Source organism: Vibrio sp. 10N.222.49.A3 (assembly GCF_041475145.1).
GTDB lineage: Bacteria > Pseudomonadota > Gammaproteobacteria > Enterobacterales > Vibrionaceae > Vibrio > Vibrio tasmaniensis_A.
This window is the reverse complement of the sequence record NZ_JBFRVM010000085.1, coordinates 1-57,671: the sequence shown is the minus strand read 5'-3', so window position 1 is coordinate 57,671 and position 57,671 is coordinate 1. Positions and strand designations below refer to the sequence as shown.

At 43.4% G+C, this 57,671-nt stretch carries 43 protein-coding genes and 2 pseudogenes (1 of these 45 running past the window's edge); 26 read left to right on the top strand and 19 right to left on the bottom strand.

Annotation, left to right across the window (positions count from 1 at the left end; translation table 11 throughout):
* Window positions 1-1,250, bottom strand: the 5' portion of a protein-coding gene (gene aroA / locus AB4589_RS16005; protein ID WP_372101101.1) for a 3-phosphoshikimate 1-carboxyvinyltransferase. 31 nt of this gene lie to the left of the window's left edge; 1,250 of the gene's 1,281 nt are visible here — the first part of the coding sequence; the start codon lies at window positions 1,248-1,250; its stop codon lies beyond the left edge, outside the window.
* A gap of 162 nt (window positions 1,251-1,412) precedes the next feature.
* Complete coding sequence (locus AB4589_RS16000) at window positions 1,413-1,868, bottom strand: glycine zipper 2TM domain-containing protein (RefSeq protein ID WP_012603608.1); 456 nt, start codon at window positions 1,866-1,868, stop codon at window positions 1,413-1,415.
* Between the two features lie 53 nt (window positions 1,869-1,921).
* On the opposite strand from AB4589_RS16000, the gene aat reads away from it, so the two are divergent.
* The 3 genes from aat to infA all read left to right on the top strand — a co-directional run bounded on the left by aat (window position 1,922) and on the right by infA (window position 3,630).
* Window positions 1,922-2,632 (top strand): leucyl/phenylalanyl-tRNA--protein transferase, encoded by a 711-nt coding sequence (gene aat, locus AB4589_RS15995; protein ID WP_372101098.1) that lies wholly within the window; start codon window positions 1,922-1,924, stop codon window positions 2,630-2,632.
* Window positions 2,632-3,330 carry an arginyltransferase gene (locus tag AB4589_RS15990; protein ID WP_029223914.1) on the top strand — a complete coding sequence of 233 codons (699 nt, stop codon included), beginning with the start codon at window positions 2,632-2,634 and terminating at the stop codon, window positions 3,328-3,330. Before aat ends, AB4589_RS15990 begins: the two co-directional genes overlap by 1 nt.
* 81 nt (window positions 3,331-3,411) lie before the next feature.
* Window positions 3,412-3,630, top strand: a complete 219-nt coding sequence (infA, locus tag AB4589_RS15985; RefSeq protein WP_001040192.1) for a translation initiation factor IF-1 — start codon at window positions 3,412-3,414, stop codon at window positions 3,628-3,630.
* A gap of 259 nt (window positions 3,631-3,889) precedes the next feature.
* Here the strand turns inward: infA and clpA are convergent, their stop codons facing one another.
* The gene (gene clpA, locus AB4589_RS15980) at window positions 3,890-6,163 is read right to left on the bottom strand and encodes an ATP-dependent Clp protease ATP-binding subunit ClpA (protein WP_012603605.1); all 2,274 of its coding nucleotides are present in this window, start codon (window positions 6,161-6,163) and stop codon (window positions 3,890-3,892) included.
* A 39-nt stretch (window positions 6,164-6,202) separates the two neighbouring features.
* Window positions 6,203-6,523, bottom strand: a complete 321-nt coding sequence (clpS, locus tag AB4589_RS15975; RefSeq protein ID WP_009846337.1) for an ATP-dependent Clp protease adapter ClpS — start codon at window positions 6,521-6,523, stop codon at window positions 6,203-6,205.
* 589 nt (window positions 6,524-7,112) lie between these two features.
* On the opposite strand from clpS, the gene cspD reads away from it, so the two are divergent.
* Window positions 7,113-7,334, top strand: coding sequence for a cold shock domain-containing protein CspD (gene cspD, locus AB4589_RS15970; protein WP_009846336.1), 222 nt, complete (start codon window positions 7,113-7,115; stop codon window positions 7,332-7,334).
* Window positions 7,335-7,640: 306 nt separating this feature from the next.
* On the opposite strand, the gene AB4589_RS15965 is transcribed toward cspD, so the two are convergent.
* The gene (locus AB4589_RS15965) at window positions 7,641-9,866 is read right to left on the bottom strand and encodes an NADP-dependent isocitrate dehydrogenase (RefSeq protein WP_372101096.1); all 2,226 of its coding nucleotides are present in this window, start codon (window positions 9,864-9,866) and stop codon (window positions 7,641-7,643) included.
* 339 nt (window positions 9,867-10,205) lie between these two features.
* Here AB4589_RS15965 and AB4589_RS15960 point away from each other — a divergent pair, with 339 nt between their 5' ends.
* Window positions 10,206-10,934, top strand: coding sequence for a pseudouridine synthase (locus AB4589_RS15960; RefSeq protein ID WP_372031937.1), 729 nt, complete (start codon window positions 10,206-10,208; stop codon window positions 10,932-10,934).
* Window positions 10,935-11,031: 97 nt separating this feature from the next.
* Here AB4589_RS15960 and AB4589_RS15955 read toward each other — a convergent pair whose 3' ends face one another.
* Together AB4589_RS15955 and AB4589_RS15950 are read right to left on the bottom strand one after the other, a co-directional pair.
* Window positions 11,032-11,697 carry a DUF2057 family protein gene (locus tag AB4589_RS15955; RefSeq protein ID WP_372101094.1) on the bottom strand — a complete coding sequence of 222 codons (666 nt, stop codon included), beginning with the start codon at window positions 11,695-11,697 and terminating at the stop codon, window positions 11,032-11,034.
* A gap of 91 nt (window positions 11,698-11,788) precedes the next feature.
* A complete protein-coding gene (locus AB4589_RS15950) occupies window positions 11,789-12,781 on the bottom strand; it encodes a porin (RefSeq protein ID WP_372031943.1) in 993 nt (330 codons plus the stop codon).
* Between the two features lie 513 nt (window positions 12,782-13,294).
* On the opposite strand from AB4589_RS15950, the gene dinG reads away from it, so the two are divergent.
* The 5 genes from dinG to AB4589_RS15925 all read left to right on the top strand — a co-directional run bounded on the left by dinG (window position 13,295) and on the right by AB4589_RS15925 (window position 18,229).
* On the top strand, window positions 13,295-15,370 hold the full coding sequence (dinG, locus tag AB4589_RS15945) for an ATP-dependent DNA helicase DinG (RefSeq protein WP_102248924.1): 2,076 nt from the start codon (window positions 13,295-13,297) through the stop codon (window positions 15,368-15,370).
* Window positions 15,371-15,498: 128 nt separating this feature from the next.
* Complete coding sequence (locus AB4589_RS15940) at window positions 15,499-16,278, top strand: TSUP family transporter (RefSeq protein WP_009846330.1); 780 nt, start codon at window positions 15,499-15,501, stop codon at window positions 16,276-16,278.
* A gap of 23 nt (window positions 16,279-16,301) precedes the next feature.
* Window positions 16,302-16,850, top strand: coding sequence for a primosomal replication protein (locus tag AB4589_RS15935; RefSeq protein ID WP_009846329.1), 549 nt, complete (start codon window positions 16,302-16,304; stop codon window positions 16,848-16,850).
* A complete protein-coding gene (rsmS, locus tag AB4589_RS15930; protein ID WP_086049099.1) occupies window positions 16,840-17,010 on the top strand; it encodes a pleiotropic regulatory protein RsmS in 171 nt (56 codons plus the stop codon). Before AB4589_RS15935 ends, rsmS begins: the two co-directional genes overlap by 11 nt.
* An 85-nt stretch (window positions 17,011-17,095) precedes the next feature.
* The gene (locus AB4589_RS15925; RefSeq protein ID WP_372101092.1) at window positions 17,096-18,229 is read left to right on the top strand and encodes a JmjC domain-containing protein; all 1,134 of its coding nucleotides are present in this window, start codon (window positions 17,096-17,098) and stop codon (window positions 18,227-18,229) included.
* 152 nt (window positions 18,230-18,381) lie between these two features.
* Here the strand turns inward: AB4589_RS15925 and AB4589_RS15920 are convergent, their stop codons facing one another.
* Window positions 18,382-20,499 (bottom strand): methyl-accepting chemotaxis protein, encoded by a 2,118-nt coding sequence (locus tag AB4589_RS15920; protein ID WP_372101090.1) that lies wholly within the window; start codon window positions 20,497-20,499, stop codon window positions 18,382-18,384.
* A gap of 513 nt (window positions 20,500-21,012) precedes the next feature.
* Between AB4589_RS15920 and emrD the strand changes: the two genes are divergently transcribed.
* The 3 genes from emrD (at window position 21,013) to xthA (ending at window position 25,615) form a co-directional block, all read left to right on the top strand.
* A complete protein-coding gene (emrD, locus tag AB4589_RS15915; protein WP_371707376.1) occupies window positions 21,013-22,218 on the top strand; it encodes a multidrug efflux MFS transporter EmrD in 1,206 nt (401 codons plus the stop codon).
* A 330-nt stretch (window positions 22,219-22,548) separates the two neighbouring features.
* Window positions 22,549-24,639, top strand: a complete 2,091-nt coding sequence (locus tag AB4589_RS15910; protein WP_372101115.1) for a S9 family peptidase — start codon at window positions 22,549-22,551, stop codon at window positions 24,637-24,639.
* A gap of 169 nt (window positions 24,640-24,808) precedes the next feature.
* Window positions 24,809-25,615, top strand: coding sequence for an exodeoxyribonuclease III (gene xthA, locus AB4589_RS15905; protein ID WP_017102068.1), 807 nt, complete (start codon window positions 24,809-24,811; stop codon window positions 25,613-25,615).
* Window positions 25,616-25,751: 136 nt separating this feature from the next.
* On the opposite strand, the gene AB4589_RS15900 is transcribed toward xthA, so the two are convergent.
* From AB4589_RS15900 to AB4589_RS15880, 5 genes are all read right to left on the bottom strand, one after another.
* Window positions 25,752-28,487: an ImpA family metalloprotease gene (locus tag AB4589_RS15900; protein WP_372101087.1), complete on the bottom strand. Its 2,736-nt coding sequence runs from the start codon at window positions 28,485-28,487 to the stop codon at window positions 25,752-25,754.
* A 199-nt stretch (window positions 28,488-28,686) separates the two neighbouring features.
* Entirely contained in the window at window positions 28,687-29,364 is a 678-nt protein-coding gene (locus tag AB4589_RS15895; RefSeq protein WP_017097697.1) for an ABC transporter permease, read from the bottom strand.
* Between the two features lie 2 nt (window positions 29,365-29,366).
* Window positions 29,367-30,107 (bottom strand): ABC transporter permease, encoded by a 741-nt coding sequence (locus tag AB4589_RS15890; protein WP_012603591.1) that lies wholly within the window; start codon window positions 30,105-30,107, stop codon window positions 29,367-29,369.
* A gap of 79 nt (window positions 30,108-30,186) precedes the next feature.
* Window positions 30,187-30,957, bottom strand: coding sequence for an ABC transporter substrate-binding protein (locus AB4589_RS15885; RefSeq protein ID WP_009846319.1), 771 nt, complete (start codon window positions 30,955-30,957; stop codon window positions 30,187-30,189).
* 136 nt (window positions 30,958-31,093) lie between these two features.
* Window positions 31,094-31,864 (bottom strand): ABC transporter ATP-binding protein, encoded by a 771-nt coding sequence (locus AB4589_RS15880; RefSeq protein ID WP_372101085.1) that lies wholly within the window; start codon window positions 31,862-31,864, stop codon window positions 31,094-31,096.
* A 791-nt stretch (window positions 31,865-32,655) separates the two neighbouring features.
* On the opposite strand from AB4589_RS15880, the gene AB4589_RS15875 reads away from it, so the two are divergent.
* The 5 genes from AB4589_RS15875 (at window position 32,656) to AB4589_RS15855 (ending at window position 39,609) form a co-directional block, all read left to right on the top strand.
* Entirely contained in the window at window positions 32,656-34,197 is a 1,542-nt protein-coding gene (locus tag AB4589_RS15875; RefSeq protein WP_009846317.1) for a DUF3360 family protein, read from the top strand.
* Between the two features lie 307 nt (window positions 34,198-34,504).
* Window positions 34,505-36,781, top strand: a complete 2,277-nt coding sequence (pflB, locus tag AB4589_RS15870; RefSeq protein WP_372101083.1) for a formate C-acetyltransferase — start codon at window positions 34,505-34,507, stop codon at window positions 36,779-36,781.
* A 200-nt stretch (window positions 36,782-36,981) separates the two neighbouring features.
* Window positions 36,982-37,983, top strand: coding sequence for a lipid A deacylase LpxR family protein (locus AB4589_RS15865; RefSeq protein ID WP_372101081.1), 1,002 nt, complete (start codon window positions 36,982-36,984; stop codon window positions 37,981-37,983).
* Between the two features lie 163 nt (window positions 37,984-38,146).
* Window positions 38,147-38,887, top strand: coding sequence for a pyruvate formate lyase 1-activating protein (pflA, locus tag AB4589_RS15860; protein WP_009846312.1), 741 nt, complete (start codon window positions 38,147-38,149; stop codon window positions 38,885-38,887).
* 221 nt (window positions 38,888-39,108) lie between these two features.
* Window positions 39,109-39,609 carry a YfbU family protein gene (locus AB4589_RS15855; RefSeq protein WP_009846313.1) on the top strand — a complete coding sequence of 167 codons (501 nt, stop codon included), beginning with the start codon at window positions 39,109-39,111 and terminating at the stop codon, window positions 39,607-39,609.
* A gap of 109 nt (window positions 39,610-39,718) precedes the next feature.
* Here AB4589_RS15855 and AB4589_RS15850 read toward each other — a convergent pair.
* Window positions 39,719-39,829, bottom strand: a pseudogene (locus AB4589_RS15850) (MipA/OmpV family protein); the annotation flags it as partial.
* Between the two features lie 82 nt (window positions 39,830-39,911).
* Window positions 39,912-40,412 carry a CPBP family intramembrane glutamic endopeptidase gene (locus tag AB4589_RS15845; protein ID WP_017102807.1) on the bottom strand — a complete coding sequence of 167 codons (501 nt, stop codon included), beginning with the start codon at window positions 40,410-40,412 and terminating at the stop codon, window positions 39,912-39,914.
* 254 nt (window positions 40,413-40,666) lie between these two features.
* Between AB4589_RS15845 and AB4589_RS15840 the strand changes: the two are divergent.
* A pseudogene (locus AB4589_RS15840) lies at window positions 40,667-40,898 on the top strand (transposase); the annotation flags it as partial.
* A gap of 72 nt (window positions 40,899-40,970) precedes the next feature.
* Here AB4589_RS15840 and AB4589_RS15835 read toward each other — a convergent pair.
* The gene (locus tag AB4589_RS15835; RefSeq protein WP_372101078.1) at window positions 40,971-41,726 is read right to left on the bottom strand and encodes a MipA/OmpV family protein; all 756 of its coding nucleotides are present in this window, start codon (window positions 41,724-41,726) and stop codon (window positions 40,971-40,973) included.
* Between the two features lie 354 nt (window positions 41,727-42,080).
* On the opposite strand from AB4589_RS15835, the gene AB4589_RS15830 reads away from it, so the two are divergent.
* From AB4589_RS15830 to AB4589_RS15820, 3 genes are all read left to right on the top strand, one after another.
* Entirely contained in the window at window positions 42,081-44,015 is a 1,935-nt protein-coding gene (locus AB4589_RS15830; RefSeq protein WP_371710290.1) for a PrkA family serine protein kinase, read from the top strand.
* 143 nt (window positions 44,016-44,158) lie between these two features.
* Window positions 44,159-45,430: a YeaH/YhbH family protein gene (locus tag AB4589_RS15825; RefSeq protein ID WP_372101076.1), complete on the top strand. Its 1,272-nt coding sequence runs from the start codon at window positions 44,159-44,161 to the stop codon at window positions 45,428-45,430.
* Window positions 45,431-45,441: 11 nt separating this feature from the next.
* The gene (locus AB4589_RS15820; protein ID WP_372101074.1) at window positions 45,442-47,022 is read left to right on the top strand and encodes a SpoVR family protein; all 1,581 of its coding nucleotides are present in this window, start codon (window positions 45,442-45,444) and stop codon (window positions 47,020-47,022) included.
* Window positions 47,023-47,234: 212 nt separating this feature from the next.
* Here the strand turns inward: AB4589_RS15820 and sohB are convergent, their stop codons facing one another.
* Window positions 47,235-48,302 (bottom strand): protease SohB, encoded by a 1,068-nt coding sequence (gene sohB / locus AB4589_RS15815; RefSeq protein WP_372101072.1) that lies wholly within the window; start codon window positions 48,300-48,302, stop codon window positions 47,235-47,237.
* Window positions 48,303-48,439: 137 nt separating this feature from the next.
* Here sohB and AB4589_RS15810 point away from each other — a divergent pair, with 137 nt between their 5' ends.
* The 4 genes from AB4589_RS15810 to AB4589_RS15795 all read left to right on the top strand — a co-directional run bounded on the left by AB4589_RS15810 (window position 48,440) and on the right by AB4589_RS15795 (window position 54,869).
* On the top strand, window positions 48,440-49,180 hold the full coding sequence (locus AB4589_RS15810; RefSeq protein ID WP_050621848.1) for a YciK family oxidoreductase: 741 nt from the start codon (window positions 48,440-48,442) through the stop codon (window positions 49,178-49,180).
* Window positions 49,181-49,501: 321 nt separating this feature from the next.
* On the top strand, window positions 49,502-50,209 hold the full coding sequence (gene imuA, locus AB4589_RS15805; RefSeq protein ID WP_372101070.1) for a translesion DNA synthesis-associated protein ImuA: 708 nt from the start codon (window positions 49,502-49,504) through the stop codon (window positions 50,207-50,209).
* A gap of 3 nt (window positions 50,210-50,212) precedes the next feature.
* Window positions 50,213-51,682 (top strand): DNA polymerase Y family protein, encoded by a 1,470-nt coding sequence (locus tag AB4589_RS15800; protein ID WP_135443417.1) that lies wholly within the window; start codon window positions 50,213-50,215, stop codon window positions 51,680-51,682.
* Window positions 51,683-51,776: 94 nt separating this feature from the next.
* Window positions 51,777-54,869 (top strand): error-prone DNA polymerase, encoded by a 3,093-nt coding sequence (locus AB4589_RS15795; protein WP_372101068.1) that lies wholly within the window; start codon window positions 51,777-51,779, stop codon window positions 54,867-54,869.
* A 114-nt stretch (window positions 54,870-54,983) separates the two neighbouring features.
* On the opposite strand, the gene AB4589_RS15790 is transcribed toward AB4589_RS15795, so the two are convergent.
* Window positions 54,984-55,925 (bottom strand): chemotaxis protein CheV, encoded by a 942-nt coding sequence (locus AB4589_RS15790; RefSeq protein ID WP_009848992.1) that lies wholly within the window; start codon window positions 55,923-55,925, stop codon window positions 54,984-54,986.
* A gap of 167 nt (window positions 55,926-56,092) precedes the next feature.
* Window positions 56,093-57,310: an ROK family protein gene (locus AB4589_RS15785; RefSeq protein WP_017102815.1), complete on the bottom strand. Its 1,218-nt coding sequence runs from the start codon at window positions 57,308-57,310 to the stop codon at window positions 56,093-56,095.
* Window positions 57,311-57,671: the final 361 nt, after the last annotated feature.

The following is a 57,671-nucleotide window of genomic DNA, read 5'->3' as shown; positions in this document are numbered from 1 at the left end:
TAGTCAGGGAATGTCTTGGATGTACAACCTGGATCATTGATCGTCACCGGGGTGTCACTCAAAGCAACCAATGAGAAACACATCGCCATGCGGTGATCATCGTAAGTATCAATCGCCGCGTGCGTCAGTTCAGCCACAGGGTTAACAATGATGTAGTCTTCACCCTCTTCCACCTCAGCGCCTACTTTACGTAGTTCTGTTGCCATTGCCGCTAAGCGATCCGTCTCTTTCACACGCCAGTTGTAAACATTGCGGATTGCGGTTGTTCCCTTAGCAAACAAAGCCGTTGTCGCAATTGTCATCGCCGCATCTGGAATATGGTTGTAGTCCATATCAATGCCTTTTAGCTCACCACAACGAGAGATAACGTAGTCATCACCCCATTCAATTTCAGCACCCATTTTCTCAAGTGCATCAGCGAATTGGATATCACCTTGGATACTGTTTTTGCCAATACCTGTCACTTTAATCTCGCCACCTTTGATAGCAGCGGCTGCAAGGAAATATGACGCAGATGATGCATCACCTTCAACCAAGAAATCACCGGGTGCTGTGTAAGATTGCCCGGTTGGAATCACAAATTCTTGGTAGTCATTGTTGATAACATCCACACCAAATTGCTTCATAATATGCAGCGTAATATCGATGTAAGGCTTAGAAACCAATTCACCCTCGATTTTGATGGTCACTTCGCCTTCAGCTAAAGGTGCAGCCATCAAAAATGCCGTCAAGAATTGACTAGAGATAGAACCGTCGATAGAAACCGTACCACTCTTCAGACCGGTACCTGTGATCTTCAATGGTGGATAGTTTTCGTTTTCTAAGTATTCAACGTCGGCACCGGCTTCTCTCAGTGCAGTCACTAAGTGACCAATTGGACGCTCTTTCATACGTGGTTCACCAGTAAGAACGTATTCACCGCGACCTAAACAAAGTGCAGCAGCCAATGGACGCATTGCTGTACCCGCGTTACCTAAGAAAAGCTCTAGGGCTTTGTCACTTGAAAATGCACCACCAACACCTGTCACTTCACAAACTGTTTTGTCTGCAGACAACTGATAATCAACACCTAACTGTGTTAATGCATTCAACATATGACGAATGTCATCACTGTCTAGTAAGTTTGTTAGGCGAGTTGTTCCCGTTGAAAGTGCAGCCAAAAGAAGCGCACGATTAGAAACACTTTTTGAGCCAGGTAGGTTAACTTCCCCGCTCACTTTCTGAATTGGTTGTAACGTAAGGCTTTCCATTAGTTCTTATAGTCCTTGTACCACCCGAAGTCACTGGCGCGTATTTATTTTCGGGTGATGAATAATTCTTCGTACTTGCAGACTAACGAACTTTTCCAACGAACTCCAGAGCTAATCCCCTCGATAAAGGCGATTAATTAGCCAACCAAACACATTTGCATACTAGTACGCTAGATCAACTCGAACGCCATCCGAGAAATAGAGAATCCGCACATCATCACCTCTATTGAACAACATCGAATTGTCAACGTCTTGAATGATGTTAACCAGATTGTCATCCTTGGTTTTAACCAATAATTCAACGAGTTTATATTCCACCCGATATTGCGTATTGCCGCGATTACGAGCGATCCCCGCCCCCGCTACAGCACCAACCGCCGTTGCGACTTCTTTACCTGTGCCGCCACCAAACTGATTACCAACCAAACCACCAATTGCCGCACCCAACAAGGTTTCCCAACCATTCGCTTTCGACTCTACGATCTCCTGTTGGGTAATGTACCTGACCGTATCAACCTCACCGTAAACGACCTCATTCACTGGTCTGGCTTGGTTTCTGTTGTAAGCTGCATTTGCCAACATGGGCAAAACAAGTAAAATCCAAAGCAACTTCTTCATGGTAAAACTCCTAAAGACCTCTTGGTCAGTGATTAATCTGTAATGCGGTACTTATGACTATATACCTAACCGAACTTGATACTACTAGTATAGAGTTTCCTTCGCCCTTCGACGCGCTTGATGAACCCAACGGTCTACTCGCGTTCGGTGGTGATTTGTCACCCATACGAATTCTGAACGCTTATAGCCAAGGTATATTCCCATGGTATGGCCCAGGAGAGCCTATACTTTGGTGGAGCCCTGCACCGCGAGCGGTATTTAATCCTAAGACATTCGAACCATCAAAAAGTCTTAAAAAATTTCAAAGAAAGCATAATTACCGTGTCAGCATCAACCAAGCGACGGACAGAATAATTGGTTATTGCTCTTCACTGAGACCCAAAGAGGAAACGTGGTTAAACAATGACATGCAAGCAGCCTACCGTGAACTCGCTTCATTAGGGTTCTGCCACTCAGTTGAGGTTTGGCAAGATGACGAGCTGATTGGCGGGCTTTATGGGTTACAAAGAGGCCAAGTCTTTTGCGGTGAATCGATGTTCAGCCTGAAGACTAATGCCTCTAAAATTGCGCTATGGTACTTTTGTGAGCACTTTACACAATTCGGCGGACAACTCATTGATTGCCAAGTCATGAACCCACACTTGGAATCCTTGGGCGCTATCGAGGTTGATAGGGATGAATTCCTAAGTTCTCTTCGATTACTCAAAGAAACGTCCGTTAACGATGCATGTTTTAAAAAACAATGGCTAAAGGAAATGCCTTAATGAATCCAGATTTACAACAAATCAGAATTGGATTAACAGACAATCACGCTTGCAGTTACTTACCCCATCTCGAAGAAAGAGTGGCAGTCACGCTTGATGAACACATGCACACCGCAGATAACTATGAAGTTCTACTTGCGAATGGATTTCGCCGCAGTGGAACAACCATTTATAAACCACATTGCGATAATTGCTCATCGTGCCAAGCGATTCGACTGTCAATTCCCGAGGTCAAGTTTTCCAAGAGCCAACGACGAATACTCAACAAGGCCAAAGCGCTGCGTTGGGAGCTGAAAGATGAAATGGATGACAACTGGTTTGACTTGTATAGCCGCTATATAACCGCTCGCCACCGTTCAGGAACCATGTATCCACCGAAGAAAGAAGAGTTTCTGCATTTCTCTAAAAATGAATGGCTTGCTACAAAGTTCATGCACATCTATGATGAGGGGCAGTTAGTCGGCATTGCCGTTACAGACATCATGTCTCACTGTACGAGCGCGTTTTATACCTTCTTCGACCCTGATATCGACATTTCCATGGGAACTCTTGGCGTTCTATTCCAGATCCAACATGCCCAGAAAGAACAAAAACAATGGTTATATTTGGGTTATCAAATCGATGAATGCCCTGCGATGAACTATAAAGTACGATTTCAACGTCATCAAAGGCTAGTAAATCAGCGGTGGCGAGGGTAGAATACGCGACAACTTTACATATTTTGATTTTAACGGCACAATCAAGCCGTTGAAAACCGCCAAATTTCGAAAGAGGATTAGATGGCTAAAGAAGACGTAATCGAGATGCAAGGCACTGTCCTTGATACTCTACCAAACACAATGTTCCGTGTTGAGCTTGAAAACGGTCACGTAGTGACAGCACACATCTCTGGTAAAATGCGTAAGAACTACATCCGTATTCTTACTGGTGATAAAGTAACTGTTGAGATGACTCCATACGACCTTTCTAAAGGCCGCATCGTCTTCCGTGCTCGTTAATTTTTAATTACCGAATACGATAAGAAGCGGAGCCCTCAAGGCTCCGTTTTTTATCGCCTGAACTTTTTACCACTCCAACAACACCAACCTAGCATCTAGCATCTAGCATCTAGCATCTAGCATCTAGCATCTAGCATCTAGCATCTAGCATCTAGCATCTAGCAAGCATAAAAAAACGCACAACCGAAGTCATGCGTTTAATATCGTAATTAACTGTACCCAGTGCTCTTTATAAGCCGTTAGTGTTTAAGAAGTATGCCTAATGCATAACCTCTTCTTTCGCACCAACATAGATGAAATCCAGTTCGTCTTTTTTCAGAGATACTTTAACCGTACCGCCGTCAACCAAACTTCCGAACAGCAACTCATTAGCAAGAGGCTTTTTAAGCTTCTCTTGAATCACACGTCCCATCGGACGAGCGCCCATGGTCTTGTCATAGCCTCTTTCAGCTAACCAATGACGAGCATCCTCAGAAACCTCTAAAGATACACCACGAGCGTCCAGTTGGACCTGAAGCTCAACAATAAACTTATCAACAACTTGACTGATCACACTTGGATCAAGGCTGTTGAACCAGATGATATTATCAAGACGGTTACGGAACTCAGGAGTAAATACCTTCTTGATTTCACTCATTGCGTCTGGCGCATGATCTTGTTGGATCAAACCGATCGATTTCTTCTCGGTTTCTGCAACACCAGCGTTGGTCGTCATCACTAGGATCACATTGCGGAAATCTGCTTTGCGACCGTTGTTGTCGGTTAGCGTACCGTTGTCCATCACCTGTAATAACAAGTTAAAGATATCTGGGTGTGCCTTCTCGATCTCATCAAGTAGCACAACAGAGTGTGGGTTCTTGATAACAGCATCGGTTAGCAGACCACCTTGATCATAACCAACATAACCAGGAGGCGCACCGATCAAGCGGCTTACCGAGTGACGCTCACCGTACTCAGACATATCAAAGCGCAGAAGCTCAATACCCATCAATTTAGACAGTTGAACAGTCACCTCTGTTTTACCGACACCAGTAGGGCCAGCAAACAAGAATGAACCAACAGGTTTATTGTCTGCTCCCAACCCTGCACGAGTCAGCTTGATCGCTTCGCTCAATACATCGATCGCTGGGTCTTGTCCGAATACCAACATTTTCATGCGGTCATCCAGTTTCTGCAGCGTATCTTTGTCTGAAGACGATACTGACTTCTCAGGAATACGCGCCATTTTCGCAACCATTGACTCAATATCAGCCACGCTTACCGTTTTCTTACGACGACTTGCAGGCGCCAAACGACTACGAGCACCCGCTTCATCAATAACGTCAATCGCCTTATCTGGAAGGTGACGTTCATTAATATACTTAGCAGACAACTCCACAGCGGCACGTAACGCTTTGTTGGTGTAACGTACTTCGTGGTGAGCTTCGTATTTTGGCTTCAAGCCAATCAGAATTTTGGTTGTATCATCTAGCGATGGTTCAACAATATCGATTTTCTGGAAGCGACGAGATAAAGCACGCTCCTTCTCAAAAATACTGCTGTACTCTTGGTAAGTGGTTGAGCCAATACAACGTAATTTACCGCTGCTTAATAGCGGTTTAATTAGGTTTGCCGCATCCACCTGACCACCCGATGCTGCACCCGCACCAATAATGGTATGGATCTCATCGATGAACAGGATAGCGTCTTCTTCTTTCTCGAGTTGCTTCAGAATCGCTTTAAAGCGCTTCTCAAAGTCACCACGATATTTCGTTCCCGCAAGCAATGAACCAATATCCAAAGAGTAAATCACGCTGCTCTGAATAATTTCAGGGACTTGGCCTTCAACGATGCGCCATGCAAGACCTTCAGCGATAGCAGTTTTACCCACACCCGCCTCTCCCACTAATAGAGGGTTGTTCTTACGACGACGACACAGAACTTGAACGGTACGTTCTAGCTCTTTGTCACGACCGATGAGTGGGTCAATGTTACCTTGCTTCGCTACTTCGTTAAGGTTGGTCGCAAAATTTTCTAGACGATCTTCTGAGTTAGCTTCTTCGGCATTCTCTGCACCACCAAATGAATCAGGAGATGAACCGCTATCGCCTTCATTGCTGCCTTTGGTAATACCGTGTGAAATAAAATTCACTATGTCTAAGCGGCTGATGTCGTTTTTCTTAAGAAGATATGCCGCGTGAGATTCTTGCTCACTAAAAATAGCCACAAGTACATTTGCACCTGTTACTTCGCTGCGACCTGAAGATTGAACATGAAAAACAGCGCGCTGAAGTACTCGTTGAAAGCTCAGCGTGGGCTGGGTTTCACGAGTCTCGTCGCTTTCAGGGATGAGTGGGGTCGTTTGGTCGATAAAAATATCGAGCTCATTGCGAAGAGCATCGAGATCAGCCTGACAAGCTTGGAGCGCTTCCTTGGCCGCATCATTTTCTAATAATGCTAGTAGGAGGTGTTCGACAGTCATGAATTCATGTCGCTTGTCTCGCGCACGAGAAAATGCGCCATTTAAACTCGTCTCTAATTCTTTATTTAGCATAAGTACCTCCTAAGGGAACAACAGTGTTGTTCGAGCAATTTACACTTGCTCCATTGTACATAGTAGCGGGTGCTCATTTTCCTTTGAGTACATCGTTACCTGCGCTACCTTTGTTTCCGCTATTTCAGCACTGTATGTGCCACAAATAGCTTTACCTTCATAATGAACCTTGAGCATCACTTCCGTTGCTTTTTCGATATCTAGTGAGAAAAATCGCTCTAGGATCTCGATTACAAAGTCCATGGGCGTGTAGTCATCGTTATGTAATACAACGTTATACATTGCCGGTGGCTTTACTTTCGTTCTCTCTTTCTCCAGTAAATCTGAGCCTGGAGATGCCCATTCAAAGTTTCGGCTCATATTAGCTTTGCTAAGGGTTATTTTTCGGAAGTCGTGAATGTTTAGTTAACTCAAATTTACCACATTCACGCATTACGGTGTACTAAGAAACTGCACCAAGAAACAGTACCAAAAAATATTCCTCTATACTGAGCCTAATCCACCATTTCCATCGCTGCAAATAAAAGATCTCGATTAACAGGATTAACATATGTGATTGATTAAAAAGACACCACAACTATTGATGGTGACGATAAGATCGTCGTTAAGTTACTATTTAGTTAATAGTATGTCGTCAATCTCGAATGTGATTTGTTATTAAAATTGATCATTTTTATACCAATTTGCTATTGACTGTACTCAATCATTAGCTACATTGGAGCTAAAAGGTTTTTCTGATACAACTTCGTAACACGATTCTAAACCTAGTAATAAGCGTTAAAAATTTATAATAAGGAATAATTACGCAGGGTAGCGTTAATTTCCGTAAGCAATGTATGAGATTCAAGCTATCAGCTGAAATTGTTTAGTTGATAGGAATAATATCAATCGAACTTACATTGATTTGATATAACAACGTTAGTAACAAAATGCATGAGGGATGTATAGCATGGCTACAGGTACAGTAAAATGGTTTAACAATGCCAAAGGGTTTGGCTTTATTTGTCCAGAAGGTGAAGATGGCGATATTTTCGCGCACTACTCCACAATACAAATGGAAGGTTATCGAACCTTAAAGGCAGGTCAACAGGTCGATTATGAAGTAGAAAGTGGACCTAAAGGCTCCCATGCTAGCTCCGTTGTTCCTGTAGAAGGCAGCGCCGTAAAATAGGCGATTGCCAAACATGTAGACCTCTATCAGTCTTATTAAACGACTGTCAGGTAAGCAGAACATTGAAACCGCTCATTTGATACCTGTAATACAGGCTTAAATGGGCGGTTTTTCGATCTGAGAGCTAAAAGCTATTCACAGTACAATTTGTCCAAGAGTTCCCTTTAGCTAGGTCTAGGAAGCATTATGAATAAAAAAAGACGCTTTAACGTTATCGTTAAAGCGTCTTTCGTTTTGACTTAACTGCCAGACCAAGCAACTCGTTAGTAATTCATGTTCATGACTTACTAACGATGAGTCCAATCACTATGCGTCAATAAATGCGTTTAGCGTTGAGCTTGGGCGCATTAGTGATGAAACCAATGCATCATCAAGTAGGTAATAACCACCTAAGTCGCCAGCTGGACCTTGAGCGTTATTCAGCTCAGCAACAATAGCTTCTTCACTTTCAGCCAATTGAGTTGCAACACCTGCGAACTCAGCAGCAAGGTCAGCATCAACAGTTTGCTCAGCCAGCGCTTTCGCCCAGTATGCTGCAAGGTAGTAGTGGCTACCACGGTTATCAAGCTCACCCACTCGACGTGAAGGAGACTTGTTGTTATCTAGGAATTCACCCGTCGCTTTATCAAGCGCGTCAGCGAGAACTTGTGCCTTAGCATTCCCCGTTACTACGCTTAGGTGCTCTAGAGATGCCGCTAGTGCCAAGAACTCACCAAGAGAGTCCCAACGGAGGTGGTTTTCTTTCTCTACTTGTTGAACATGCTTAGGCGCAGAACCGCCAGCACCTGTTTCAAACAGGCCGCCACCGTTCATAAGTGGAACAATCGATAGCATTTTAGCTGACGTACCAAGCTCTAGAATCGGGAACAAATCCGTTAGGTAATCACGTAATACGTTACCTGTAACCGAAATAGTATCTAGGCCTTCTTTGATACGAACCAGTGAGTACTGAGTTGCTTCTAAAGGAGCAAGGATCTTAATTTCAAGACCATCGGTATCATATTCAGGAAGGTAAGCGTCAACTTTCTTAATAAGCTGAGCATCATGCGCACGAGACGCGTCTAGCCAGAATATTGCTGGAACACCCGAAGCACGAGCACGAGTTACCGCTAGCTTAACCCAGTCTTGAATTGGTGCATCTTTAACCTGACACATACGGAAGATATCGCCTTCCTCTACGTCTTGCTCTAGAAGCACAGCGCCTGAAGCGTCAACAACTTGAACCTGACCAGCAGCTTCAAGGATAAAAGTCTTATCGTGAGAACCGTACTCTTCCGCTTTTTGAGCCATCAAGCCAACGTTTGGTACACTACCCATTGTTGTTGGATCGAAAGCGCCGTTCTCTTTGCAGAAATCAATAACTGCTTGGTAGATGCTTGCGTAGCTGCGATCAGGGATCATAGCTTTCGTGTCTTTCTGCTTACCTTCTGGATCCCACATTTGACCTGAAGAACGCAGCATTGCAGGCATAGATGCATCAACAATGATGTCGCTTGGAACGTGTAGGTTAGTAATGCCGCGATCCGAATCAACCATAGCTAGTGGCGGTTGAGTCTCGTATACCGCTTGTAGGTCAGCTTCAATCGCTTCTTTCTGCTCTTGAGGAAGCGCAGCAATTTTTGCGTATACATCGCCGATGCCGTTGTTTACATCAACACCAAGCTCTTCGAATAGCTCACCGTGTTTAGCGAATACGTCTTTGTAGTAAACCTTAACCGCATGACCAAAGATCACTGGGTCAGATACTTTCATCATCGTCGCTTTCATGTGAAGAGAAAGCAGTACACCTTGCTCTTTAGCTGATGCAATCTCTTTCTCGAAGAACGCAACCAAAGCAGCTTTGTTCATCACTGACGCATCAATGATCTCTTTATCTTGCAATGCAAAAGCGGGCTTCAGAGTTTTCTTCGCACCATCTTTACCAACGAATTCAATGCTAACTTCTGTAGCACCTTCAATTGTTACTGACTTTTCGCTGCCGAAGAAGTCTTTGTCGTCCATACTTGAAACGTGCGACTTAGAATCCGCAGACCAAGCACCCATTGAGTGTGGGTTCTTCTTCGCGTAGTTTTTAACAGAAAGTGGAGCGCGGCGATCCGAGTTACCTTCACGTAACACAGGGTTTACAGCACTGCCTTTGATTTTATCGTAAGTCGCTTTAACGGCTTTCTCTTCGTCAGTGTTTGCTTCTTCTGGGTAATTAGGAAGTGCGTAACCTTTTGACTGAAGCTCTTTGATTGTTGCTTGAAGTTGAGGAACAGATGCAGAGATGTTTGGAAGCTTGATGATGTTCGCTTCTGGTGTCTTAGCCAATTCACCAAGTTCTGCTAATGCATCACCAATACGTTGCTCTTCGTTCAGGTAGTCAGGGAAGTTGGCAATAATGCGCCCTGCAAGTGAAATGTCGCGAGTATCAACGTTAATACCAGAAGAAGCCGTAAAAGATTGAATGATAGGCAGCAGAGAGTAAGTTGCTAGCGCCGGAGCTTCGTCAGTAATGGTATAGATGATCGTTGGTTTTTCAGTAGGCATGAAATTTCCCTATAGTTCTTACAAGCTCACTTAAAGCAGTGAGAGTGTTATAAATTGACCAGTAAGCCACTCTGAGAGTGAAAACTGCTTACTCGATAGTCGTACTCTATCTTATTTTTCATGCAATCTTGATGACAGCATGAGCCAAATCCGTGAGTGCATTGTTTTAATAAAAGAGCCAGTTATAATAAAACACGAAGGTATAATTAAACAAATCAGGCTTAAGAGTCCATCAACTTGTTCTATTTTGTGTCTTTTAGGCGCGCAAATGATAGCTCAATTCCGTTTCTATGAAAACTTTTCAGCACACTTCGTTTACATTTTTGCAAGGTAGTTAACATGTCTACTCGCTCACGCAGCGCATCTCGTTCAGACAAACCGGCTCGTTCTGGTACCACATTAAAACAAAGCGGTAATAGACAGAATCAACACAGTGGCAAAAATGACACTGGCAGTTCACACAAAAAACCGCACTCCAGCAAACACCGATATAAAGGCAAAACTACCAACGCAAAGCCTAAGGTAGCACCCGAAGATCGCAAAGTGATTCTATTCAACAAACCTTTTGATACTCTCAGCCAGTTCACTGATGGCGAAGGTAGAAAAACGCTAGCGGATTTTATTCCCGTAAAAGATGTTTATGCTGCAGGTCGACTTGATCGTGATAGCGAAGGGTTAATGGTCTTGACCAATGATGGCATCTTTCAAGCTAAGTTGACTCAGCCGAACTCAAAATCGACCAAGACTTACTGGGTACAGGTTGAAGGTGCGCCTTCTGAGAAAGATTTAGATAAATTGAGAAAAGGTGTTGAGCTAAAAGATGGTATGACATTACCTGCAGAAGTAGAAGTGATGCAAGAACCTCAGGTTTGGGAAAGAACTCCTCCTGTGCGCTTCAGAGCGGCGATACCAACAACATGGTTAGCGATTACCATCATCGAAGGACGTAACCGTCAGGTAAGACGAATGACGGCAAACATAGGCTTCCCTACCCTGCGTCTAATCCGCTACTCAATGGGCAATATGAACGTGGGTCAGCTTCAGCCAGGTGAATGGAAAGAGATTTAGCTCTTACTGATACAGAAAAAGTATCGATACAGAAAAAGTACCAATATAGCAAAAGCGAGACTCTTATTAGTCTCGCTTTTTTGTAGATGAAGATTGATTACTCTTGGTCAATCATCCATTTACGGAATTCTTTGCGTTCTTGCTTAGAAGCTTTGATATACCAAGCCTGCAATTGCTCAACATTCTGAGTCTCAGCCAGTTTCACTGGTTTCTGAGCTTTGCCGCTTGTCTGTGCTGTCGTATTGTCTACCACAGAAGCCAATACCACAGCTTCCGCTGGTTTATCAAGTAACACGCCATCTTTAAAATAGACTGCCTTACTTGCATTATGCTCAGCTAGTCGAGACTCTAGACCGCCAAACGGTGCAAAACCGGGCTTACGTTCAATGACATCCTGTTGATATTTAATGGCGACATCATCCTGCAAAACGACCCATGATGGATTCACAGCTTCAAAGATCTTCTCAGCTTCCATATAGCTACGTACTTTTGGAGACTTAATTTCAACCTCTTCACCAGTAACATCAAAATTCAATACATAAGGTGCCGAAGAATAAACACCGCTGTTACCAAACTTTTTATCAAAGCGAACTAAAACCTGGTTAAAACCCTCATTAATTTGGTTTTCACTGATTTTATTTTGAGCAGCTTGACCATTAATGTACAGAATTGATACGCCTTTCTGAGGCGTTAGGGTTGCCGCACTTACACTGCCAATAACGCTTGTAAGTAAGCCCAAAGCTAACAATACTTTCTTCATCATGTCTCTCTTTAAAATCTAATAAACTACTCTTTATCCTAACAAAAAAGCCACCCTAAGGTGGCTTTTTTTCTAAAACTCGATTACGAGGTCATTAGAATGATGCTTCAACACCAATTGCTAGACCAGTATCTGTTTTGTAGTACTTTTCACCTTTGTCATTAAGACGTTTTGAATCGTAATCGATACCACCAACTTCCGCGTACACTTTAGTGTTTGGTGCGATTGCGTAAGTAGAGTTTACGAACCAACGATCTTCTTCTTTAACTTTATCGTCGTGGTCACCGATTGAGTAACCAGTGTTGAAGCCCCAAAGGCCCATAGTGTAACCAGCAGCAAATGCGATTGTTGAGTTGTCGTCATTCGCTTTGTCAGAACTTACACCGTAGTATGCTGTAGATAGGTAAACGTTTTCGATACCAGAGAATACTAGCTCAGCACCGTAACCTTGGTGGTCATATTTTGTGCTGTCATCTTGCTTAAGGTTAGCAACGAAAGCAGAAACGTCGAAATCAGTAAAACGGTAACCCATACGCGCATCAAAGTACTCAACGTCTGAACCTTTAGTTTCAGCATTCTTTGAACCGTCAATTTTATCTTGAACAAAACCAAGTGTAGCGTATAGAGCGCCATTATCGAAGTCGTAACGAACAGCTTCGTCAGCACATTCTTTAGTTTCGTTGTCTAGAAGTTTAGAGATGCCGTAAGCTTCATCTTTACCGATACCTAGATCATCAACAGCAGTACATAGGCGACCAAACTTAATTGAACCTAGAGTGTTGTGGTAAGCTGCAACGTATGTATCACCGTTACGAGTTTTTTCAGCATTTGCGTTATCAGAACCGTTAAATTCCCAGTAAGCGCCAACTTTCCACTCGTCGTTTACCATGTACTTAATATCAAAACCGAAGTCAGCATCTTCGATTTTTTGTTCCATTGAAGAACCTTTTTTGTACTCGTTGCTGTATACAACTTCGATGTCACCTTTAAGGTTAACAGAAACGCCGTCTTGGTTGTAAATTTCGATTGCTGCGTTTGCAGAACCAGCTGCTGTCATAACTGCTAGAGCTAATAGAGTCTTTTTCATAATAAATCCACTGCCTTTTCTAAAAATGGGAGATCCTTGCCCGGTTCCCTTTTATTTTTTATGACTGGTCATTACTACTCTTTGGTAGTTAATCACCGCCACTAAATTTCGTGGTCTAGATTGCAAAAGATTATCCTGCGTGTCAAATAAACTAAAAACAAACCTAAAAAAAACAAAAATACATAAAAATCATAGGTTTACATTTTTTTTCATCATTTTACGAGCAACTTACCCTTAAATTTAAAGGGAAATATAATAGCCCAAATAAAGAACAACTCAGTATAATACTCCACCAATTTAGGTTTAAATCGTAATTAACAGAACTTAACGCCTGCATCGTGCGATTTTTTAATATATATATTTCGTAACATAAATAAAATCGTTAAGTTCCTGAAGGTTCAGTTTTTTTTTGTGAACGAGATCTACCTTTGATTCAAAAGCAAGCTATTTTGCGGTAAATGTACCGACTAGTGATATGTGCTACTATCCTCGCTCCGTTACGTAGGTCACAGTATGCTAACTACTAAAATTCAAAATTCTATACGCACCAGTTATCAAAACCTCCAAGATCAGTTGGATAACTTTGTACCTCGACGTGCTCAAAATTACCTTGTTGCAGAAATAGCGAAGACACTTTGTGGTCAATACCACAAAAGTAATCGCATGATTGTTGCTGAAGCAGGTACCGGGATCGGGAAGTCACTGGCTTATTTAATGGCAACAATTCCTGTCGCCGTGCTCAACAATCGTAAAATCGTCATTTCAACAGCGACCGTTGCGCTACAAGAACAACTCGTCAATAAAGATCTCCCTCTATATAGACGACTTACTGATAGAGAGTTTTCTTTCATCTTAGCGAAAGGAAGGCAGCGTTATTGTTGTACAGAGAAGTTGGCCGCTGCGTGTGGGGTTGATGGTGGTCAAATGGCGATGTTCGAGTCCAAACCAAAAAAGAAAGACATCGAGCAACTGCAAACCATGTACCGCAGCCTCACCCAAGGTAAATGGGATGGTGACCGTGATTCGTGGCCAAAACCTATCGACAACATGATTTGGCAGATGATTGTCAGTGATAAGCACAGCTGTAACAACAGTATGCCTACGCACAGAGACTGCCCTTTCCAAAAAGCGCGCTCAGAGCTAGATAAAGCCGACGTGATTATCGCCAACCACAGTTTAGTGATGGCTGATGCGGACCTAGGCGGCGGTGTGATACTGCCAGAACCAGAAAATAGCATCTATATATTTGATGAAGCTCACCACTTGCCACACGTAGCGAGAGATCACTCCTCTGCTGCCGCAAGCTTAAAAGGTGCTGCCTCTTGGTTAGAGCGTTTGAATCAATCGATCACTAAGCTTTCGGGGCTAGCAGACGAGAAACGTGTTCATCGATTTAGAAATGAGTTGCAAGACTCAGTACAACAACTGATCCCGACTCTGACTAAAATGAGCAAACAGTTTGACGCTAGCCACTTCGAAGATGGCTTGTATCGCTTCGAGCATGGTGACTTACCTGAATGGTTAGAAAGCGAATCGAAAGATCTCAAACAATTAACGCAAAAGGCGAGCCAAGCCGTAGCAAAAATTGCAGACTTGATTGCAGAACGAGTTAAAGACGGAGAGCTTTCAGCAAAGCTTGCAGAGCCTGCGCTTGCCGAAATTGGCTTTTATATACAAAGAACAGAAAACCTTGCTCAAGTTTGGCGATTAATGGCTGAACCTAAGAGAGAAAAAGGGGCGCCTTTGGCTCGTTGGCTTGAATTAAGCAAAGAAAGCGAGGGAGACTTTGTTGTTAATGTCTCACCATTAGAAGTCGGTTGGCAACTGGACCAACAGATTTGGAGTCGTTGTGTTGGTGCAGTGTTAGTATCTGCGACCATGAGAGCACTCAACTCTTTCAGCTTTTTTTGTCATCAATCAGGTATCAGTCAAAAAGCAGAAGATGGCGTACAATTTCTTGCTTTGGCATCGCCGTTTGATTATCAGAACCAAGCGGAGTTAATCGTGCCAGCAATGAAGTACGAGCCTCAAGCTCCTCAGTTTACCGAATATCTTATTGAAATTTTGCCTAAGGTAATAGAAGACAACAAAGCCAATCTCATTCTATTCTCTTCTTATTGGCAAATGAACCAAGTGGCCGAAGCTTTGGCAACAGATTTCGTTAAAAAGTCGTGGGCGTTACAGGTTCAGGGGGATACCTCACGAACTGAAATCCTAAAAAAACATAAAAAGCTCATAGACCAAGGTAAAACCAGCGTTCTTTTTGGAACGGGTAGCTTTTCTGAAGGTCTTGATCTGCCTGGCGAGCTGCTTGAAAACCTTGTTATTACCAAGATTCCTTTTGGTGTTCCTACCTCACCTGTAGAGCGGGCACATTCAGAATATATTGAATCTCGTGGCGGTAATCCTTTTATGCAGATTACTGTTCCAGAAGCGAGTAAAAAGCTTATTCAATCTGTGGGTAGATTGCTGCGTAAAGAACGAGATTCTGGTAAAGTCACGATCCTTGATAGACGCATAGTCACGAAGCGATACGGAAAGTCCCTACTCGATTCGCTACCGCCTTTTAAAAGAACAATAAAATACTAATTTTCCTACCCTCGTGGTAGTTATGGGCCTGCCATCGCTAGGCCCTTGCATTCACAACCCAGCATGACTAATCCCTCGATTCTTCATGTGGCTGCCCGAACAGCCGATAACGAGAACACTAGCTATTTATGGAAATGATTGAGCCAACCATGTTGGTCATACTTGCCTTGGTTGCATTTGCTGCAGGCTTTATTGATGCTGTCGCCGGTGGCGGAGGAATGTTAACTGTACCAGCTTTGCTATCGCTTGGTTTACCACCACACATTGCACTCGGTACTAATAAGCTGGCCGCAACATTCGCCTCATCAACAGCCGCTTTTACTTACTATCGCAAGAAGCTGTTCAAACCTGAATGTTGGGTCAATGCTTTCATATCTACTTTAATAGGTGCAACAATCGGCACCCTGACTGTTGATGCCATAAGCACAGAGTGGTTAGAGAAGGTATTACCGCTAGTCATTCTTGCAGCAGCGGTCTATACCATTTTTCATAAGACTCCAGATGTGAGCCATAATGTGTCTCCTAAACCGTGCCCGGTACTCAAGAGAAAGCAAAAGTACCAAGGATTCATTCTCGGCTTTTATGATGGTGTTGCAGGCCCAGGAACCGGCGCTTTTTGGACTGTGAGCTCGATGGCGCTTTATCGTCTTAATATCTTACTTGCTTCTGGTCTATCTAAAGCCATGAACTTTACCAGTAACTTTACGTCTTTGGTGACCTTCGCAATTCTTGGTCATATTGATTGGGTTCTTGGTTTAACTATGGGTCTTTGTTTGATGGCTGGAGCATTTGTTGGGGCACATTCTGCTATTCGTTTCGGTGCTACATTTATACGACCTGTTTTTGTTACTGTTGTAAGCGTACTTGCGATTAAGCTGGCTTACGAAGCTTGGTTTGTAACCTTATAGCCCAGTCGCCCAAGGTAAGTAAAATGAATCATTTCTCTAAATTAAAAAGCGTCATTGATACCTTAATTGGCCATTGCTCGCAGGTTGATAAATCTCGAGGGGCTTATCATCAAGCCTTGTTCGATAGAACCTTGTTTAAGTGCAGCTCTTCTATTTTACTGCCCTACGCACTCGAAACTCAGGCAACGTACAACACTATTGTTCGAGAACAAGCGACAAACCAACTTACGGCTTCTCGGGCCAACTACCTGACAGAAAAACTCACTAATCAGATAGCTGCAATCCAAAGAGAACTAGCCAACCATGATTTAAGGTTAGATCGAAAAAGTAAGTCAGGAAAAAACCTTAACGACCTATACAACGAACTCGCTCAGCATCAAGATTGGCAAAAGCGACTGGTCGATTTAGTACGAGTACGCAAGTTAGCGTTTGATTCTGCGCCTCGCCACAGTAAGAAAAAAGCGGACGAGGCTTGGCAATTAGCAAAAGAACGATTAGAACGCTGCGAAGACTCCATGAAAAATATTGAAAGACTGATCAACTTAGAGAACCCTAAGCGAAATGAGCACTGATAACCCATCATCACCACTGGATAACGCCCCAGAAGAAGTTAAGTTAGCTGTCGACCTTATCTATCTGCTCGAAAGCAACGAAATCGACCCAAAGGTTGCGTTAGAAGCAATTAAGATTGTCCAACAAGATTTACAAGCCAAACTAGCATCTAGCATCTAGCATCTAGCATCTAGCATCTAGCATCTAGCATCTAGCATCTAGCATCTAGCATCTAGCATCTAGCATAAAAACATACAGGATTCACATGTACCAACTTAGCTTTTCTATGCCCGAGTTTCTTGAAAACTACTGGCATAAAAAACCAACCATCTTGAAAGGTGGCTTCCAAAATTTCATCGACCCAATTTCGCCGGAAGAACTTGCTGGTTTATCGATGGAAGAAGAAGTGGATTCTCGCTTTGTCTCTAACCTCAATAACCAATGGACTGCAGAACATGGTCCATTCTCAGAAGAGAAATTTGGCGAACTCACTGAAACACATTGGCAATTGATCGTTCAAGCGGCTAACCACTGGCATCAGGGTGCCAATCAGCTGACTGAAGCGTTCCAAGCGTTACCAAACTGGTTATTCGACGATCTAATGATCTGCTATTCAGCACCAGAAGGTGGCGTAGGCCCCCATATTGATCAATATGACGTATTCATCATTCAAGGCCAAGGTAAACGTCAGTGGAAGGTTGGCGCGAAAGATGTTGGCCAATACAAAGAGACCGTTCAAGCTTCTGCACTTCGTCAAATCGAAGGTTTTGACCCGATCATTGATGAAACTTTAGAGCCGGGCGATATCCTTTATATCCCACCAGGTTTCCCGCATGAAGGGAACACTTTAGAGCCGTCAATGAGCTACTCTATTGGCTATCGCTCCCCTAAAGAACAAGAGCTAATCAGCAACTTCGCCGATTTTGTACTTGCTCATGATATGGGTGACGTTCATCTTCACGATCCAGAATTCAAAACGCAAGATGGTTACGGCAAGATTCGTTCATCGGATTTAAGCAATCTAACTGACATGTTGAAATCTGCACTAGAGCAACCTGAAACCATCAGCGAATTCATGGGATGTTTGCTAAGCCAATCACGCCACCAGCTAGATATCGTCGCTCCTGAGCCATTATGGACAGAAGAAGAAATCGCCCAACACTTAGAGTCAGAAGGCGAGATCTGTCGAGTATCGGGGTTAAAGGCGCTATACCATGAGAATGAAAGCAACACAGCTTACATCAATGGGGAAGTCGTTAAAGTTGAACAGGCTGATTCTTCGCTACTAAACGTACTGTGTGATGATTCGGTAATTAACTCAACAACTAATCTTTCTCCTTCAGGTGTAACCGTCGTGACGGAATTGGTGAATAAAGGTTACTGGTTTATCGAAGACTAACATCGTTAATCGGTTTCGCGGATATCGCCAAGCCCTAGAGCCTTAGAGCCTTAGAGCCCAAGAAAAATAAAAGGGACAAATGAAATCTTCATTTGTCCCTTTTTCTATTCAATTGTTAACTAAGCTTAAAAGCTATACAGTGAACAACTAGGCTAAACCTTGAACTGATTAACCAATTTCTGCTGCTGTTGGGACAGTTGATCAATTTCGCTACCCACTTGTTCAGAAGCTGCGGCTTGATCCAAGATCTTCGCACTCAAATCACGGATATTAACGACACTTTGGTTCACTTCACCGGAAACCGATTGTTGCTCTTCTGCCGCTCTCACGATCTGGTTGTTCATATCACTGATCGCTTCTATAGAAGTAAAGATCGAACCCAGATCTTCGACCGCTTTTTGAACATGTAATGCCGTGTCGTTAGCGAGAATATTACCTTCTTGTATCGCTTCAACGACATCTTGAGTGCCCGCGTGGACCTTGTCGATCACCGCTCTGATTTCACCAACCGATGACTGTGTGCGACTTGCGAGGTTTCTTACCTCATCAGCAACGACGGCAAAACCTCGACCTTGCTCACCTGCACGAGCCGCTTCAATCGCCGCATTCAATGCCAGTAAGTTGGTTTGCTCAGAGATCCCTTCAATCACACTTAAGATCTCAGTGATGTTACCGTTATTTTTAGCCAACTCTTCAACAATAGGCACGGCGCTCGACATACGATCCACCAGCTTTCTCATCTCACCGGCAGAAAGTTCGATAACCTGTTGGCCTTGCTGAGCAGAACGATTCGCTTCACAAGCGGCATCAACGGCTACTTCAGCATTTTGTACCACTAAGCCCGAAGTCTGAGTCATCTCTTCTGCCGCGGTCGCCACAAGATCCACTTCTTTAAACTGAGACTCACTACTTTCACGAGTGCTTGATGCAGAGGCCTTCGCTTGGCTTGTCGTGCTCGCCACTTGCTCAGTGGTCTGAATCACCTCTTTAATGGTGTGTTGAAGCTTGTCTAAGAACAGGTTAAACCCTTGTGACAACTGACCAATTTCGTCTTGAGATTTCACTTCCAAGCGTTGCGTTAAATCACCTTCACCAGAAGCAATATCGTTCAGTCTCTCAACCACCTGTCGAATAGGCTTAACAATGGACAGTGAAGCAAAAGCGATGATCGCTAGACCGAAAAGAATAAAGCTAATACCCGCAATCACTTCAGTCTTAATACCTTCACTTAGCTTAGTACTAATAATGGCATCCAATTGATTCGCGTCAGCAACCACACTCTCTCTTGGAATCTCAAACAGCACACCCCAAGTTTGGTTAGCAGCGATAACAGGTGCAAATGCGAGTAACCACTCACCATTCTCACTCCATTGAGTCGTGACTTCACCACCAAAGATAAAGTCCGTCATAAGATCGCTACTTGTATTGTTGCTTTGAAAATTCGAACCAACCGCAATACTTTGATCATCAGAAGCGATAACGGAACCGTCTAAGCTAACGACGTAAACCGCGCCTGCACCTTCAAACAAGCTTTGATCCGATTGAGTGACAACATTGGTTAAACCATCGAGCCTTAAGTCGATGCCCAAGAAACCAATCGCCACATCATCAACGATGATAGGCACCGAAATCGAAGACGTAAGCAGTTCTTGACCACCGCTACTCACAACTCTTGGCGTACTAATACACGTTTGTCCAGATGACAAAGGACAGAAAAAGCGTTCGCTATTGCTGTTATCACTCAATGTTGATTCTGATAACACGTTTGGAAGAACATTCTCACCATTATCTGCGACCTTCCAATAAGGAGCAAAACGCCCTCTTTCATTCGAGCCGACATAATCCGCATCGACATAATTCGCATCTTCAGCATCAAGTAAATCGGGCTTGAAGACTAGGTAAGCCCCTTGAATAGAATCAAAGTTCAAAACGGAACGACGAACCATTTCATCTAACGCAGTACGAAGCTCTTCACTTGGGGTAAAGTTTTCGTCTGCGTTGTTCTTTAGAAACTGAGCACTAGAAGCCAACATTTCTGCTCGATAAATAGCTTCATCGACATAACGTTGAGTTTCCTGAGCATTAAGCTGAGAAACGGATGCCAACAACTGTTGAGTTTTGTTAATCACTGATTCTGAGCTTTGAGATTTTATGACCTGTTGATTGCTCGTCGCGTTGTAGATCGAGAAACCAATGAGAGACAGTGACGTAATGATTAAACAACAACCTGCTAAGAGGGTTATTTTCCACTGTACTGATAGAGAGCGCATTTAATATCCTTATTTAAGCCAAAAGACTTCCATAACCGTAACCATCACATTAGTAACAAACTGCTATGCACAATGTGAATGAGTTAGACGAATAGCTTAGCGGATAATTACAGCACAAATTACGTGCATATAAAACGAAAGTTTATAGAAATGTTAATAAATCGTGTATTTTGTCTGTTATTGCTTTGATTTCAATAGCTTTCAGCTTGTCAGACTTAGGCTTCTTTGTGCCTAAGCTTCCGGTCATGAATAACGCAAATTGCTTCAGAGCAGTTGCAACATTTCAAGGAAGCCTATGACTCCTTTTTATTTTATAACCTCAATAAATTCGGATTAGTTTTTATAATCCAAGCTATAGAATTTTATCTTGATCAACTTCACACTTTTTGGTTGCTAAGTAGACGCTCAATCTCTAATATCTCGCGCCTAGATTCCCAGGTTACTTTACTTATTTGGCTCTCCTTAATGGAACGCCAAGGCTTTTTACGTCCTAATTTTTGGAGAGATACGCAAATGTCCGCCACGTTTCCATTAGCGAAACTTACCTTTTTAATCGCTATCCTGACTGCCGTGGGTCAAATGACTCAAACGATGTACGTGCCTTCTATCGGTCATATGGCGGGTGAGTTCTTGGTTTCAGCATCTTCGCTTCAAGCTGTGATGGCGTGCTACCTGATCCCTTATGGTCTGTCGCAATTTGCATACGGTCCACTTTCTGATCGCCTAGGTCGCAAACCAATCATCGTCGTCGGTTTGTTCATCTACATCATCGGTACTTTGGTGGCATTGTTTGCTCACGAATATGAATGGTTTTTAGCAGGTAGCTTTATACAAGGTTTGGGCATCGGTTGTGGTGGTGCGATGTCTCGTACATTGACTCGCGACTGTTTTGAAGGCGCAGAACTGCACCGCGCAAACAGCTTAATTAGCATGTGTGTGATTTTCTCACCATTGATGGCTCCTGTATTAGGTGGGTACTTAACAGAAGCTTTCGGTTGGCGTTCTAGCTACTTGTTCCTGGCGCTGTTTGGTATCGCAGTGGTGATCACCATGATGACGAGCATGATGGAAACTCTGCCAAAAGAACGACGCAAACATGAATCGGTTGCCAACAGCTACAAATTCGTTCTATCTGACAAACGTTTTCAAGGTTTCTTATTGGTATTGGTCGCAACATTTGCAGGTGTAGCGGTATTTGAAGCTGCGGCAGGTGTATTGCTTGGCGGTGTACTTGGCTTGCCTGCAACCACAGTAAGCTTGTTGTTTGTATTACCTATTCCAGGTTACTTAGTCGGTGCTGGCCTATCTAGTTACATCGCACAACGTCGCTCTGAGCGTCGCGCACTGAATGTTGGACTAGTTGCTATCTTGGTAGGGTCTACCGTGGTGTTGATACCAGGTCTATTTGGTCAAACAACAGCATTAACTTTGATTGGTGGTGCTACGATTTACTTTTTGGGCGCTGGTATCTTATTCCCGGCGGCAACAACAGGGGCGCTTTCGCCATTCCCGTACCACGCAGGTACTGGAGGTGCGATTTTGGGTGGTATGCAAAACCTAGGTGCTGGCATCGCAACACTACTGGCCTCGTTCTTCCCAGCTCAAGACCAACTTCCGCTCGGTTGCTTGATGATTGCAATGTCATTCATCGCCATGCTTGGTTTACGTTGGGTTAATCGTAAACCTGACCATTCAAACGAAATGCCATTGGCTATCTAAAGTAAACTCTACCTCAGCTCAAACAACGAAGAGGGACAGACTAAAAAGTGTGTCCCTTTTTCATTGCACGTTTCCCCCAGCTCACATCTACCATCGATTCCATTAAACATTACTTTGATTTATTGAAAACAATAACAGACACTTACGCTGAAAGTACCAATCCAGAATCCAATTATAAATAACATCACTGGAAGAAAACTAACCACTAAAGGATGCTGGCATTAAAACGAGTAAGGTACACAATAGGATATACAGATGCGTTTCGCTTTAACCACATTAGCCGTATCGGCCGCACTTGTCGCCGGATGCAGCAACCAAGGAATAACAACCATGGACCACAACTCTCCATCGCAACTCATCGCACATCAAACCCAAGCTCCCGTAGCTAAGAAAGTCCCTCATGCAATGACGATTCATGGTAATACCCGAATCGATGATTATTACTGGATGCGTGATGATGAGCGCCAAGACCCAGAGATCTTGCAGCATCTTGAGCAAGAAAACCAGTACGCAGAGGCCGTGCTGAAACACACTGAAGCATCACAAGAACAGTTATTTGAAGAGATCAAAGGCCGAATCGCAAAAGACGACCATTCGGTTCCAGTTCGCAAAGGCAGCTACTACTACTCGAATGAAGTCACAGGTGACAACGAATACCCAGTTCACTTGCGTGAAAATGACTTTTTAGGTACAGACAAGCAAGTCATCTTAGATGTTAACGAACTAGCAAAAAACCATGAATTTTTCAGCATAGGTGGCTTAACGATCAGCCCAAGCGAAAACTTGTTGGCCTATGGCGAAGACACGCTGAGCCGCCGTATTTACACCATCAAGATTAAAGACCTCACGACAGGTGAATACCTAAAAGATGAAATTGAAGGTGCTTCGAGCACTATTGCATGGCAAAACGACAACCAAGCCTTTTACTACATCAAAAAAGATCCACAAACATTACTTGGTTATCAAGTTTACCGCCATGTGTTAGGCACACCTCAAACAAGCGATGAGCTAATCTACGAAGAAGCCGATAGCGCTTATTACACCTCTTTAAGTAAAAGCAAAGATGGTGAACAGGTCTACATTTGGCACTCGAGTACAGAAACCAGCGGTGTTTCAGTCATAGATGCCAACAACCCAAACGCTAAAGCTGAAGCTTTCTACCCACGAGAAACGGGTATCGAGTACAGCATCGCTAAGCTAGGTGATTGGTACTACATCTACACCAACTACCAAGCGGTCAACTTCCGTTTAATGAAAGTCACTGCTAAAGAGATGCATGACCGCTCTAAATGGGTCGATGTCATTCCTGCTGACGAGAATACTCAGCTTGTTGACTTCGAGCTGTTTGATGACCATCTGGTTTACGAGCAACGTGCGAATGGCTTGTCTACAGTGAAAGTTCGTCAACTCTCAACAGGGAAAGAGTTCCCACTTGAATTTAACGACACTGCTTTTGCTGCTTACCTAACAAGTAACTATGAATTAGATAACTCAAAAGTTCGCGTCTATTACAGCAGCTTAACCACGCCAGGTACTTACTATGATTTCGACCTAAGTTCAGGAGAATCCGAAGTCATGAAACAAACACCTGTATTGGGTGATTTCGAAGCGGATAACTACCAATCAGAGCGAATTATGGTAACGGCTCGCGATGGTAAGCAAGTACCTGTGTCTTTGGTATATCGCAAAGACTTATTCAAGAGGGACGGCACTAACCCAATCTACCAATACGGCTATGGCTCTTACGGCCACACAATCGAACCAACCTTTGGATCGGCTCGCCTCAGCTTACTTGATCGCGGATTCGTTTATGCTATCGCACATATCCGTGGTTCAGAAATGCTTGGTCGCCCTTGGTATGAAGATGGCAAGAAACTGACCAAACAAAACACGTTCAACGACTTTATTGATGTCACTAAAGGGCTTGTTGAAGAAGGTTATGGTGCTAAAGATAAAGTATTTGCGGTAGGCGGGTCTGCTGGCGGCCTATTGATGGGCGCAATCATCAACCAAGCACCAGAACTTTATCGTGGTATTGGTGCACATGTTCCGTTTGTAGACGTGGTGACGACTATGCTTGATGAATCGATTCCTCTCACCACAAACGAGTATGACGAATGGGGCAACCCCAACGATAAAACCTACTACGATTACATGCTAGGTTACTCGCCATATGACAATGTGAAAGTTCAAAGCTACCCGAACATGTTGGTAACAACAGGCCTGCATGACTCACAAGTACAATACTTTGAACCCATGAAGTGGGTTGCGAAGCTGCGTGAGATGAAAACAGACAACAACGTGCTGCTGTTCAAAACCGATATGGAAGCCGGTCACGGTGGCGCTTCTGGTCGATTTAAGCGACTAAAAGAAGACGCACTTGAATACGCGTTCTTTTTAGACTTGCTAAAGACTCAGTAGATTCTGCGAAAAAGTGAGTATTCACACCATTTTGTCGCTATTAAGGGGCGACAAAATGGCGACAGAAATTATTAAGCATGGTTAAATACGATTAATCATGAAACCCGCCAAATCAGCAAGCCCTTGAAAAGCAAGCAATCACAAGGGTTTACGAGAGGTATAAAAACAAATGAAAGTAATCAGCTTCAACATCAATGGCCTTAGAGCCCGTCTTCATCAGCTTCAAGCTATTATCGATAAGCACCAACCTGATGTGATTGGTCTACAAGAGATCAAAGTGCACGATGAAGCCTTCCCACTAGCCGATGTTGAAGCTATGGGTTACAAGGTCTACTTCCACGGTCAAAAGGCTCACTACGGTGTGGCTATGCTTTGTAAGCAAGAGCCAATTTCGGTACAAAAAGGCTTTCCTACAGACAATGAAGACCATCAAAAGCGTATGATCATGGCGACGTTTGAAGATGAAAACGGTGAGAAGGTCACTGTACTAAATGGTTACTTCCCTCAAGGCGACAACATTAAGCATGAAACCAAATACCCGTACAAGCGCCAGTTCTACAAAGACTTAATGACGTACCTGAACGATTACCACAACAAAGATGAACAAGTGATCGTAATGGGCGACATTAATATCAGCCCTACCGATATTGATATCGGCATTGGTGAACCTAATGCGAAACGTTGGTTGAAAACCGGTAAATGTTCTTTCCAACCAGAAGAACGCGAATGGTTGAAAACATTGATGGATTGGGGCTTTGTGGACAGCTTCCGTTTACTACACCCTGAAGTGAACGATCAATACTCATGGTTTGATTACCGCTCAAAAGGCTTCGTGGACAACCGCGGCCTGCGCATTGATGTGGTACTTGCGACTCAGAAGCTTGCTGACAAGTGTACTGAAGCGGGCATCGACTACGAACTACGCGGCATCGAAAAACCGTCAGATCACGCGCCAATTTGGTCGACGTTTAAGTAGTTACTTTTAGGTAACAGAACTTAGCCATATCAAGTAGCTGGTAAATCGTGTTCACTAGGCTAACCAGAAGCGAATAACGAAAGAGAGGAGTTAATATCTCCTCTCTTTTTTCGTCGTGACTCTATCTGCCATATACCTAATTAAGCGGCCAAGCGGTCGTGCCGTCAACATCTAACGGCGTCTTAGCAAATTCATCTAAGCAATAGCCTTGATTAGACGATGCAAAATATGTCAAAGGCATGTTACTTAGACTAAGCGCTGTGACTTGTTGCTTCGCTTTATCACTGAAACTGAATCCCCACATATCTAAGTATTGCTTCATATCCCTTTCTGCTATGTAGCTTAATGCGATAAGCAACCAGTCATTGTTGGTGATGCCTTCGGCTTCCTGTTTGGTGTAATCTGAAAAGCCAATCGAGCCTTTACCGTTGTTCCAGAGAGTATCACTGGCTTTCAAGCGATTAAACTCGCGTTCAATCAAGTGTAAGCGCCCTAGTAAATGCCAACCTGAATTCAATACACCTTGCTGCTCAGTCAACATCATCATTTGAATGAACATACGAGCTCCCCAACTCCAACCCGTTTGATTTTGAGCCGCCATAAAAGCGTTTGGATCTGGTTGAGTTCGGCTCTGCTGTAACAATTGATACTGCCCTTTAAAGTCTAGGCTTTGGCAAGACGATACCTTTGCCGTGTCTTTGTAATACTTTGATTTACTGAAATACGAATAGTAGTTGGTTGTTGAGTGGCCTTCCCATCCAGAGAATCTAAAACGTCCTCTTTCCAGTCCATGACCAAGCTCGTGCAAATCACCATGCCCTAGAGGATGAAAAGACCAATAAGCATCGTAAGGGTTTCCTGAACAACCGTAACCACAAGTCGCTTGATCGGCATTCATGTGCTTTACAATATCAATGTTCGCAATTTCCCAGCCCTTTGCCTCTCCGTATTGGTGTATTTCAGCAATTTCATCAATTCCAGGCCCTTTGAAACCCGCAAGTGCATGAGGAAGGTTGTGTACGTAACGCTCTGTGGCGAGAGCCATATCATGCGGCTGTGCCCAATCAGAAGCTCCGATAGACTCTTTCATCTTGTCTAGTTTAGAGTGAACTTCAAATCCGGGAGTCACCAACTCAGCCCAGTCAAAGTTACCTTCTTCGAGCTGCGCGACAAAGCTATCGTTGTCCGCTTTACTTCGCCAAACAGGGTGTTGGGCAACATTTTCAAAACGCAGCTCTACATCGATATCGTTGGTATCAAAATGAACTTGTAATGTCCCGCCATAGGCAGAGGTCAGGTATATCGTTTCTCCATGTTTTACGGGGTAAGTTACCGAAGTCAAAAACTTCGGCCTTGCATAGCCGTCTTTACCCGAAAACTCATGAGTCGCACCGCTACGTAGTGTGTTAAGGGCAATCGACGTTGCCACTTTGTTATTATCTAATCGCGTCACTTTGATCGTCTTACCAGGTAAGGCATATACACCCGCCGCACGGAAGTTTTTCTTTGACTCTAAAGTAATAATCTTGGTGATGAGAGGGACATTCTTAAAGTTCTTGGTGCTGAAGTTCCCTAAACTCGGCTGTGCTGCGTTATGTTGTCGAGTGTTGTATGTCGCGTAATCACTGTAATACGACCGAAGAAAGTCGATTCTATCTGTTACGTCTTTACCCATTGGGTACTTAACGTCTTGTCGGTAGCGATCAGCAAGTAGCAGTAACAGCTTTTCATATTCGTAGTTCTTGGATGCAAAGAGATCAATTTTTTTGCTATCAAGCGTCGTTAGGTGTGAACGAATACTGTTCGCGGCCTTATAAAACTCTTCATCCATGTTGGACTCATCTGGGCAAGATTTGTCATCACATAAATTCAAGTCAACAGTGAAACTATCGAGTTTCAGGCGCTGTAAAAGTGCTTGTTGTTTGACGATATTATCTGGCATTCGATCAATCAGTTGCGTTGAATCCCAATTTGACAGCCCTAGCCTGCGCCAATAGTTATCACCAACATACGTCATATGCATTTCTGCAAATAGTGCGTTGCCTAAGTCCGTCATACCGCCATCAAGATGCAAGTACAGTACGGGAATCTTTTTGTTGAACGCCAAACGTAACCCCGTCATTACATCGTTAATTTCGTCACCATCATTTAACTTTTGAGACAAAATCAATAAATCAGGGTTGTTCGTTTCAATACATTGACTTAATTTGCTGCCGTCACAGGCGTTATCATCATTGATAACCATCGAAGGATTGATGTTGCTCGTTAGCCAGTTTCGCGTTGCTTTGTCATCAGGAAAATAATAAGACTGATCCATCTGAGCCAAGACAACATTCTTAGGTGAACTTGTGCCTGATGCCCAACCCACCAAGTTTTTCAACCACACTTCCATTTCTGCGTTGACTGAATCCGTTGAACGTTGCTTAGTTCGAAATGGGTTACTTGCTAACGCAGCGTAACGACTACCGCTCGATGTATAACCTGCAATACCAATCGCAAGCTCTTGGTCAGTATATCCACTCTGCATCGCTTTATTGGTTTGCAGGATGACATCGTTGAAGCCGTAAGTTGGTAAGATTATCGCGGCATCGTGTGTTGGATCCCAATGAAGATTGCGCAGCGGCGTGCCGTCTGAATTTTTAGACAGAGACTGTTTAATTTGACTGTAATCAGATTTGTATTGGGCAACGAGCGTTTGGCTGGCGTCAATAAACTCATTGGCATTAGATACAAGGGATGCATCTCCGGATTCAAGCGCTTTTTGTACCGCCGTTTTACTCGGAGGTTGAGCGGAATCACTAGAACCACCACATGCAGAAAGTAGTAGAGACGACGGCAAAATTAGACACAAAGATAAGATGTTTTTTTTCATTGTTATACGACACTCAAAAAAATTGGAGCAAGTGTATCTATGGGTTTAATGAAGTCAATTGATTCGACTAATGGGTTCGTAATTTATGGAGTGAATTTAACAAATACCACTTAAACTTATTAGAACCCGAACAATTGAATTGAAATTAAAAACGGCGCTACAAGAGCGCCGTTTATCTAAGAAAATCTGTATCGTAGAGTTAACTTAACGGTCTTAGGTAAGCAAGGAAACGCTTCTCTGCGAATTTGAAAATCGCAATGATGATAAACGTTAGCGCCATGTAGAATAGACCTGCAGTTAGGAAAGACTCGAATGGAGCGTAGTAACGAGAGTTGACCAAACGTGCAGCACCAGTTAGATCCATAATGGTTACGATACCTGCTACCGCTGAACCATGAAGCATAAAGATAACTTCGTTACTGTAAGCCGGTAATGCACGACGTAGAGCACTTGGCAAAATGATGCGGCGGTAAGTCTTTGGTGTGCTCATGCCGTACGCTTTCGCGGCTTCAACCTCACCTTTCGGTAAGCCATTAATAGCACCACGAATGATCTCTGCAGTATATGCTGATGTGTTCAGAATAAACGCAACTAAAGCACAGAACCACGCGTTTTCCCATAGTGTATCTTTTACTGGGAAGAATTGGTCCATACCGTAGTAAATCAGGTACAACTGCACCAATAACGGCGTACCACGGAAGAAATAAATGAACGACCAAGCCGGAGCGTTAATCAGCATATTTGGACTATTGCGAGCGATAGCTAATGGTATGGCTACGAATAAGCCAACAATCAAAGCGACACAAACCATCCAAGCCGTTGTCCACAAACCACCAAGGTAAATCGGCAGGCTTTCAATTATCAATGAAAAGTCCATAACTACCTCGCGTGGATACTGAATTTACGTTCAACCAACTTAAGTAAGCCCGTCGAAACACTGGTGAAGAATAAGAAGATGATTGCCACCGTCATATAGAAGGTAAATGGCATTTTGGTTGAACCCGCCGCCAGAGCGCTAACACGTACCATGTCTTCAAGGCCAATAATAGAAACCAGCGCGGTAGTTTTTAGTAAAACCAACCAGTTATTACCAAACCCCGGCAATGCGTGACGAATCATTTGCGGTAATAGAATACGACGGAATGCTAAGACAGGGCCCATGCCATAGGCCTTTGCCGCTTCCATCTCACCGCTGTCGACAGCCATTATCGCACCACGGAAGGTTTCTGCCATGTACGCGCCGAAGATGAATCCAATGGTTAAGACGCCAGCAATGAATGGGCTGACATCAATATAATCAGGTAGGTAAGCGGTCCATTCGTGGTTAGGGTCACTTGATGTGAACCACTCATTGAGCCACTCATTGATGGAATACAAACTGTTGTTTAAAAGGATTTGTCCACCAAAGAAAATTAGCATCATCAATACGAGATCGGGTATACCTCGAATAACGGTTGTGTAGAGGGTTGCAATTGCACGAGCCCAGCGATAAGGCGCGAGTTTAGCTAAGGCACCTAGCATACCAAGAACCATAGCTAAAATTAGCGACAGTAAGGCAACTTCGATTGTAAGCACCGCCCCTTTCAGGATCGACGCTTCATATCCTTGTAAATCAAACATAATGAATTCCAACAGAACTGCGAAAAAGTTGGTAAGACAGGGAGAGGTGAGCCTCTCCCTTAAGAAGTGACGCTAAAGATTACTTACCGTATACGTCGTAGTTGAAGTATTTAGCAGCGATATCTTGGTAGATGCCTTTTTCACGTAGTGAAAGGATTGCAGCATCTAATTGCTTAGTCAGATCTTTGTCTTGCTTACGTAGAGCAATACCAAAACCTTCACCGAACCACTTAGGATCAGTGAGTGATGGACCAACAAACTCGTAGTCTTCACCACCCGCTTTGTTTAGTACACCTTCTTCTAGAGCAGATGCATCACCCAGTACAGCAGCAACACGACCGTTAGCTAGATCAAGGTAAGCTTCGTCAAATGAACCGTAACGAACGATTTCTACTGTGTCGCCGTAGTTATCTGTTAGGTACTTGTCGTGAGTTGTTGCACGTTGAACGGCAATTTTTTGACCACTTAGATCATCAAAGTTAAGGCCTGCACCTTTTTTAGCGATGAACTTGTTCGGGATAAGTGCGTATTTACCTGTGAAATCGATCTTTTTCTTGCGTTCTTCCGTGATAGACATTGCCGCAATGATCGCATCATATTTACGAGCAAGCAGAGAAGGAATAATACCATCCCAATCTTGTGCAACGATCTTACACTTCACCTGCATTTCAGTACAAAGCGCGTTAGCCATATCGACATCGAAGCCTTTCAGCGAACCGTCAGCTTCTGTCCAGCTAAATGGAGGGTAAGCACCTTCAATACCGAAACGTACTGTTTTCCATTCTTTTGCTTGAGCTACGCCCGTTGCAGCAGTTGCAGCAAGTGCCGCGACTAATAACCACTTTTTCATATCCCTACTCCTGTGATTTAGGTTTTTATGTTTTGCTAATTTTAATATTGTGTTTGTTGTTACTTATTAACTTACTTGTTGTGTTTCATTGTTAACACTGTCGCCATTTACCTTAGCAACAGCATTTCAATTCTGATTAGTAAATCGATGAGATAAATTGTTGTAATCGCTCAGATTCAGGCTCAGTAAACAGTTTAGCTGGATCGCCCTGTTCTTCCACCAAGCCTTGATGTAAGAACATCACATGATTTGATACGTCACGAGCAAAAGCCATTTCATGTGTTACCACAAGCATGGTTCTTCCTTCTTCTGCTAGATCGCGCATTACACCAAGTACTTCCCCTACTAACTCAGGATCAAGTGCCGATGTTGGTTCATCAAATAGCATTACTTCAGGATCAACCGCTAACGCTCTTGCAATCGCCGCACGCTGTTGCTGTCCGCCAGATAAATGACCCGGGTAGTAATCTTTGCGTTCATATAGCCCTACTTTCTTCAGTAGCAGCTCAGCATTTTCAATCGCTTGTGCTTTAGGTACACCTAAGACGTGAACAGGCGCTTCGATAACATTTTCGAGAACGGTCAGATGAGACCACAGGTTGAAACCCTGAAAAACCATTGCTAAGCGAGAACGGATTCGCTGTACTTGTTTTTCATTGGCAGGAACAGAAACACCTTGGCGGTTGTTTTTCATTTGAATTAATTCACCATTAACCCAAATTTCGCCGGCGGCAGGTGTCTCTAAAAGGTTGATACATCTAAGGAAAGTACTTTTACCCGACCCTGAAGATCCGATAATCGATACTACATCGCCTTTATGCGCAGAAAGTGAAATTCCCTTTAAAACTTCATTTTGACCAAACGTTTTGTGTAAATCCTTTATGTCCAGCGCTGGTACATCTTTCATGCGCTTTCTCTCCCAAGTTTGTGAAAATGCAAGGTACTCCGACCTTTTCATGCGATACAAACTAGCACCACACGAAACAACATGCAACAAATTATTAACCTAATAACTGAGAATAAATAGCGATTAACTCTGACTTATTATGCAATGAACAGCGTTTTAGTCTCAATTTACTGAATGAAATGTATCAACAAGCTGTAATTACGACTCTGACATTGTTTAAATAAAGTTAATCAAAATGAGATTCTCGTAGCTTGATGCCTCACAAGAAAAACACGTTTTGTGAACTTAAAAACTGCGCTTCCGACAAAATCTAACACCCGCAGTAGTACACCAAACTCACTATACGAGAACGTCATTTAAAGGCCATTGAGTGGTTAAAACTTCATGGGCAACTAAGAGACCAGTTACTAATAGTGAAACCACTCAGTAAGTAAGAGGTATCCGGCTGATGCTTTGTAGAGCAAGGCATGAAGAAGATAGCTAACGTCAATTTGTGAAAACTAATTACACAATTCATCAACGGTACGTTAATGAATCGCTTCGTTTTGTAGCTTTCTTTCACATAAACTCATAAAGTGATCAAGATCAATCACCCAAAAGGGTAAGCTTGTTAGACTCAGCAGCAAAGAATAAGGCATTAAAAATGCCAAACATTTCTTTTAACTTAGCTGCATAAAGCACATCAAAACCGTGCAACATAATATTAATAAGTTATAACTAAGAAATAACGCAATTACGCGAAATTTTATAATTCAATTTTAGAATTACTAACATAAAAATATGAGGAATCTATGTCAGACGTTGTGAATAATGCGAACTCTGAAGTAGAAGAGAAAAGCTATAAAGAGCTACACCGCCCTGCTTCTGAATTTGAGAGCCGCTCAGATTACTTAGATCACGAACTTCAAATCATGAAGCCTCGTCGTTTTGGCCTAAACCTTCCAGGCCGTGATTTCCGTTTTGAACTTGAAGACCTTGTTCCTGCACTTGCTGGTACCATCGGTATCATCGCGATGTACTCTGCAGTAATGATGTCTTGGGCTGATGGCCTAACTCAAGCTTGGGATCACGTAAACCTAGGTAAAGACTTCGCGATTGAAGTTGCTCGTGTAGAAATGCTGATTCCTGCACTGCTGTTCTGTATCCTTGCTTCTGGTTTCTTCAACCCTAAAGCAAACCTTGCCGGTAACCACGGCCCAATGATTCCTCTTATTGGTACCATCGCTCTCGCTGGTGCTCACCCTCTTGCATTGGCTATCCTTATCGGTGTCTTCGGTCTAATCCTAAGTTTCCTAAAAGGCGGCTCCAAGCTGGTTAACCTGACTTCGGAAGGTACCGCTGGTGGCTTGCTCATTTTCTTAGGCCTAACGGGTACCATGAGCCAAATTAACTCGATTCAAGCATGGGCGGTTGGTCTTCAATCTTCTACTGTTGAAGCGGGCAGCATGGGTTACGTTGGTTTAATCGTTCTTGCTATTACTATTGCTATCTATGCTTTCTTAGCAAAAGTGAACAAGCGTTGGTTAGCTATCCCAGTTTGTGCATTCACAGGCCTTGCTATTGCATTAGCATTGGGCGCTGGTTTCGATATCGTATTCGAAACTGAAATGGGTATCCCAAACCTAAACCCAGTTTACTGGTGGGGTTCGACTTCTGAAGGTTGGATGCTTGGCTTGCCAAACGTTGAACACTTCATCGCTTCTCTACCATTTGCAATCCTAGCGGTAGCGATGTGGTCACCAGATTTCCTAGGTCACCGTATCTTCCAAGAACTAAACTACCCTAAAAAGTCTGAAAAAGTTCTGATGGACGTTGATGACACTATGACTATGTGTTCTGTGCGTCAAATGGTAGGTACAGCGGTTGGTGGTGGTAACATCACTTCTTCTTGGGGTACTTACATGATCCCAGCAGCAATCGCGAAACGTCCAATTCCTGGCGGCGCAATCTTGCTTGGTTCTCTATGTATTATTGTTGCGATTCTTGGTTTCCCAATGGACGTTGCAGTATGGCCACCAGTGATGCGTGTTGCGCTACTTGTAGGTGTATCTCTACCTCTACTTGAAGCGGGTATGCAAATGGTTAAGGATTCAAAGGATTCTCAAGCAGCTGGTATCTGTATCTTCGGTTCAGCGGTTGTTAACCCTGTATTAGCATGGGCTCTGACTATGCTTCTTGATAACAACGGTCTAATTGGTGATAAAGAGCGTGCGAAGCGTCTATCATTTGTAGACAAGATTGTAATCCCAGTTGGCGTTTTAGTTATCTGTTTAGTAGCAATGCTTGCAGTTGGTATGCTAGAAAGTCAGTATGGCCTAAAAGCTTGGCTATAATGCTCATTACTACACAAAAGTAGTATCGGGATTAAAAAAAAGTTTGGGTGGCAACCCCTGCCACTCAAATTTTTTCAACTTTTTTTGGCATTTATTGATTTAGTTTAAGGTTTACAGAAATTTTTTAGCGTAGTCTTGAATACATAGAGTAAAGACAACATATAAAAGGTAGTGACAATATATATAACCATATGACGCTCATATGCTCATATATATTGTTATTAATAAGAGTGTACTACCCTTACGAGGGGCGCTGGCTCAACAGTGTTAATGTACGTATTTTTTCTACTAAAAAGGTAGGTATGTCATGGCAGAGCAATTTGCTAAAGCTTGGGAAGATTTTGCTGCAGGTGAGTGGCAAAGCGAAGTAAACGTTCGTGATTTCATTCAAAAGAACTACACGCCATATGAAGGCGACGAGTCTTTCCTAGTTTCTGAGGGTACTGAAGCAACTAACAAGCTTTGGTCTTCGGTAATGGAAGGTATCAAACAGGAAAACGCAACTAAAGCACCTGTAGATTTCGATACTTCTGTTATCTCTACCATTACTGCTCACGATGCAGGTTACATTGAGAAAGATCTTGAGACTATCGTTGGTCTACAAACTGAGAAGCCACTAAAACGTGCAATCATCCCTAACGGTGGTGTACGTATGGTTGAAGGTTCTTGTAAAGCATACGGTGAAACTCTTGACCCAATGGTTTCAAAAATCTACTCAGAATACCGCAAAACACACAATGCTGGCGTTTTCGATATCTACACTCCTGATATCCTAAAATGTCGTAAGTCTGGTGTTCTGACTGGTCTTCCTGATGCTTACGGCCGTGGTCGTATCATTGGTGACTACCGTCGTGTTGCACTTTACGGTATCAACTTCCTAATGAAAGACAAAGCTGCTCAATTCGCTTCTCTACAAGAGCGTTTCGAGAACGGCGAAGATCTTGCTGCTACAATGCAATTGCGTGAAGAGATCTCTGAGCAACATCGTGCTCTAGGTCAAATCAAGCAAATGGCTGAGAAATACGGTTTCGATATCTCTGAGCCAGCTCAAACTGCTCAAGAAGCTATTCAGTGGACTTACTTCGGCTACCTAGCTGCGGTTAAATCTCAAAACGGTGCTGCAATGTCTCTAGGTCGTACTTCGACTTTCCTAGACATCTACATCGAGCGTGATATCGCTGCTGGCAAAATCACAGAAGACCAAGCACAAGAGATGATCGACCACTTCGTAATGAAGCTGCGTATGGTTCGTTTCCTACGTACTCCTGAGTACGATGAGCTATTCTCTGGCGACCCAATCTGGGCTACAGAGTCTATGGGTGGTATGGGTGTTGATGGTCGTACGCTAGTAACGCGTTCGAACTTCCGTTTCCTAAACTCTCTATACACTATGGGTCCTTCTCCAGAGCCAAACATCACTGTTCTTTGGTCTGAGCAACTACCTGACGGCTTCAAACGTTTCTGTGCGAAGGTATCTATCGATACTTCTTCTATCCAGTACGAAAATGATGACCTAATGCGTCCTGACCTTGAGTCTGATGATTACGCTATCGCTTGTTGTGTATCTCCAATGATCGTTGGTAAGCAAATGCAGTTCTTCGGTGCTCGTGCTAACCTTGCGAAAACAATGCTTTACGCAATCAACGGCGGTGTGGACGAAAAACTTAAGATGCAAGTTGGTCCTAAAGAAGCGCCAATGACTGACGCTGTTCTTGATTACGATAAAGTAATGGACCGTCTAGATCACTTCATGGACTGGTTAGCTAAGCAATACGTGACAGCTCTAAACAGCATTCACTTCATGCACGACAAGTACAGCTACGAAGCGTCTCTAATGGCTCTTCATGACCGCGACGTTCGTCGTACTATGGCTTGTGGTATCGCTGGTCTGTCTGTTGCTGCTGACTCACTGTCTGCAATCAAATTCGCGACTGTTAAACCAATCCGCGACGAAGATGGCATTGCAACTGACTTCGAAATCGAAGGCGATTACCCTAAATACGGTAACAACGACTCTCGTGTAGATGACATTGCTTGTGAACTAGTTTCTACGTTCATGAACAAGATCCGTAAGCTTAAGACTTACCGTGATTCAATCCCTACACAGTCAGTTCTTACTATCACGTCTAACGTGGTATACGGTAAGAAAACGGGTAACACTCCAGACGGTCGTCGTGCTGGCGCTCCTTTCGCTCCTGGTGCAAACCCAATGCACGGTCGTGATGAGAAAGGCGCTGTAGCTTCACTAACGTCTGTAGGTAAACTACCGTTTGCTGATGCTCAAGATGGTATCTCTTACACTTTCTCTATCGTGCCAAACGCACTAGGTAAAGAAGAAGATAGCCAACGTGCTAACCTTGCAGGCCTAATGGATGGTTACTTCCACCACGAAGCTGGCATTGAAGGTGGTCAACACCTTAACGTGAACGTTCTTAACCGTGAAACTCTAGAAGACGCAGTTAAGCACCCTGAGAAATACCCTCAGCTAACGATTCGTGTTTCTGGTTACGCTGTACGCTTTAACTCTCTGACTACAGAGCAGCAAGCTGACGTAATCGCACGTACATTTACTGAGTCTCTATAAGCTCACGCTCAATAGACAGTAAAAACTATTAGCCTCGCCAATGTGCGGGGCTTTTTTATATCTACTCTAAATCTCATCAATACCCCTCCCCCAAGAAAGATTAGATTGGCCACAAAAAGCACACTCGCATTCACTTTTTTTCTACAAACCGACTCAAACTACGGTACTATTTCTGTTCATCATTTTAGAGTAACCGCTACATGAAATTCCTTCGTTATTTACCACTGATTCTCCTCTCTTGTTCATCACTGGCATCTGAACGCTCTACGTTAACTTTTGCGTTAGACAACGATGGTATCTTTGGTGTCGATCAAGACTATACCAACGGTTTATTTCTGGGTTACACATCGTCAAGTATTACGCCATACGCTTGGGTAAAACCATTGAGCCTTTCCTATTGGGGCGCAAGCTCTTTAGATAAGTGGGAAATCACCATTGGTCACAAGATGTACACGCCTTCTGACATTGAATTAGAAAAACCATCAGCCAATGATCGTCCATACGCAGGTTACCTACATACAGAATTCAACTACATCAGCTTGAACCCACAACAAGCCCAGCGTTTTAACATCACGTTTGGTACTACAGGCGAGCGAGCACTTTCCGAAGACGCTCAAAAACTGGTTCACTCAATCACTAAATCAGACGAACCTATGGGTTGGAAGTATCAAGTTGATGATGAGTACGCAGGTAGCCTTGGTTACTTAAGTCATTTCAACCTAATGCGTAATCAAGCATTAGCGAATACTGACTTCGAGATATCTAACGTATCAGAGATCAACGTTGGTAATTTTAGAAGCGACATTTCTACTGGGTTTATGTTCCGTTGGGGTACTGACTTGGGCGGCAACTTTGGCGCAGCGAACATCAGCACAGAAAACCCATTCAAAGCAAGCATGATAGGTGCTTCAAATACAGGTTGGTTTACTTACGCAGGTCTTGAAGGGCGTTACCGATTTAATGACCTGACTGTCGAAGGGGATCGTTCCGGTGTTAATGATTATGCAAAGAAAAATGACAAAGATCCTGCGATCTACGATGTCACTTTAGAGAACATTCAAGCGACAGCGATACTTGGTGTTGCTTGGTATAACCAATACGTTGGTGCATCTTTCGCACTTACCGCAAAAACACCCGATTACCAAGAAGCAACAAAGTCAGTGTACGGTACTGGTGGCATCACTATGTTTGCTTTCTTCTAGCCATAGAAAAGGCTTTCACCGCCTGCTTTTCAAGTTAAATAAAGGCAATCATCTTCACAGGTGATTGCCTTTATTTTTAAAGACCTAGTTACCATTTGACCCTATTTTATGTACCGTTTTTGTAATAAAATAAACGGTATAAATTCCTATACGAGAATAGCTCATGTCTACAACTGGTCGCATTCACTCATTCGAATCTTGTGGTACTGTCGATGGCCCTGGTATCCGCTTTATTGTGTTTCTTCAAGGCTGCTTAATGCGTTGTATGTACTGCCATAATCGCGATACATGGGATCTTCATGACGGAAAGGAAGTAACGGTCGAAGAGATCATTAACGAAGCAAAATCATACCGTCATTTCATGAAAGCCTCTGGCGGTGGTATCACCTGTTCAGGTGGCGAAGCGATGCTACAACCTGAGTTTGTTCGTGATTTTTTCCGCGCGGCTCAAGCTGAAGGCATCCACACTTGTCTTGATACTAATGGCTATATTCGTAAACACACTGAAGTGGTCGATGAAGTACTAGAAGCCTCTGATCTGGTAATGCTGGATCTTAAACATATGCGAGATGAAATTCACCACGATTTCATTGGTGTATCAAACCGACGTACTCTGGATTTTGCACGCTACCTACACAAAATAGGTAAGAAGACGTGGATTCGTTATGTGATTGTTCCTGGCTACACAGATACGCCTGAAGATGCGCATCTTCTGGGTGAATTCATTAAGGACATGGATAACATCGAAAAAGTAGAACTGCTTCCATACCACAAGCTAGGTGCTCATAAGTGGGAAGCATTGGGTCACGACTACCCTCTTGAAGGTACAAATCCGCCAAGCAAAGAAAAAATGGACGAGATTGTTGCTATCCTCAGTCAATACCATTCAAACGTAAAATACTAACTTAGACTTACGTTAATAGTGATTTCAAACGCCTCAATTTCGATTGGGGCGTTTTCTTTTTTGGTTAAAACAATCCTTTCACTTTTCTTTACAACTTTTGTTTATCAATTCAAAAAATCATATTAAATCCGTGTTGAGATCATGTTTCCACTCTTAGGAATGCTGTTACTCTTACTGCAACAAAATAATATAACATTTAGTTTTTTAGTGAGGTTCCTCCCATGGAAATGACCAATGCTCAGCGTCTAATTCTATCAAATCAATACTACCTAATGTCTCAAATGGATCCTGAGAACTCAGCTAAATACCAGCGTCTACAAACGATTGTAGAACGTGGTTACGAACTCCAAATGCGTGAGCTTAACAAAGAATTTGGTTGTTTAACTGAAGCAGAATGTCGCGAAATTATCGACATTATGGAGATGTACCATGCGATGCAAGAGTCGAATAAAATGCTTGCAGATCAAGAGCGTGCGGAAGTCGACCAACGTCGTCTACAATTCCTAGGTTTCGATATCGCTTCTGAAGCACAAATCGTACATTACGTGCGTTTCCTTGTTGATTCTGAAGGACTTTACCCTCAATTTGACAAAGCAGATCACCACTTCAATAGTCAAATGCCAATGTTAGAAAAGTACCGTCGCATGCTAACAACGTGGCGTAACTGCCCTCGTCAGTACCACCTATGTGCGACAGAGCTATCTCAAATATTTAGTGCTTAGTGCATTAGAAGATTAGCTTTAACTAGGCTTATAAAATTTCAAAAAAAGGGTTACTCATCATGAGTAACCCTTTTTTAATATTCATATATAAAGCGATAAGCCAAAGCACCTAGAATACATAAGCGACACCGACGTTAGCGGCCATGTTAATGCCACTTTCAAGTATTGGGCTATTTTCAATATCACCTTCAAGGTTGGTATAACGAACACCACCAGCGATGGTCTTTAAAGAAATGGCATTGGCTGCTTGATATTGGAGAGTGTCGCACTTCGCAGTTGAATTCGGGCATGTAGAACTTGTTTTATTTTAAGTCAAAGATAATAAACAGTAATGGCATAACCACCGCTGAAATTACATTCCATAACATATGAGAAATAAAGACAGAAAGGCAAGCATAAATATTGCCATATCTCATCCGTACATATTCATATGTTAAAGCTAGAGCAAGTCCAGTTGCCAACACTATAATTGCGTTTATCGTAGAATTACCTAGGTGACACAAAGAAAATATAGTAGCTGAACCTAAAATTGAGAATGTTGGGCTTCCTTGTGCATGACGAAGAATCGTTTGTATAAAACATTGAAATATTAGAGTTTCAGTAAATGGTGCATCAATTAATATAAAAAACAATGCAGAAAAAATTTCATCATCACTCGTATCCAGAAGAATATTACCAAAGCCATTTAGAAGGAAATAATCTAAAAAAACAAAGATCAATGCCCATAACCATGCTAAACCGTAAACGCGAATAAAAAACTGTTTACTATTTAATTCTAACGCATCGTAAATTAAACAATTCATCCTGAAAACCAAGTTAAATCTCCATATTTAATACTCATTAAAGCTATTTAACCCATATCCCTCAGCATAAATAAAATAGCTATCAATTTTTATTGATAATAATTAATCATATTATTTCCGTACAAAACGTGACACGCAAGGCATATACACACGACTTATATGTAAAATAAGATTTCGAATGTTGTTGACATCTAGATCAAATAGGTTTCATCGAAAAGAAGGGGCTCTGGGAGGTGTTATATGAACAGGTATAAGAGAGTGGAATTAAGCCATTGAAAGAGTTCGTTCAAAAACTGAGTCCTTATCTTCACGGCATTATCGCATCGGCAAGTTCCCCGTTAAATACTTGCACATTGGAATATGGGTAAACAACAAGATAAAGCTAATCAAGTGAATGTAGCACTTATTATCTGAAATTGGGGGTATCGAGATACAGTCTACTTCTTCTTGAAGATAAAAGTGGCTTTCTCCGGAAAGCCGCTGTGAACCAATAAAAAGGGTTTATCATCATGAGTAACCCTTTTTTCTTTTCGTCTATAACGAGAAAAACAACAGCACCTAGAAGACGTATGCTACGCCAACATTCGCTGCCATATTAATACCGCTTTCAAGTATTGGGCTGTTCTCAATATCACCTTCAAGGTTGGTATATCGCACACCGCCGGTTACTCGAACATTTGGCGTCACATGCAGATAACCACCTAAACCAATAAAGTACTGACCATCCCAGTCTGCATCGAACTCGTTCAAATTAGTTCTCGACGCTTCTGCTGAACTCACCCCGTACAGGTGATTATTCAAACGCTTACTGTTATACGAGTAACCAATAGATGGTGTAATCGCCCAGCCATTACGACGAATTGGTAGGCGCCATGCCGCTTCTGCATAGATGCCATTGTGCCTAAACCCTAAGTCTGAGCCCGCTGTCGCTTCAAACATACCGACCAATGTAATCACTTGATAGCTTACACCTCCCAACACCGACGCTTTACGCTCATCTAACTTCTGGATATCAGCATTATCAGAGTCACTTGGCTTTAATGTTCTTGGATCATAAACCGCTCTAAACACAATATTCTGTGGTGAACCTGCAGGTAGCAAGCGATAACCCGCACTGAATCCACGCATGAAAAAATGCTCACCTTCATAACCAATCATGGGAATCACCGTACGATTTGACGGCGTCTCTTTATAGACAGCAGGAGAATAAGAGGCGGCAACGCCCAGTGACCACTGCGATATTTTTGCATGCGTTGCTGTCGAAGCCAGTAACGCCACACTGATAGCCACTATTTTTAACCCATTATTCTTCACTATATTTACCTATTTATTGAGCAACTTTGGATAACGCTGCGCATTATATGGTGCTTCATTCCAAAGAATCAATAGAGCTCAGTTATACATCTAATACACATAAATCCAGTGTGAGTATTGTTAAGCGACCTAAAATCACAAAACAAACGGTTAGATCCGCTCGAATGTAAAATAATTCGATTCCACACGCCTCAAGTTGCCTATTGCGCTCGCTACGTTTTTCACACGCAAAATTGTAAATAAATACATAATTGTTAAGCAAAATTGTCGAAGCGGGTCTAACCTTAAAATGTAGGGAGAGCCTATTTTTCAATCGCTCGTCAGTTTTGACTGGTTAACAAGGGGAATGTGACTATGAGTATTTTTGACCACTATCAATCACGTTATGAAGCAGCCAAGGAAGAAGAGCTGACATTGCAAGAGTTCTTAGGGCTGTGTAAAGACGATAAAAGTGCTTACGCGAATGCTGCCGAGCGCTTATTACTCGCCATTGGCGAACCGGAGGTCATTGACACTGCTCAAGATCCTCAACTAAGTCGTATTTTCTCGAACCGTGTCATCTCACGCTACAGTGAATTTAAAGATTTCTACGGCATGGAAGACGCGATTGAACAGATTGTTTCTTATCTAAAACATGCAGCGCAAGGTTTAGAAGAACGTAAGCAAATCCTTTATCTACTTGGCCCTGTGGGCGGTGGTAAATCTTCCCTTGCTGAAAAACTCAAAGCACTGATGCAAAAGCTACCAATCTATGTGCTGTCTGCCGATGGTGAGCGAAGCCCAGTGAATGATCACCCCTTCTGTCTATTTGACGTAAACGAAGATGGCGAGCTTTTGAAACAAGAGTACGGAATAGAGAAACGTTACATACGCTCTATCATGTCACCTTGGGCAGCAAAACGCCTCCATGACTTCGGTGGTGACATATCCAAATTCAAAGTCATCAAACTGCGCCCTTCTATTCTCGACCAAGTTGCGATCGCGAAGACAGAACCTGGTGATGAAAACAACCAAGATATCTCTTCACTTGTAGGTAAAGTCGATATTCGTAAACTTGAGCACTTTTCTCAAGATGACCCTGATGCCTACAGTTACTCTGGTGCACTGTGTAAAGCAAACCAAGGTGTGATGGAATTCGTAGAGATGTTCAAGGCGCCAATCAAAGTCTTGCACCCACTCCTAACGGCAACACAAGAAGGTAACTTCAACGGTACTGAAGGACTTTCTGCACTGCCATTTGACGGTATGATTCTAGCTCACTCAAACGAATCCGAGTGGCAGACCTTCCGTAACAACAAAAACAACGAAGCCTTCCTCGACCGTGTGTACATTGTAAAAGTCCCTTACTGTCTGCGCGTCTCTGAAGAAGTTAAGATCTACCAAAAACTGCTTGAGCACAGTGAGCTATCCAAAGCCCCTTGTTCACCAAGCACACTCGATCTGCTATCGCAATTCAGCATCCTATCGAGACTGAAAGAGCCTGAAAACTCTTCTCTGTTCTCAAAAATGCGTGTTTACGATGGTGAAACTCTAAAAGACACCGATCCAAAAGCGAAGAGCTACCAAGAGTACCGAGATTATGCCGGCGTTGACGAAGGCATGTCTGGGCTATCAACGCGTTTCGCCTTTAAGATCCTGTCTCGTGTATTTAACTTCGACCAAGCCGAAGTGGCGGCAAACCCGGTTCACTTGTTCTACGTGATTGAACAGCAAATTGAACGTGAGCAGTTCCCTCAAGAGACCGCTGAGAAGTATCTTGAGTTCTTGAAAGGATACCTAGTACCGCGTTACGTAGAATTCATTGGTAAAGAAATTCAAACCGCTTACCTAGAGTCTTACTCTGAGTACGGACAGAATATCTTCGACCGCTATGTCACCTACGCGGACTTCTGGATTCAAGACCAAGAGTACCGCGATCCAGAAACAGGACAGCTATTTGACCGTGCTTCTCTGAATGGTGAACTAGAGAAAATCGAGAAAACAGCAGGGATCAGTAACCCTAAAGACTTCCGAAATGAGATTGTGAACTTCGTGCTTCGTGCCAAAGCCAACAATAACGGTCAAAACCCAGTTTGGACGAGCTACGAGAAACTGCGCACTGTAATTGAGAAGAAAATGTTCTCTAACACAGAAGAGCTACTTCCTGTTATTTCGTTCAATGCTAAGACCTCAACGGATGATCAGAAAAAACACGACGACTTCGTTGCTCGTATGATGGAAAAAGGCTACACCGAGAAACAAGTGAGACTGCTATCTGAGTGGTACCTAAGAGTTCGTAAATCCTCATAACCAAACTGTATTGAGCTGCTCAATTGGGCAGCTCGTACAAACCAATAACTTTATACCCTAACGAACGAATAGCTTTAGTAAACTAATAACTCTTATACCCGAATAAAAAGTAGGATCGCAACATCAGCTGAGAGGGAGTTCTTATGGCACAATTTATCGATCGGAGGCTCAATGGCAAGAATAAGAGTGCTGTGAATAGACAGCGTTTCTTACGACGCCATAAAGAGCAAATCAAAGAATCTGTGGCCGATGCAGTCAACCGACGCTCAATCACCAATACTGAAACCGGTGAAGACGTCACTATTCCCCATAAAGACATCAAAGAGCCAAGCTTTCACCAAGGTCAAGGCGGCGTAAGAGAACGCGTTCACCCAGGTAATGACCAGTTCATCACGGGCGATAAAATTGAACGTCCTAAAGGTGGCGGTCAAGGTGGTGGCGCAGGCCAGGGTGACGCAAGCCCTGATGGCGAAGGCCAAGATGAATTTACATTCCAAATTTCAAAAGATGAATATCTTGATATTCTCTTTGAAGATTTAGCTCTTCCTAATCTAGAGAAGAATCAGGTCAACAAAATCACCGAATGGAAGACACATCGCTCTGGTTATCAAAGCGCGGGGATTCCTTCCAACATCGCAATCGTGCGTTCACTGCAGCAATCTCTGGCTCGTAGAACCGCGATGACAGCAGGTAAAAAGCGCGAGCTTAACCTACTGATGGAGCAGCTTGACCAAGTTAAAATGACGGAACCAGCACAACCCTTTGAAGAAAGTCGTTTAAAAGAAGAGATTGCCGAGTTACGTAAAAAAATTGAAAGCGTGCCATTTATTGACACCTTCGACCTGCGTTTTAAAAACTACGAGAAGCGCCCTATTCCATCTAGCCAAGCCGTTATGTTCTGCCTGATGGATGTATCTGGCTCAATGGATCAAGCCACGAAAGACATTGCGAAGCGCTTTTATGTCCTTCTGTATCTGTTCCTAAATCGCACCTACGAAAACGTCGATGTTGTGTTTATTCGTCACCATACTCAGGCTAAAGAAGTCGACGAACACGAGTTTTTCTATTCACAAGAAACCGGTGGCACCATCGTTTCCAGTGCACTGAAACTGATGAAGGAAATTGTCGCAGACCGCTATCCTGCAAATGAGTGGAACATCTATGCAGCACAAGCCTCTGATGGCGATAACTGGGCTGATGACTCTCCTCGTTGTAAAGAGCTATTAGTCAATACACTTCTGCCAACTTGCCAATATTACTCTTACATCGAAATAACACGCCGCTCTCATCAAACACTTTGGCACGAATACGAAAAACTCGAGAGTAACTTTGACAACTTCGCCATGAAAAATATTAAAACGGTGGATGATATTTTTCCTGTGTTTAGAGAATTGTTCCAGAAAGAGACAGCGTAAGGGGGCTTGCCATGACAGCGAAATCAAACGTTGCAGAGAAATCAAACATTGCAGATAGAGATAAAGCGACACAGAAGAGAAACGACAAGATGCTGCCTGATGGTCCAGATTGGACATTCAACCTCTTGGAACAATATCACGTAGAAATCAAGCGTGTGGCGCAGCATTACCGTTTAGATACTTACCAGAACCAGATTGAAGTGATTACCTCTGAGCAGATGATGGATGCTTACTCCAGTATTGGTATGCCCATCAATTACAACCACTGGTCTTTTGGTAAGAAGTTCATCCAGACAGAGCAAAACTACAAACACGGCCAAATGGGCTTAGCGTACGAAATCGTGATCAATTCAGATCCATGTATCGCTTACTTAATGGAAGAGAACACTGTCACCATGCAAGCATTGGTAATGGCGCATGCCTGTTACGGCCATAACTCGTTCTTTAAGGGTAATTACCTGTTCCAAACTTGGACTGATGCAAGCTCGATTATCGACTATCTATTATTCGCGAAAAAATACATTACCGATTGCGAAGAAAAATACGGTGTAGCTGAAGTCGAGAAACTTCTCGATTCTTGTCATGCTCTCATGAACTACGGCGTAGACAGATACAAACGCCCAGAAAAGATTTCCATTGCGGAAGAAACCGCAAGACAAGAAGAACGTGAAGCTTACCTGCAATCTCAAGTGAATGAGCTGTGGAGAACCGTTCCCCAAAACAAAAGCAAGGAAGAAGAAACCAAAATACGTTTCCCTAGTGAGCCTCAAGAAAATATTCTCTACTTTATTGAGAAGAACGCCCCACTGCTTGAACCTTGGCAACGTGAGTGTGTTCGTATTGTTCGCAAGGTAAGCCAATACTTCTATCCTCAGAAACAAACTCAAGTAATGAATGAGGGCTGGGCAACCTTCTGGCATTACACCATTCTTAACCACCTTTACGACGAAGGCTTGGTGAGTGATAAGTTCATCTTAGAGTTTCTACACAGTCACACCAGTGTGGTTGCTCAACCCGCCTACAACAGCCCTTATTTCAGCGGAATAAACCCTTATGCGCTTGGCTTTGCGATGTTTAGAGACATTCGACGTATCTGTGAAGAACCCACCGATGAAGACAAAGAATGGTTCCCTGAGTTAGCCGGAAGTGATTGGTTAGAGGCGGTGCACTTTGCCATGCACAATTTCAAAGATGAAAGCTTTATCAGCCAATACCTTTCACCAAAAATCATTCGAGACTTTAAGTTGTTCTCTGTGCTCGACGACGACCGCAAAAACACCATTGAGATAAGCGCTATTCACGACGATCCGGGCTATCGCTTGATTCGTGAAAAGCTTGCGGCGCAGTACAATCTAAGCAACCTTGAGCCGAATATTCAGGTGTTTAATGTCGATGTTCGCGGTGACCGCTCGATGACACTGCAGTATGTGCCTCACGGCCGTATCCCGCTTGATAAAGGCTACGACGAAGTGATGAAACATCTCTATCGCTTATGGGGCTTTGATGTGATTCTGGAAGAGCTCAAAGACACAGGTCATCGAGAGATTCTGACCACTTGTCCAAAACGCAATGACTATGGAGCCAAGATTTAATATCAATCACAGTAAGTCAGTGCTTGGTATAAAACTCCGCTCCCCCTACAACATAGTGGTCACCCGCTCGGAAGTGGAGCAATAAAAAAGCGCATAAGTCTTATGACTTATGCGCTTTCTTTTTAAGGCTCAAACGTCTTCAATAGACGCAAGGCACTAAACCTAGATACTAGATACTAGATACTAGATACTAGAGCTAAAACTAAATAAGCTTAAACAATCGGCTTTTGGCCGCGTTCAATCAGCTTCATCAGCGCGCTGTCTGCAGATTTACCTGCCACGCCCGCTAGTTTGTCTGACAGCTTTTTCTTCTGTACGTAGTGAATCGCTAGAACTGTTTTGTCCTTACATGCCGCTACGACTAAATCATCAGAAGTGCTAATCTCATCCACCAGCCCAAGTTCATGCGCTTGTGTACCAAACCAGTGCTCACCCGTTGCTACTTTTTCAAGATCTAGCGCAGGTCTGTGGTCACGGATGAAATCTTTAAACAAACCATGAGTTTCCTCTAGCTCTTCTTTAAACTTCTCGCGTGCTTTATCACTGTTCTCACCAAACATAGTAAGCGTGCGTTTGTACTCACCTGCCGTTAGCTGTTCGAATTCAATGTCGTGCTTTTTAAGCAGTTTGTTGAAGTTTGGCAGTTGAGCGATAACACCAATAGAACCAACAATAGCAAACGGTGCAGATACGATTTTGTCTGCGATACATGCCATCATGTAACCGCCACTTGCTGCGACTTTATCTACCGAGATAGTCAGAGGCAGACCTGCCGCTTTTATACGGTCAAGTTGAGAAGACGCCAGACCATAGCCGTGAACCATACCACCGCCAGACTCAAGCTTAAGCAATACTTCATCACCTTCACGAGCAACAGCCAGAACCGCCGTTACCTCTTCACGTAATGAAGTCACTTCTTTCGCATCAATGCTGCCATTAAAATCAAGAACGAATAGGTGTGGTTCACGCTTGCTATCAAGCTCACCCTCTTTCGCTGCTTTCTTCACTTCTTTGCCACGTGATTTTACTTTTTCTTTTTCCGCTTTCTTTTCTGCTTTATCACGTGCTTTGATGAAAGCATCATCATGCAAATGGTGCTCTAGTTGTTCAATCGTTTGTTTGTGATGCTCAGATAAGTTCGTGATTTCCAGCTCACCTTTAATTGCGCTTGATTTTCCACCCACAGATTTAGCTATCACTAAAATTGCAATGATGGCGATTACAACGGTCGCAATCTTGGCTAAAAACAAGCCGTAGTCCAACAAAAATTCCAATGTCATATCCCCTATTGTATGAATTAGTGTATTGTAACCATCTTGTCACGATTACCAAGAATTTCTCATCATTCCTGCGGTTATCTGTGTGATTAAACATCAATGGAATGACGAACATAATAAAAGAAAGAAGGATAAGCACAGTGGATTACCCAATCTCTACAGATGCCCTCAAAGATAAAGTAATTTTGGTTACAGGTGCCGGTGCTGGCATTGGTCGCCAAGCAGCACTAAGCTTCGCTCAACATGGTGCAACTGTCATTCTGTTAGGCCGCAATGTTAAAAACCTTGAATTCATTTACGATGAAATCGAAAGCGCTGGTTACCCACAACCTGCGATTATCCCATTGGATTTAAAAGGTGCGACAAAGCAGAACTACGTTGACATGGCTGAAACCATTGAATCACAGTTCGGCCGTTTAGACGGTCTACTTCATAATGCTGGTGTTCTCGGCACTCTGAGTCCATTTGAGCAGATTGATGAAGAAACCTTTGATGATGTTATGCAAATCAATGTGAAATCTGAGTTCTTGATGACTCAAGCATTACTGCCTGCACTTAAAAAAGCAGAAGCGGGTCGTATCGTATTTACCTCTTCAACGGTTGGTCACTCAGGCCGTGCATTCTGGGGCACTTACGCGATTTCTAAGTTTGCTACCGAAGGTATGATGCAAATCCTAGCTGACGAGCTTGAAGACACGAACATCCGTGTTAACGCAATCAATCCGGGCGGCACTCAAACACGCATGCGTGCAAAAGCGTACCCAGGAGAAGATGCGAATAAGCTAAAAACGCCACTCGACATCATCCCACTGTACCTACACTTAATGAACCCAAGTGTGACAGACATTAATGGTCAATGTATCGATGCTCAACCTAAGTAACTGATATCATTAACCAATAGTAAAAAGTCGCTTCCATAGCGGCTTTTTTTGTATCTAAATCAATCAACTAACACTGATACCAATCGTAGTAAATAACTGGCCATCCTAGCTTGTTAAAACACTCGATAACGTCGTTAGAAATTTTGATTGTAGAATAACTACTTATCGAAAATTTCTGCCTTGTTCTCAAGCATTTTTCCTGCGCTATTTATGATCACTTACTTACTTACTGTGATTGGTATTATTCCCCTAATTTTCGTCATTTTGCTTTGCATCTTTTTCATTGTTAAATATACTGTATAAATATACAGGTATTTAATTATGCATGAACTAATAAAAAACTTACAAGACCGCCAGCTAATCTGGAAAGGGTTACAATCAACAACGCAAGGCAGCACCACTTCGACAGGCTATCCTCAATTGGATAAACAGCTTGATGGCGGCTTCCCGACACACGGCGTTATTGAAGTTGAATCACAACAAGGGATTGGTGAACTGCGCCTGCTTACCCCCTATTTAGCTCAGCAAAACTCACAGAAGCTGGCCATATTCATTAACCCGCCAGGGAAGATCTGTGCCGAGTTTTTTAGCAGCCAAGGGATTGAGCTCGATAACATCTTGGTGATCGAGCCTCAACGTGATCTCGATGCGTTATGGGCCGCAGAGCAGTGTCTCAAGAGTGGTGCCTGTCATTCTGTTTTGCTATGGGGAGCGGATCTAGAAATTCACCAAACCAAGCGCCTGCAAGCGGCAAGCGAAACGGGCAAGTGTCTGCAATTTCATTTTAAAACCACCAGCCATAATCAGTTATCCCTACCCGTTTCTTTAAGCATGAAGCTGTCTTCTCACATCCAAGGGTTAAAGGTTGAAGTCACGAAAAGAAAAGGCAGCTGGTCGTATGGCAGTTTTATTCTGGACATGAACCAGAACTGGCCGTTACTCACAGAAAAAGTCATCGATGAAAACAGCTCAATTCACGCGTTGTCTGGTAACACTGTGCTGGCTTTCCCTATTGCGAAGCAAGGCTAACGTATGCTGTGGTTGTATCTGCATTTCTCATCCCTACAATTGGACACCTTGTTTAACTCTAATGAATTGGGTTCGAACGAAGATTCATGCAATCAGCCTCTTATCATCGTCGATGAGAAAGATCATCGTGTGCTGCAAGCTAACCAAGCCGCGTTGCAATCGGGTATCACACTCGGCATGGGGCTAGGGTCTGCAGCAGCTTTGTGTCACAACTTACACGTCCACCCTTACAGTATTGAGCTAGAAAAAAGTAAGCTTAAAGAGATCGCTCAATGGGCGTATCTAGTCACATCCGACATGGCGTTACTGCCACCCAATGGATTATTGATTAAGGCCTCTAACATGCTGTCGCTTTATGATGGGCTAGATAACTACTGGCATGAACTCAAAAGCCATTTAGAAACGCTCAATATCCAGTTCAGCTTTGCTACAGGTTATTCGCCGCTTTCTGCAATCCTTTTAGGCAAACAATCCATCAACCAAGCGACGAACAATGTTGAGCAGATGAAAGCTTGGGTTAACCAACAAGCACTGAGTTCAAGCGAACTTCCTGCTAAACAAGTTGAGCGCCTGAATCGTGTTGGTATCAATGTCGTTGAAGACTTATTGAAACTGCCTTTGCAAGATGTCGCGCGCCGCTTTGATATCGACTTGGTGAACTATGTTGGTCGTCTTAATGGGCAGTTCAAGCACCCGATTGATTTCTATCACCCACCAGAGAGTTTCCAACAATATTTGGAGCTGCTGTTTGATATTGAAAACATCCTGTTCATCGAAAAGCCTTTGCTGAAATTGTTGAATCAGCTCGAGTGTTTTTTGAGGTTACGCGACCGAGTGGCTTTCGAGTTAACGCTGACTTTGCACCTAAGGGATAAAGACGACCATCATGTCTCTTTTTATTCCGCGCAGGGCGATTACCTTGCAGTCAAATGGGCAAACCTAACGCATCTAACCTTAGAGTCACTGAAGATAACAGCACCCGTACAGGGGCTGACTCTCTCTTTGATTCGTCATGGAGAACCGCAAGTCGCCTACCATGATCTTTTCGATGGCAATACAGGAACGCTTGCTGCGCTAGATTTGCTCTCGCTGCTTCAAGCAAAGCTCGGGCAAGCTTGTATTCAGACTCCCAAAATACTGCACGATCCAAGGCCAGAAAAGGCCAATCAGTATTCGCTCCCAACACTGAGTAAGTCTGTGGCAAAAAAGCAAACGCCCCCAGAGAGCGAGCAACAAACCATAGATCTCAACGTCCATCAACAACGACTCCGGCCCAGTATTTTACTGCCAGAGCCCGAAGCCTTAACCGAAAGCGTCACCTTATCTCAAGGCCCTGAGCGTATTGTGTCTGGCTGGTGGGACGGAGAGAAAATCATTCGTGACTACTTTATTGCTCACAGTGAAAACGGTCGATGGTTATGGGTATTTAGAACACCAGATAAACAGTGGTTCTTACACGGCTTATTTAGCTAACCAACAAAAGTTGAATCGCCAACCCGCACCATTTACTCAATTTAAACGCCCTTTTCAATCATGTTCACTCGCAATGGTTAAGTGAGATTACGTTATGTCTCAGCAATACTCAGAGCTTTTCTGTCAAAGTAATTACTCCTTTCTAGAGGGAGCTTCGCATCCGGAAGAGCTTGTTTTACAGGCCGACTTCTTACGTTACAAAGCACTCGCGGTTACTGATGAGTGCTCAGTCGCGGGCATCGTTAAGGTTCACTCTGCGATAAAGCAACATAAACTGTCGCTCAAGCAAGTTGTCGGGAGCATGTTTTGGTTAAATGAAGAGTGCCAAGTTGTCTTGTTATGTCCGAATAGACAAGCCTACGCCGAGCTGTGTCGTATTATTACCAATGCGAGACGTCGTAGTAGCAAAGGACATTATCAGCTCTCTGAGTGGGATATCATGTCGGCTAAACACTGCTTCATTCTTTGGTTTCCTCAACAGAAAAATGAAGACGCGCACTGGGGGCAATGGCTCTCCCAGCACCATTCAGGTCGGCTTTGGATCGGCTTACAACGACACCTAAAGCAAACCGACCAGCAATACACAGATTACTGCGTTGAGCTGTCACAACATCACCAACTGCCGATTACAGCTTGTGGTGGCGTGCTGATGCACAACGCGAACCGCTTACCCTTACAGCACTCACTCACTGCAATAAAGTACCAACAGCCCATTACCGAAGTGGGCAATCACTTACTCGCTAATGCCGAGCGCTGTTTACGGAGTATCAATAAGCTCTCTCATATATTCAAAACTGAGTGGCTAGAAGAGAGCAATCGTATCGCTGAGCTGTGTGAATTTGATTTAGATAGCTTGCGATACGAATACCCCAGTGAACTGATTCCTCAAGGTGAGACACCCATGAGCTATCTACGCATGTTAGTCGAAAAGGGGAAACGAACTCGCTTCCCGCAAGGCGTGCCTAACGACATTCAACAAATCATAGAGAAAGAATTGGGGCTAATTGACGAGCTTGACTACCCTTTCTTTTTTCTCACGATCCACGACATCGTCATGTTTGCCAAAAGCCAAGGGATTCTTTACCAAGGTCGAGGTTCAGCGGCCAATTCCGTGGTCTGTTACTGCCTAGAGATCACCTCTGTCGACCCAAGACAAATCTCAGTGCTATTTGAACGCTTCATCAGTAAAGAGCGCGATGAGCCGCCCGATATTGATGTCGATTTTGAGCACGAGCGCCGTGAAGAAGTCATCCAATACATCTACAAAAAATACGGTAGAGAACGCGCAGCACTTGCCGCAACTGTCATTTCATACCGCTTCAAAAGTGCAGTAAGAGATGTCGGTAAAGCTTTAGGGCTACAAGAAACTCAGCTTGATTACTTTATAAAGAACACCAATCGCAGGGACAAAAGCTTAGGTTGGCAGGCTCAGCTCACTCAATTGGGGCTACAGCCTGATTCTTTGAAGGGACAGCAGTTTATCCATTTGGTTAATGAGATCATTGGCTTTCCACGTCACTTGTCTCAGCACGTTGGTGGCTTTGTGATCTCTTCTGGTCCTTTGTATGAGCTGGTTCCTGTCGAGAATGCGGCAATGCACGATCGAACCATTATTCAATGGGATAAGGATGATCTAGAAACCTTAGGCTTGCTGAAAGTTGATGTACTCGCGTTAGGTATGCTCTCTGCGATTCGTAAATGTTTCGACCTGATCAAACGCATTCACGGGCGATCACTGACCATTGCTGAGATCACTCGCCTTAAGGACGATCCTCAGGTTTACGGCATGATTCAGCGAGCAGATACGGTCGGGATATTCCAAATTGAGTCACGTGCGCAAATGAGCATGCTGCCAAGGCTTAAGCCGAAGACTTATTACGACTTGGTGATTCAAATCGCTATCGTACGTCCTGGGCCTATTCAAGGCGATATGGTTCACCCATTCTTAAAGCGTCGAGATGGTATTGAGCCAATCAGTTATCCATCTAAAGACGTGGAGTCGGTACTGTCGCGCACCTTGGGTGTACCGATATTCCAAGAACAAGTGATTAAACTCGCGATGGTGGCTGCAGGATTCACAGGTGGAGAGGCGGATCAGCTCAGACGCGCGATGGCCGCTTGGAAGAAAAATGGCAACGTCTTTAAGTTTAAAAACAAACTCATCGAGGGAATGCAAAAGCGTGGCTATGAGACAGAATTTGCTGAGCAGATCTTTAAACAGATCTGCGGTTTTGGCGAATACGGTTTTCCTGAAAGTCACTCGGCTTCGTTTGCGGTGTTAGCGTATTGCTCCGCTTGGTTGAAATGCTACTACCCTGAATGTTTCTACGCTTCTTTGCTCAATAGCCAACCCATGGGCTTTTATAGCCCCTCACAGTTGGTACAAGACGCACAACGACACAATGTGGTAGTTCTTCCGGTATGTGTGAACGCCTCACAAGACAACCACATAGTCATTGAACATCAGAATGGTTTAGCGATTCGCTTAGGGCTGCGACAAATCAAAGGATTCAGTGAGCATGGGATTCAAAGCGTGCTCGCCAATCGTCCACAATCCGGTTATCGCCACCCTAGCCAGGTGAAACAGTTATCGATAAATAAGAAAGATATCGAGCTACTGGCATCGGCCAATGCGCTACATAACGTATCGGGAGACCGCTTCCAGACTCGCTGGGCAATCATGGACTCAGCTTCTGATTTACCTCTGTTTAGCCAAGTCTATGACGATGTTGGGGATGGACATGACGAACATGCACTGCACAGACCCAATGAGATGCAAGATCTACTCGAAGACTTCACCAGTGTCGGAATTTCATTGGACAAACACCCAATCACTTTGCTAGAAGAAGCGGGACGATTAGGTCGATTCACACACATGAAGGATTTAATACAGCAAAGACACAAATCTATGGTCACGGTTGTTGGATTAGTCACAGGAAAACAAGCTCCCGGAACCGCGGCAGGTGTTACCTTTGTTACATTAGAAGATAACACGGGCAATATTAATGTCGTGGTATGGGGAGCCACTGCACGCGCGCAGCAGCAAGCTTACCTGACAGCGAAGGCTTTAAAGGTACAAGGAGTCTTAGAGAAGGAAGGCGAAGTCGTGCATGTGATTGCGGGGAAACTTATCGATATAACTGATGAAATTGTTGGTTTGAACACCAAATCCCGAGATTTTCATTAACGAATCAAGTTGCCCTCCAAGAAACGCTAGAAACGAAAAAGGGAAGCATCCGCTTCCCTTAAATTCAAGTTGTTGAGTTATACCTCAACGTCCGCTTCCGTACAGCTGCATTAATTACAAAATCTGACGCATTCGCTCTTGAGTCACTTCAACTAAGAGGTCTGGTTGGAATTTAGAAATAAAGCGATTACACCCTACTTTCTCAACCATGGCTTCATTGAAACTACCACTTAATGAAGTATTTAGCGTAATAAACAAGTCATGCATTCGAGGATCAGTTCGAACTTCATGAGTCAGTTTGTAGCCATCCATTTCTGGCATTTCGGCATCGGTGATCATCAACAGTATTTCTTGATTGATGTCTTTGCCTTCATCACACCACTTCTTAAGTAAAGTCAGTGCTTCTAAGCCGTCACAACATTCGATAATGTTCAAACCAAGTTGCGACAAGGTGCCTTTGATCTGGTTGCGTGCTGTTGAAGAGTCATCCACGATAAGCACATTACGGCCAACCATTTCATTCGCTAACTGCTGATCTAGAACACCGTCAGAAATCGACACATCGTAGTCGATGATCTCCGCTAACACCTTTTCAACATCGATGATCTCAACGATTTTGTGCTGCTCTTCTTCTTGGATATGCGTGATAGCAGTTAAATAGTTTGCTCGACCCGTAGTCTTTGGTGGCGGTTGGATTTCTGTCCATGTCGTATTCACGATATTGCGAACTTGTCCAACCAAGAAGCCTTGTACGGTTCGGTTGTATTCGGTAATGATCAAGTTGTTTTCTTGAGTCTCATCACGTGATGGTGGGAAACCAATCGCACTCCGTAAGTCAATCACAGGTACAGATTCACCACGTAAAGAAGCAACACCCGTAATATGATGGTGAGAGCCTGGCAAGCGAGTGAGTACAGGCACTTTTAAGACTTCTTTCACTTTAAATACGTTAATCGCAAATAGTTGGCGACTATTTAAGCTAAATAACAAGAGTTCCAGACGGTTTTCACCGACGAGTTTAGTTCTCTGATCAACAGAATTTAAAACGCCAGACATACAACACCTTAGTGACAAATAATAACTGTGGCTACAATAGCCTAATTCGATAGGTTAAAGCAAAGCGCAAATACACAGATGCTTAAACTAAGTACAACAAATGCTGTTATACATAGTTTAAGTGCATGGAAAGGGTTAAAGGAAGGCTAAAAACGATAAAAAAAGGGTTAGCCTTCAATCACTTTCATTAACAATTGGCCATCATATAAAGCTTGTTTAACAAGCGCAGCACCTGGCATGGTGGCTTGTTTATAGAATCGAGATTCCACCAGTTCTAAATCTTGATGGTAAACCGATAAACTCTGCTCTTCGATACACTTTTGAATCGCAGGATACAACACGCTTTTAGCCTGATTGATAACACCACCTATCAAGATTTTCTCAGGATTGAAAAGGTTGATCACAATCGCTATCGCGGCACCTAAATAACGACCTAACTGTTCAATCACTTCAACAGCCAGTGGATCACCATCAGCAGCAGCAGCGCAGATCTGTTCAATTGTGACATCTTCAAACGCCGTTAGTGATGATGCCTCGCCATTAGCCAGTCTTTCTTTGACTTGCTCACGGAGAGCCTGTGAACTCGCAACCGTTTCTAAACAGCCATGATTACCACAATGACAAAGCTTGCCTTGTTTATCGATCTGAATATGACCCAGCTCACCGATGTTACCGTGGCGACCTTGCAATACTCGACCGTCGAGAATGATCCCAGCGCCTACACCGTGGTGAATCGAGATAAGAACGGAATTATCGTTATCTTGAGAGTGACCAAACAGCTTCTCTGCTAATGCCCACGCTCGGGTATCATTGGCAATAAAGACCGGTAGACCTGTTTCTTTGTAGATCTCAGGACCCAACGCTAAGTTTTTAACGTTATAGTGTGGCATCTGCAACACAATTCCCTGCTCAGAATTCACAAGCCCAGGTAGCGTAACCGCAATACTTGTTACCCTATCGAGTTGCTCGGCATAAGTTTGAAAAAACTCATCAATTTCATGCAGAAGACGCGCAAGTACATCGTCTTGGTCACGTTCATGAATATCAATCTTAGTATCGATAAGTACATCGCCGCCCAATTCATGAAGCGCGATAGTGAGATACCCACGACCAAGACGCATCGACAGAAACTGCCAACCTTCGTTATTGGTTTGCAGACCGACAGCAGGACGCCCACGAGTCGTGGCTTCTTGAACCGTCGTTTCGTGAATAAGGTGAGCTTCAATGAGTTCACGGGTAATTTTAGTAATACTCGCCGGGGCCAACTCACTTTGCTTGGACAGATCGATACGAGAAATGGGACCTTTAAGGTCAATTAGTTTATATACACGACCAGCATTGACCTGTTTGATATGATCAATATGGCCCGGTTGAGCCATGTACATTTTACGCTCCAGAAATCATCAACGCGGTAATTTTTTTACTTTGCGAAGTAATTGTGAAGTCACTTGGTATATCGCCGTGACCCGTATCACGTATATACATGAATCTTTGTGTATCTAGTCAAATAGTTCGAGAAAAATTAGTACCTGCATCGATAAATTGAGACTTAATTTTCTTAATGAAACATCGTTATTGAGTCCTGAATACAATAATTGGATACAAATAAAGAAATATCCTTCTAGATCCCAATAAATAATCAATTAATGCATATACTTAATTAAGGCGCGTTGACCTTTCGTGGTTAAACTTTGTTCGAGATAAAAGCGTTTTAATCGCGGCGAGGGAGAAGTAGCCTAGTCATTC

Excerpts from the sequence above, each read along its gene's own strand:
- cspD (WP_009846336.1), top strand. The coding sequence starts at position 7,113 with ATGGCTACAGGTACAGTAAAATGGTTTAACAATGCCAAAGGGTTTGGC.
- AB4589_RS15910 (WP_372101115.1), top strand. The coding sequence starts at position 22,549 with ATGGACCACAACTCTCCATCGCAACTCATCGCACATCAAACCCAAGCT.
- AB4589_RS15950 (WP_372031943.1), bottom strand. The coding sequence starts at position 12,781 with ATGAAAAAGACTCTATTAGCTCTAGCAGTTATGACAGCAGCTGGTTCT.
- AB4589_RS15900 (WP_372101087.1), bottom strand. The coding sequence starts at position 28,487 with ATGAAAAAAAACATCTTATCTTTGTGTCTAATTTTGCCGTCGTCTCTA.
- AB4589_RS15820 (WP_372101074.1), top strand. The coding sequence starts at position 45,442 with ATGACAGCGAAATCAAACGTTGCAGAGAAATCAAACATTGCAGATAGA.
- AB4589_RS15825 (WP_372101076.1), top strand. The coding sequence starts at position 44,159 with ATGGCACAATTTATCGATCGGAGGCTCAATGGCAAGAATAAGAGTGCT.
- AB4589_RS15795 (WP_372101068.1), top strand. The coding sequence starts at position 51,777 with ATGTCTCAGCAATACTCAGAGCTTTTCTGTCAAAGTAATTACTCCTTT.
- AB4589_RS15875 (WP_009846317.1), top strand. The coding sequence starts at position 32,656 with ATGTCAGACGTTGTGAATAATGCGAACTCTGAAGTAGAAGAGAAAAGC.
- aat (WP_372101098.1), top strand. The coding sequence starts at position 1,922 with ATGACTATATACCTAACCGAACTTGATACTACTAGTATAGAGTTTCCT.
- sohB (WP_372101072.1), bottom strand. The coding sequence starts at position 48,302 with ATGACATTGGAATTTTTGTTGGACTACGGCTTGTTTTTAGCCAAGATT.
- AB4589_RS15955 (WP_372101094.1), bottom strand. The coding sequence starts at position 11,697 with ATGATGAAGAAAGTATTGTTAGCTTTGGGCTTACTTACAAGCGTTATT.
- AB4589_RS15965 (WP_372101096.1), bottom strand. The coding sequence starts at position 9,866 with ATGCCTACTGAAAAACCAACGATCATCTATACCATTACTGACGAAGCT.
- AB4589_RS15885 (WP_009846319.1), bottom strand. The coding sequence starts at position 30,957 with ATGAAAAAGTGGTTATTAGTCGCGGCACTTGCTGCAACTGCTGCAACG.
- AB4589_RS15785 (WP_017102815.1), bottom strand. The coding sequence starts at position 57,310 with ATGTACATGGCTCAACCGGGCCATATTGATCATATCAAACAGGTCAAT.
- clpA (WP_012603605.1), bottom strand. The coding sequence starts at position 6,163 with ATGCTAAATAAAGAATTAGAGACGAGTTTAAATGGCGCATTTTCTCGT.
- AB4589_RS15890 (WP_012603591.1), bottom strand. The coding sequence starts at position 30,107 with ATGTTTGATTTACAAGGATATGAAGCGTCGATCCTGAAAGGGGCGGTG.
- AB4589_RS15865 (WP_372101081.1), top strand. The coding sequence starts at position 36,982 with ATGAAATTCCTTCGTTATTTACCACTGATTCTCCTCTCTTGTTCATCA.
- AB4589_RS15830 (WP_371710290.1), top strand. The coding sequence starts at position 42,081 with ATGAGTATTTTTGACCACTATCAATCACGTTATGAAGCAGCCAAGGAA.
- AB4589_RS16000 (WP_012603608.1), bottom strand. The coding sequence starts at position 1,868 with ATGAAGAAGTTGCTTTGGATTTTACTTGTTTTGCCCATGTTGGCAAAT.
- AB4589_RS15800 (WP_135443417.1), top strand. The coding sequence starts at position 50,213 with ATGCTGTGGTTGTATCTGCATTTCTCATCCCTACAATTGGACACCTTG.
- AB4589_RS15935 (WP_009846329.1), top strand. The coding sequence starts at position 16,302 with ATGAATCATTTCTCTAAATTAAAAAGCGTCATTGATACCTTAATTGGC.
- AB4589_RS15855 (WP_009846313.1), top strand. The coding sequence starts at position 39,109 with ATGGAAATGACCAATGCTCAGCGTCTAATTCTATCAAATCAATACTAC.
- dinG (WP_102248924.1), top strand. The coding sequence starts at position 13,295 with ATGCTAACTACTAAAATTCAAAATTCTATACGCACCAGTTATCAAAAC.
- AB4589_RS15925 (WP_372101092.1), top strand. The coding sequence starts at position 17,096 with ATGTACCAACTTAGCTTTTCTATGCCCGAGTTTCTTGAAAACTACTGG.
- pflB (WP_372101083.1), top strand. The coding sequence starts at position 34,505 with ATGGCAGAGCAATTTGCTAAAGCTTGGGAAGATTTTGCTGCAGGTGAG.
- clpS (WP_009846337.1), bottom strand. The coding sequence starts at position 6,523 with ATGAGCCGAAACTTTGAATGGGCATCTCCAGGCTCAGATTTACTGGAG.
- AB4589_RS15880 (WP_372101085.1), bottom strand. The coding sequence starts at position 31,864 with ATGAAAGATGTACCAGCGCTGGACATAAAGGATTTACACAAAACGTTT.
- AB4589_RS15845 (WP_017102807.1), bottom strand. The coding sequence starts at position 40,412 with ATGAATTGTTTAATTTACGATGCGTTAGAATTAAATAGTAAACAGTTT.
- xthA (WP_017102068.1), top strand. The coding sequence starts at position 24,809 with ATGAAAGTAATCAGCTTCAACATCAATGGCCTTAGAGCCCGTCTTCAT.
- AB4589_RS15940 (WP_009846330.1), top strand. The coding sequence starts at position 15,499 with ATGGAAATGATTGAGCCAACCATGTTGGTCATACTTGCCTTGGTTGCA.
- infA (WP_001040192.1), top strand. The coding sequence starts at position 3,412 with ATGGCTAAAGAAGACGTAATCGAGATGCAAGGCACTGTCCTTGATACT.
- imuA (WP_372101070.1), top strand. The coding sequence starts at position 49,502 with ATGCATGAACTAATAAAAAACTTACAAGACCGCCAGCTAATCTGGAAA.
- AB4589_RS15990 (WP_029223914.1), top strand. The coding sequence starts at position 2,632 with ATGAATCCAGATTTACAACAAATCAGAATTGGATTAACAGACAATCAC.
- emrD (WP_371707376.1), top strand. The coding sequence starts at position 21,013 with ATGTCCGCCACGTTTCCATTAGCGAAACTTACCTTTTTAATCGCTATC.
- rsmS (WP_086049099.1), top strand. The coding sequence starts at position 16,840 with ATGAGCACTGATAACCCATCATCACCACTGGATAACGCCCCAGAAGAA.
- pflA (WP_009846312.1), top strand. The coding sequence starts at position 38,147 with ATGTCTACAACTGGTCGCATTCACTCATTCGAATCTTGTGGTACTGTC.
- AB4589_RS15790 (WP_009848992.1), bottom strand. The coding sequence starts at position 55,925 with ATGTCTGGCGTTTTAAATTCTGTTGATCAGAGAACTAAACTCGTCGGT.
- AB4589_RS15960 (WP_372031937.1), top strand. The coding sequence starts at position 10,206 with ATGTCTACTCGCTCACGCAGCGCATCTCGTTCAGACAAACCGGCTCGT.
- AB4589_RS15920 (WP_372101090.1), bottom strand. The coding sequence starts at position 20,499 with ATGCGCTCTCTATCAGTACAGTGGAAAATAACCCTCTTAGCAGGTTGT.
- AB4589_RS15895 (WP_017097697.1), bottom strand. The coding sequence starts at position 29,364 with ATGGACTTTTCATTGATAATTGAAAGCCTGCCGATTTACCTTGGTGGT.